We start from the raw sequence: 57,671 nt of genomic DNA on the forward strand, positions 1-57,671 counted from the left end.
AAAACGGGAGATGGGCGTATTACTGGAAGTGCTGCATCGCTCTTAGGGCTTGAAAAAGGGTTGGCCCAAAATGACCCGGAAATGATTGAAGGTTCCATTGCAAAAATCATCATGCTACATGGAATTACTTTTGCTTTTGGTGGAATTCCATTGATTTATGCTGGAGATGAGATTGGTACACTAAACGATTACTCCTATCTGAAGGACAAGTCCAAAAAGAATGACAGCAGATGGCTCAATCGACCTATGCAGGATTGGGATATGATTGCCAAATTGGATGACGAAAAACGGCCCCAGGCCAAAATATTTCATGCACTGCAAAAGTTGATTCGCATCAGAAAGGAAAACCCTGTTTTTGCCGATTGTAATGATGTGCAACTATATCACACAGGTAATGACCACATTCTAGTATTTGAGCGAAGCAATTCTAAAAAAGAAGGGCTGCTGGTCATTTGCAATTTTGACGAAAATCCGCAGGTCATTGAAACCAGTTGGGTCAAAAAGCTGGGGTATTTTGCCCAAGGTGACCCCAAAGATTTGGTTTCCAACAAAAAAATAGAGATAAACAGTGGCCTCTTGGAAGTCTTACCTTACCAAATGTTTTGGCTGCAAAGAGCCTAATTGTATCGAACTTTTCTAAGAATTCGTTGTGATTCCTTCAAGGATTGATACACATTGTCATTGTACACTTTAAGAAGGGGTCTGGAGCGGTCCATCTGTTCTTTAGCCTCTTCAAAACCATTCAGATAGCAGATAAGATACGTAGCTGGCAAATGGGTAAGGTCCGCTTGCTCAGCCGGAGTTAGGGTAATTTGCTTTTCAAGTTTTTGTAATAGAGCATTATTTGTATTGTACACATGGTGCAAGGTTTTTTTATCGTACTGGGGCGGCTCAAACACTAATTTGCTGTTTATGGTATACTTGCCATTTTCAGAAAATGTGATCATCAATTCCTCCAGAGGGTAATATTTCTGTTGTGAACCCAATCCCAATTGCACATATTCCAAGGTGCTGAAGGAGTCATCGTCGTAATCAATAGTGATTTCATCCAAAGCGGAGTAGAAAAGCTTTACCTGTTCATTAATGAGTTCAATATCCACCCTAGAATAATAGACCTTGTTCTTTACCTTTTTTTTGTTCCCGGCCCAACAGACCACAAACTGTTCCTTGAAAACTTTGTAATCACTGGTAAGATCAGGATGTCTTGTATTCATGAAGTTGATCACGGCATCCAGAGTAAGCTCAATATTGTTTCGAGCATGTTGCTCAATTGTGGCCACCACCTCAGAATTGATGTCCTTCAACTCAATATCAAAAGCCTTGGGAAGGCTTATGCTCCCTTCCCGAAAGAAAACGGCCCCTCCGTAATATTTCCAGATATTTTTTCGAAGGGCACAGACCTTTCCATTGGATCTAATGGTGACCAAGCCCACTACTTTCCCTTCGGGCAAATGGGGAAAAGGGATATTTTCATAGGAAATAATGGGCGGGTTATCCAGATAGGCATTTACCAAATTCTGAATCTTGCTATCATCAAAAAAGTCAACCCCAACAATCTCATTATCCGAATCTTCCACTCCAATTACAATAAAGCTGTTGTTCTTGGGATTGCTGTTGGCGAGAGCACAGACATGCTTTAAAAACTTGGCTTTCCCTTCCTTTTCACCTATGGAAATAAAGCGCTTTTTGTCGTAAAAGCTGTTCTCGTCGTTATGCGCTAGAAGATTTTTAACCAGTAGGCGTTTGTTGATCATATCATAAGTCCTTCTTCACAACAGTGCAGCTTGCTTGGGCCGTGGGCAAGATCATTAAATCGGCGATATTCACATGATACGGTCTGGTGACCACAAACAAAATAACATCTGCAATATCCGCTGCAACCAAAGGTTGCAATCCTTGATAAACCTTGTCAGCCCTATCCGTATCCCCTTTAAACCGCACATCACTGAACTCGGTTTCAACCATACCTGGATTAACGGCTCCCACTCTAATCCCGTGTGCATTTAAATCGATACGCATACCTTGATTCAAGGCATCCACGGCATATTTAGAGGCACAGTACACATTTCCATTGGGATAGACTTCCTTACCGGCGATGGAACCAACATTTATGATGTGCCCAGCCTTTCGCTCCACCATCTGGGGCAACACCGCTTTGGTCACGTACAGTAACCCCTTTACGTTAATGTCCATCATAGCATCCCAATCATCCAAACTTCCTTTGTCAATTGGGTGGAGGCCATGTGCATTTCCTGCATTGTTTATTAATATGTCAATGGATTTAAACTCCTTCGGGAGACTTTCTATCGATGCAAAAACAGCTTCCCTATCCCGAACATCAAAACTTAAGGTTTCAACTTTTATGGTTTTTCCCAAAGTTGCTTTCAATTCGTCCAACCGCTCTTTCCGGCGTCCGCAGAGTACCAGATTGATTCCTTGCTTTGCAAAAATTTCGGCAGTAGCCTTACCAATTCCGCTAGTAGCACCTGTAATCAGTGCAGTTTTCTCCTTCATACTATTCGTTTTTAAGGTACATCATGGCCTTGACTCGCCACAAGCAGGGCAAACCAATCTTGAAGTTCCAAATCCAAGCCCATGGCCTTGGCGGCCAAGATTATTCGCTCTTTATTTGTGGTTCCTATGACCGGAAATACCTTGGCCGGATGTTTCAATATCCACGCCAAGAGCAGCTGACTTTCATCAGCATCATATTTTTCCATCAAAGGTTTCATGGCTTTTCGTATTCTCTTTGTCTGTTCGGTGTTTTCCCGGAACAGGCATCCCAATGGACTCCATGCCATTGCCATTCGTTTGTTGGCAATACAGTCATCAAAAGTGCCATCATAGATGGGCTCGTCATGGGTCAGCGAAAATTCCACTTGATTTCCCAAAACGGGAATGGCTTTTTCCAACATGGCAATTTGGGATGGCGTAAAGTTGGACACTCCAAATGATTTGATTTTTCCGCTTTCCAACAATGCATTCACAGCTTCGGAAATTTCATATGGCTCCATCAATGGACTTGGCCTGTGTAAAAGCAATAGATCCAAATATTCCGTGTGCAACTTTTTTAAGGATTGTTCAGCCGACCAAATGATATAATCCTTGTCATATTGGTAATGGTTCAACTGATTGTCCCGCCCTCTGGTCATTTGGATTCCACATTTGGAAATCAGTTGAATAGCTGAACGCTTGATTCCACTTTCAGCAAAGGCATTTCCAAAATCCGCTTCGGTGGAATAACTGCCATAAATATCAGCATGATCAAAGGTGGTCAATCCGGCATCAATGCAGTGTTGCATTACATTGATCATTTCATTTTTGGAAAGTTTTTTGCCCCAACTTCCCCATGTCATTGCTCCAGATATAATTCTGGAATACGTATCTGTCTGTTGCATATAGGGTGAAAGTATAAAAATAAACCCTTAAATCCTTCATAAAACTAGGGCTTTACCAATTTTTTTAACCATTAATTAACAGGCGAATTTTAAATAAATTTTCATTTTGCACCCCTTAGCTAAAACGCCAACACAAACACCAAACAATAAAGCTTCATATGGAAGAAAACACTACTATTGATATTAGTGCTGTGAATGAGAAAATTGCCCAGGAAAGTGCTTTTATCGACCTGCTCAAGGTTGAGATGAACAAGGCCATTGTAGGGCAGACCCACATGGTTGAACGATTGCTCATAGGTCTTCTGGGCCAAGGCCACATTCTTTTGGAAGGTGTTCCCGGCCTTGCAAAGACGCTAGCAATCAATACGCTGGCGAAAGCAGTAAAGGGAAGTTTTAGCCGAATTCAGTTTACCCCCGATCTTTTACCTGCGGATGTTATTGGAACATTGATTTACAACATCAAGGAAAATGACTTTTCCATTAAAAAGGGACCCATTTTTGCCAATTTTGTTTTGGCGGATGAAATCAACAGAGCTCCCGCTAAAGTGCAGTCCGCGTTGCTGGAGGCCATGCAGGAAAAGCAGGTGACCATTGGGGACGAAACTTTTAAACTGGATGCCCCATTTTTGGTAATGGCCACACAAAACCCAGTGGAACAAGAAGGAACCTATCCACTTCCTGAAGCTCAGGTAGACCGTTTTATGCTAAAAACCGTTATTGACTATCCCAAGTTGAACGAGGAACAACTCATTATTCGACAAAATCTTAAAGGAGCCCACGAGCCGGTGAAGCCTGTGGTGACCTTAAAACAGATTTTGAGTGCTCAAGAGGCCGTTCGGGACGTCTACATGGATGAAAAAATTGAAAAATACATACTGGATTTGGTATTCGCCACCCGATATCCAGAAAAATACAATCTGGAAAACCTAAAACCCCTCATCAGTTTTGGTGCCTCCCCAAGGGGAAGTATCAATTTGGCCAATGCATCCAAATGCTACGCTTTCATTAAAAGAAGGGGATATGTTGTGCCCGAGGATGTTAGGGCCGTAGTCCACGATGTATTGCGTCACCGTATTGGAATAACCTATGAGGCTGAGGCGGAAAACATTACTTCAGAAGAAATCATAAACAAGATTGTAAACGAGGTAGAGGTACCGTAACGGTTCAATGTTTCTCGGTAAAGTAAAAACATACTTTAACCAACCAGAAAGCTTATTCCTTGAACCCAATGGATACAAAAGAACTACTTAAGAAGGTACGAAAAATCGAGATTAAGACCCGGCGTCTTTCCGACCACATTTTTGGTGGGGAGTACCACTCTACCTTTAAAGGGAGGGGTATGACCTTCAGTGAAGTGCGGCAATACCAATTTGGGGATGATGTTAGAGCCATTGATTGGAACGTAACCGCTCGGTACAACGAGCCTTTTGTAAAAGTTTTTGAGGAAGAGCGAGAACTCACCATGATGTTGATGGTGGATGTGAGTGGCTCGGAGCTCTTTGGAACTGCCAATCAGTTCAAGAAAGAAATCATTACGGAAATCTCTGCTACGCTGGCTTTCTCAGCCTTGCAAAACAATGATAAAGTAGGTGTGATACTGTTCTCTGATGAAGTAGAGCTTTTTATCCCACCGAAAAAAGGGAAAAGTCATGTCTTGCGAATCATTCGGGAACTTTTGGAATTCACCCCAAAAAGCAGTCGCACCAACATTGCCGAAGCTTTAAAGTTCCTCACCAATGTGATGAAGAAAAAGGCCATTGTTTTTGTGCTGTCCGATTTTATTGCGGATGAATACAACAACACGCTTCGCATTGTGGGCAATAAGCATGATGTTACCGGTATTAGAGTGTATGACGAGCGTGAAGAATCCATTCCAAATCTGGGCATGGTACAAATGCAAGATGCCGAAACGGGAGCGCTACAACTTGTGAACACGCAATCCAAAAAGGTCCGTAATGCCTATGGTGAATTCCATAAAGAGAAAGTGGATTATTTCATGGACTCCTTTACAAAAAGTGGTTGTGGTGTTATCAACTGTAGGGTGGATGAAAGTTATGTGCGCAAATTGCTGGGCTATTTTAAACGAAGAGGATAATGCAAATTGAAAATTCAAAATTGAAAATTCAAAATGTTCCAATACTATTTGTGTTGGGTACTCTGCTATGTCTTTTGTTATTTCCACTTTCCGGATTTTCACAAGATAGTCCCAAAGTTTCTGTGGAATTGGACACCCTTTCCATAAAAATCGGGGAGCAAATCCAATATAAAATCACCGTTGAGGCAGATTCCACCGATGTGGTCCATTTCCCGGAAGGACAGACTTTCTCTCCCCTAGAAACCGTAGAGGCCATCATCGGGGATACCCTAAAAAACAACAATAAAGTCACCCTTCAACGCATTTATGCCCTTACCCAATTTGATAGTGGCGCCTATACCATCCCCCCACAGCGGATCGCTATAAACGAGCAGCCCTTTTTCACGGATTCCTTCAACATAAAAGTGGCCGATGTTGTTGTGGACACCACCAAGCAAAAGATGTACGACATCAAACCCTTGATGCAAGTGGAAAAAAGTTATGCCAAACTTTGGAAAACATTACTTTGGGTGCTTTTGGGATTAATCATCGCTGGTGGACTGGTGTACTGGTTCTTCCTAAGAAAAAAACCGCTTACCGAAGAAGAAAAAGAAGCCCTCCTTCCACCCTATGATCGTGCATTATTAGAGCTTAAAAAGTTAGAAAACTCCAAATATCTGATTCAGGATGAGTACAAACGCTACTATTCTGAGCTAACAGATATCGTTCGAATGTATTTGGAAGATGAGGTTCACGTTTCTGCCATGGAAAGTACCACCGGTCAATTGATCGCCAAATTGGAAATGCTTCGGGATGCAGGGGAACTCAAAATTGATGATGATACTTTAGATCAGTTTAAAAAAATATTGGAAACTGCAGATTTGGTAAAATTTGCCAAATCGAAACCAGCGACTTCGGTTGCCGAACAGGATCGGAAATTGGTTGAGCAAATTGTGGTAAAAACCCATGAAGCGCTTCCTGAACCTACTGAAGAGGAGTTGCTGCTGAACGAGGAATACTTGGAAGAACTTGCCAAGAAAAAACAACGAAAACGTATCTATTGGGCGGCAGCCATTTTTGCTGGATTGGTAGTTTTAGGCGGAGGTATCTCCGTGGCCTATTTTGGTTTCAAGCAAGTGCGGGACACTGTTTTTGGCTATCCCACCAAAGAACTTTTAGAAGGTGAATGGGTATCCAGCTCCTACGGATTTCCTCCTGTGGAATTGGAAACACCTGATGTGCTTATTCGGCAAGAGGTAAAACTCCCTCCCGAAACCGAAGAGTTAATTCAAGAGCTCCAAAGCTTTTCCTACGGAAGTTATGTGGGCATCTTTTCGATATCCTCAAGTTCGGTGACCTATAAGGAGGAAACAGATCCAGATTTTAATGCGGCTGTTGGGTCCACTCTTTCCAATTTTGAAAAATTTGGACTTAAAAATATCATCACCAAACAAGAGGAATTTGTCACCCAATCCGGTGTAAAAGGATTAAAGACTTATGGTACGGGAACCTTAGATGCTGCGGGAAGTAGTGAATCCAAAAGGGCCAAGTACAATATCCTTTCATTTGGTGGAAAAGGGTTTATGCAACAGGTGGTCATCACTTGGGAAGATGGCGATGAATATGCCGAGCAGATCGTAGACCGAATATTGAACACTTTGGACGTAAAAACACAGGTATAAATGTTTGAGAATATAGAATTTGCAAATCCACAGTTTTTCTGGTTGCTCTTATTGCTTCCACTGGCTTTGCTATGGTATTTTTTCAAACGAAAGAATGAGATGGCCTCATTGCGGATTTCCAGTATCAAAGGTTTTTCAGTGAGTAATTGGGCTTCCCAGATTAAACCCGCCCTTTTTATACTTCGGTTGTTAGCGTTGGCGGCCATCATTACGGCTATGGCTCGTCCCCAGACCGAAGATATTTCAACACGTACCAAGACCACAAAAGGGATCGATATCGTCATGGCCATCGACGTATCCTCCAGTATGTTGGCTCGCGATTTAAAACCCAACAGGCTTTCAGCACTAAAGGAAGTCGCAGCTAATTTCATCAAAGAACGCCCCAATGATCGTATCGGGTTGGTGGCCTACGCAGCAGAAAGCTATACCAAAACCCCTATCACCAGTGATAAGGCCATTGTGCTCAGTGCTCTACAGCAAATCACCTACGGTGAACTGGAGGATGGAACGGCTATTGGCATGGGATTGGCCACTGCAGTAAACCGTTTGAAGGAAAGCAAGGCCGTTAGTAAAGTGATTATTCTGTTAACCGATGGTGTCAACAATTCAGGTTTTATTGAGCCAAAGACTGCTGCCGATCTAGCCGTGGAATTTGGAATAAAAACCTATACCATTGGGTTGGGAACTAACGGAAACGCCCTTTCGCCTGTGAGTTACAACAGGGATGGTTCGTACCGATACGGCATGCGCCAAGTGGAAATTGATGAAGACCTCCTCAAGGAAATCGCACAGGTGACCGATGGGAAATATTTTCGGGCTACGGACAACGAAAAATTGAAGGAGATCTATGAGGAAATCAACAGTTTGGAAAAAACAGAAATAGAAGAATTCAAATATTACAAATACGAAGAAAAGTTTAGACCACTCATTTTTTTGGCAGGGGTCTTGTTGTTATTGGAATGGGGATTGCGCAATTCCCTGTTCAAAAGTTTTATTTAGAAAATGATTCAGTTTGACGAAAAAATATATTTCTACCTCTTGGGCATTATTCCGGTAATGGTCTTGGCCTTCTTTTTTCTTCAACTCTGGAAAAAAAGGACCCAGCGCCAGTTTGCAGACAGCAATTTATTGAAACGATTGGCCCCAAATAAGTCGAGTTTTAAATCGGCCCTAAAGTTGATTTTCTTCTTGGCCGGACTATCCTTTCTTATTTTGGGATTGGTGAACCCAAAAATCGGAACAAAATTGGAAACCGTCAAACGCGAAGGAGTGGATATTGTTTTCGCCGTGGACGTTTCAAAAAGTATGCTGGCAGAAGATATTGCGCCCAACCGACTGGAAAAGGCCAAACGATTGGTTTCGCAAATCATCAACCAATTGGCCAGTGACAGAATAGGAATCATTGCCTACGCTGGACAGGCCTATCCTCAGTTGCCCATCACCACGGATTATGGTGCAGCCAAAATGTTCCTGCAGAGCATGAACACGGATATGTTGTCCTCCCAAGGTACCGCCATTGATGCCGCCATTGACCTGGCCAGCACCTATTATGACGATACCGAGCAGACCAACCGTGTTCTTTTTATTGTTTCGGATGGGGAAGACCATTCTGAGGACAATACCATCAGTGCGGTGGACAACGCCACCCAAAATGGCATCCGGGTCTTCACCATTGGGGTCGGAAAACCCAAAGGAGCTCCCATTCCTATCAAAAGAAATGGTATTGTGGAAAGTTTGAAGAAGGACAATCAAGGGGAAGTGGTCATTTCCAAATTGAATGAGGTCATTTTGTCCGAGGTTGCAGATCGGGGCAATGGCGAATATATTGATGGCACCAACACAGAGCAAGCTGTGGACCGCATCAAGGAATTGTTGAACCAAATGGACAAAACAGAATTTGAAGCCAAGCAATTTGCAGAATACAAGGACCAATTTCAATGGTTTCTCGCAGCAGGCTTTTTATTTCTATTTTTGGATATCTTCCTTTTGGACCGAAAAACACAATGGTTGAAAAAACTAAATCTTTTTAATGAGCATGATGATGAGTAAGATGAGATTGCTGTTCGGCCTAATCTGTTGTGTGGGAATTGCCCATGCACAGGATGAAATTGTGGACAAAGAGGCCGAAAAAGCACTTAGAACTTCCACAAACATTACCTACGAGGCCAATGAAGAACTTACCTCGAATGATTTTCCCATGGCCGAAGCCAATTACCGAAAAGCCATTTCCAAAAGTAAAAAGAATGTGGCAGCTCCCTTTAATCTAGGGAATGCCTACTATAATCGTGAAAGTTATGGTGAGGCTTTCGGGCGCTACAAAATGGCCAGTGAATCCACCGAGGAAAAACCTGCAAAACATAAGGCGTACCATAACATGGGGAACGTATATATGAAGCGTAAGGAATATCAACAAGCGGTGGAAGCCTACAAACAAGCGTTGCGCAGTAATCCCAATGATGATGAAACCCGATACAATCTAGCCTTGGCCAAAAAAATGCTGGAAAAGGAACAAAATGATCAACAGAACGATCAGAACCAGGATAATAAGGACAATCAAGATCAGCAAGACCAAGACAAGGATCAGAACCAAGACCAAAACAACGAAGGGGACAAAGACAAGCAGGACGAAGGAGAGCAGAATGAAGATGAGAACAAGGATAAGGGGGAAGAAGGCGAAAATGGAGAGGATAAGCCTGAGGAAAATCAAAAAGGTGATGGTGATGAGAAAAAAGAACAGGAAAAGAAACCCAATCAAGGGGACCAGCCTGATGAACAGGAACAAAAGCAGCAACCACGACCCAATCAGCTTTCCGAACAGCAGATTCAGAATTTGTTAGAGGCCATGCAAAACGAAGAGAAAAAGGTGCAGGAAAAAATGGAGGCCATGAAAGTGAAGGGTAAAAAAATAAGAAACGAAAAAGACTGGTAGTGTACAGGTTGAAGGGGAACATACTATGGCTGATAGCTGCATTATTTTTTGTGGCCCAACCTTCGCATGCCCAAGAGGATGAGGTTTCCTTTGAGATGAACCTCAGTAAGGAAAAACTGGGCATCAACGAACGGCTTCGGGTAGAGTTTACCATGAACAAAGACGGGGACAATTTCAGCCCGCCGCCCTTTGAAGGATTTAAGGTTGTCATGGGACCCTCGCAATCCATCAGTTCTTCTTGGGTGAATGGAAAGCGAAGCTTTTCAAAGACCTATTCCTACATTTTGGTTCCTACGGCCAGAGGGAATTTCACTATAAACCAGGCGACCATAGAAATTGATGGAAACACTTATAAAACGCTTCCAAAAACGGTGGAAGTCACCGCCGCAGTGGACAAGCCCAACGATCAAAAAACAGTAGACGATGTTGCTGATGAAAGCCTTCATTTGGTAGCCGAAGTTTCCAAAGGAAATCCTTACCTGAATGAAGCGGTCACCGTTATTTACAAGCTTTACGTGAGTCCCAACATCAGTGTCACCAACTATAGACCGTTGGACAACCCCAAGTACAACAATTTTTGGAGCCAAGAGATTCCTGTGACCAAACACACGGCCCAAAACGGCACGTATGAGGGTAAACCGTATCGTTATGTGGTGTTGAAGAGAGTGGTTCTCTATCCGCAGAAGGCTGGTCAATTGGAAATTGAACCCCTTTCCTTGGAAATTTTTGTTGATGTGCCCACCAATCGCCGCGACTTTTTTGGAGGTCGCATATACACGCAAACCAGTAAAACGGTTTCTGCGGGAAGAAGGACCATTAACGTAAAACAACTTCCTGAGAGTGGAAAACCAGCCAATTTTGGCGGTGCTGTGGGTGATTTTGAGTTCTCGGTCACGGCCAGCAAGACCCAATTGAATGCCTCGGAATCGCTTCAAGCTGTTGTGGAGGTTTCAGGAAAAGGGAATTTGAAGCTGTTTCAACTTCCTGAACCGGAACTACCCAGTTCCCTTGAAGTTTATGAACCGGAATACGAAGAAAACATCCAAACTTATACCTCGGGAATGGAAGGAAAAGTGAGCAACAACTACACGATTGTTCCTTCTTTTAGGGGAAAATATCCCATTCCAAGCATTTCCTTTAGTTATTTCAACCCAAATACGCAGAGGTATGTGACCCTTAATTCGAATGAAATCAATATTGAGGTTTTGGAAGGACCCATGAACACTTCCGCCGGCAATGCCGTTGGAACACTTTCAAATCAGAAGCTAGTTGTGCCTACAGGAAAACAGTTTCATTTTATCAAATTGAGTCCCAACCTCAGCCCCATTGGCGTGAACTACTTTTTTGGCTCTAACACTTTTTATTTGTTCATGTTTGTTCCGTTACTGCTGATTCCCATTGCCATTTTTTCATTCAAGAAAAGAGAGGCCATCGCACGTGATGTGGAAGGAAATAAAGTAAAACAGGCCAATAAACTGGCGAAAAAATACCTGTCCACCGCCAAAAAAGAATTGGGCAATAAGGAGGCATTTTATGTGGCATTGGAGAAAGGCCTTCACAATTACTTAAAGGCCAAATTGAAAATTGAAACCTCGGAATTCAGCAAGGAGAAAATCACCTCTGTCTTGCTCGATAAAAAAGTAGATGCCAATGATGTGGAAGGCTTTATAACCCTGCTTAAAAGTTGCGAAATGGCACGCTACAGTCCATTTTCTGATGTACAAATGCAAAAGGATTATGATACGGCGAGCGAGGTAATCTCTAATTTGGACAAGCAATTATGAATCTAACGAAGTTAATTGTTGCATTGGGTCTCTTTTCTTTTTCAATGGGTTTTTCCCAAAACAGCGATCTGTTTGACCAAGCCACGGAACTATACAACAAAGGTGAGTATTCCAAGGCCATTGAGAATTACAAGCAAATCTTGGAAAATGGGGAACACTCGGCACAGCTTTATTTTAATCTTGGAAATTGTTATTATAAACAAAACGCCATAGGTCCCAGCATCTATTATTATGAAAAAGCCTTGCTGTTAGATCCAACTGACAGTGAGATTATCAATAATTTAGGCTATGCCCAAAATATGCGCTTGGATGCCATTGAGGAGATGCCCAAAACAGAACTCTCCCAAATTTATACTACTGCCGTAAATCTTTTTTCATTTGACCAATGGGCGTACTTGGCCGTTTCACTCGTCTTTTTGTTCGTTTTGGCCTATTTGGCCTATTTCTTTCTCAGGTATGCCAATCAAAAGCGGTTTGCCTTTGTGACCAGTATTCTTTCTCTTGCCTTGGCTGTTGTTTGTGTTTTAATGGCCTACCTTCAATACCAAAGTTTCAAAAAAGATAATCCGGCCATAGTGTTCAGTAAGGAAGTTGGGGTGTCCTCGGAGCCCAACGACAATAGTGAAACTGCCTTCACCTTGCATGAAGGCACCAAAGTAAACGTTTTGGAACATCTGGACGACTGGAGTAAAATTAGGATTGCAGACGGCCAAACAGGCTGGTTATTGACCGATAATATTAAGTTGTTGAAGGACTTTTAAAAGTTATTTAACAATTTTTTGTGTGCCACGGCTTATTTTTGCTCAAAATGGCATTATGCTAAGGCTATTGGCTATTCCTTTTGTTTCAGTAATATTGGTCACAATTTTGATGGCCTCCCCTTTTGTGCCCTTATTGGGCAGGGAGTGCTGTACTGCAATGATTATAGGTTCTTCAGAGGAGGAAAACAATAACCACGAACCATCTACTGTCAATAATTTTGAAAGTAAGTACTTCTTGCTTCGAAACTTTTTTCCACTAAATTCATCACTTCAACAAAAAGAAAACCTTAATGCTTTAGGGTATATCTTCCCCATTTTGGAATTTACCGTTGAAATACTTGACCCTCCTCCCAAGAGACTAGCGTAACCTTAGCGCACATTCAAATCAATTTTCTAAATGTCTTCACATAATTTAAATGCTGAAGACCCAACTAATTTAACTTATTATTATGTTCAAGTATATCAAGAATGACTTGCCGGCCAGTATAGTGGTTTTTTTTGTGGCTCTTCCCCTATGTTTGGGAATTGCACTGGCCAGTGGTGCTCCTTTATTTTCTGGCCTTATCGCTGGAATTGTCGGCGGAATCATCGTGGGCTCACTCAGTGGCTCACAAATTGGGGTCAGCGGACCGGCGGCAGGACTTGCAGCCATTGTATTGACAGCCATAGGCACCTTGGGCGGCTATCAAAATTTCTTGGTGGCTGTGGTTTTGGGTGGAATCATCCAAATTGTATTTGGTTTACTCAAAGCTGGGGTAATTGCCTATTATTTCCCTTCATCTGTTATCAAGGGAATGCTAACGGGTATAGGAATCATCATCATCTTAAAACAGATTCCGCACTTTTTCGGGTATGATTCAGACCCAGAAGGCGATTTTGCCTTCTTCCAAGTAGATGGTGAAAATACCTTTTCTGAAATCATCAATTCCATCAATTATATTAGCCCTGGAGCCACAATTATTGCTATAGTTGCCTTGGCCATACTTATTTTATGGGATAGGGTACTGAGCAAGAAAGCCAAAATATTTCAACTCATTCAAGGTCCATTGGTAGCAGTAGTATTGGGTATCCTTTATTACGTGTTCACCAAGGGAAATTCCACTTGGGGTATCTCATCTGAGCATTTGGTGAGCGTACCTGTTCCGGATGGCTTAGATTCTTTTGGAACCCTATTGAGCTTCCCCAATTTCTCGGTAATAGGCAATCCTGACATTTGGATTACCGCATTTACCGTAGCACTGGTGGCCAGTTTAGAAACCTTATTATGTGTGGAAGCCACTGACAAATTAGACCCCCAAAAGCGCGTAACACCAACCAATAGGGAATTGTTGGCTCAAGGTGTGGGCAATACCGTATCTGGTATGATTGGTGGTCTGCCCGTTACGCAGGTTATTGTACGAAGTTCTGCCAATATACAATCTGGTGGTAGAACCAAGGCTTCCGCCATTATTCATGGTTTTTTCTTGTTGATTTCGGTTTTATTGATTCCAACCTTGCTCAACATGATTCCTCTCTCTGTATTGGCAGCCGTACTATTTATAGTAGGATATAAGTTGGCAAAACCCAGTCTGTTCAAGACTATGTATCAATTGGGGTGGAAGCAGTTTATCCCATTTGTAGTTACTGTAGTGGGCATTGTGTTTACCGATCTATTGATTGGTATTGGACTGGGCCTAGGTGTTGGTATTGTAGTTATCCTTATTAAAAGCTACCAGAACTCGCACTTTCTTCATATTGAGGAAAAGGGCAATGGTACAAACCGAATGAAGATGACCTTGGCCGAAGAAGTAACCTTCATCAATAAAGGAGCCATCCTAAAAGAGTTGGATCGTATTCCTGAAAATTCCTATCTTGAATTGGATGTTCGGAAAACCCGTTATTTGGATAATGATATCATCGAAATTCTAGAGGATTTTTCAAGCAAGGCCAAAAACAGAAACATCGATATAAAATTGATTTCTGAAAGAGGAGAAGTTGAAAACCCTCCCAGTTACATTGAATTTTTTAATCTAAGACCGAAAAAAACGGCATAAAATATTGATATGAAAGCACATACAAAAGAAACACAAGCCACAATGACGCCCAAAAAAGCCATACAGTTTTTAAAGGAGGGCAATGAGCGTTTCCAACAAAATTTAAAGGCTAACAGAAATCTTTTGGAACAAGTGAATGATACCAAGGATGGACAATTTCCATTTGCAACCATTCTGAGTTGTATAGACTCAAGGGTATCGGCTGAGCTTGTTTTTGACCAAGGATTGGGCGATATTTTTAGCGTCAGAATAGCCGGTAATTTTATCAATGAGGATATCTTGGGAAGCATGGAATTTGCCTGCAAACTGGCTGGAACCAAAGCACTTGTCGTTTTGGGACATACCAGTTGTGGGGCCGTAAAAGGCGCTTGTGATCATGCACGATTGGGCAACCTAACTGCCCTTATCAATAAGATTGAACCCGCGGTTGAAGCCGTAACAGAACCCCAAGATGAGAGTTTAAGAAACTCCAAAAACCTGGAATTTGTGGATGCTGTTGCCGTCAAAAATGTTGAAATGGCCATAGAGGACATCAGAAAGAAGAGTGAAGTGCTTAAAGAAATGGAAGATAATGGTGAAATTGCCATTGTTGGAGCCATGTACGACATCTCTGATGGTAAGGTAACATTTTTGTAATCCCCTTTTTACAATCTTTTGAAGAGGCCGATGATTTTAGTATCATCGGCCTTTTTGTATAGTAATATTAGTATCTTCAAACTAATCAATTGTAACCATACCAATGTTTAAACATTTAAAAGGAGATTTATTTGGGGGCATTACTGCAGGTATTGTGGCCTTACCACTGGCACTTGCTTTTGGGGTAAGCTCTGGGCTTGGGCCCAGTGCTGGATTGTATGGCGCCATTTTTATAAGCTTTTTTGCAGCCCTTTTTGGGGGAACCAACACCCAAATCTCTGGTCCCACTGCCCCCATGACAGCTGTGAGTATGGTGGTCATTGCTGGCATAGTGGCCATCAATGACGGAGATATGAATCAGGCATTACCTGCTATCCTAACCGTTTTTCTTTTAGCTGGATTTATGCAAATTGGCCTGGGGCTAATTGGTTTGGGCAAATACATCAAATACATTCCATATCCGGTGATATCTGGATTTATGACGGCCATTGGCATAATCATATTGGTCACACAGATACTGCCCGCCGTAGGATATTATCCGAAGGAAGATGGAGCGTATGTAAAGCAGTTTATACCCATGGCCGAAGAAAATATCTTGGAAAAAATCCTTCAAGAAGAGGCTGGTGAAGGTATTTTGGTGTTGGAAAATTTTGAAGAAACTATAAAAAGGGCAGAAGATATAACCCCGGAAGACATTCAAAAGGAAGCCAGTAGCTTAGCTGCAAAAGACGCTTCAGGGGTCATAGGAACTTTTAAGGTACTGCCTCAAGCTTTAAATAGCATCAATTGGTTGGAACTAGGGCTTGCATTGGCCACTATATTCATCATTTATGGCTTTAAGCGGATTACCACAAAGGTTCCCAGTACTTTAGTAGCGCTAGTTGTGGTTTCTGGATTGGCCTACGGCCTAGGTTTGGAATACAGGCCCATTGAGCAAATTCCAAGCGGATTGCCTATTCCCAATCTAGAAATATTTACGGCCTTTAAGCTTAGTTCCATAACGCCCTACATTTTTACGGCACTCACTCTGGCCCTTTTAGGTGCAATAGACTCCTTGCTTACCTCGGTAATAGCGGACAATATGACCCAGACCAAGCACAAGCCCAACAAAGAACTGGTGGGGCAGGGTATTGGCAATAGTATTGCAGCCATTTTTGGAGGTATTCCCGGGGCAGGTGCCACTATCAGAACGGTGGTCAACATAAACTCGGGTGGTAAAACCAAACTTTCCGGTATGATCGCGGGAGTTCTCCTTCTTATCATACTTTTGGCTCTTGGCCCCGTTGCCTCCCAAATCCCTGCTGCGGTATTGGCCGGAATATTGGTCACAGTAGGAATTGGGGTTATGGACTATAAAGGATTAAAAGCGATTCCCCATCTCCCAAAAGATGTTACGTTAGGCCCGCTGAAGTTTAGTTCAGAAGTTATCATAATGCTGGTTGTTATGGTACTTTCCTCTACTTGGAATCTTGTTTATGCCGTAGGCATAGGGTTGATTATTGCTTCATTGATGTTCATGAAAAAAATTGGGGATATCACCGCAAAAAGGTCAGATGTAAAACCCTTACGTGAAGAAGTATGGTCCGATGAAAAGGATCTTCCGCAAAAAATCAAGGAAGAAGTTTTTATTAAGCACATAAAGGGGCCTTTGTTTTTTGGGTCTACCAATGAGTTTCAGCAGTTGGCCGCACAAATACCAGATACCGCGTCCACTGTGGTTATCCGCATGGGAAAAATGCTGTACCTAGACCAATCTGGATTGTATGCCATGGAAGATGTATTGCAAGACCTAAAACAAAAGAACATTGATGTACTCTTGGTGAACATACTAGATCAACCCAAATTTATGATGGAACGCATCGGCATTATACCCGACCTTATTCCACCTGAAAATATTTTTGACTCCTTTAAATCTTGTATACATTGGATCGGGGATAATATCAATGCCCAACCCCAATAACCTTTTAAATGCTGATATTCAAGTTCCCTAATGATTCCGGTCCAGTTTATCTAGAAACTGTTTCAGGAAGGCTTCCCGTGGAACCCTTCAATACCTATAGTAACCTTGTTTTTTTGGCTTTGATAATCTATTGGGGGTGTAAAGTGTACAAAAATCCAAAAAGGCATCTTTTCTTGTCTTGGGTACTGCCCATCATTGGTATAAGTTATATTGGGGGTACAGTCTACCATGCTACCCGGAGCCATGAATTCTGGCTAAAGTTGGATTGGATGCCCATTATGCTACTATGTGCTGCGCTGGTTATCTATTTTATCTTCAAATTGGTTTGGCGGTGGTGGCAACGCGCACTTTTAGTTGTTTTGCTTTTGGGAATATCGTTCTTGCTTCGCATTTTACCCATTCCCGGTCCGTGGCGAATTACATTGGGTTATGTAATCACAGCGGCGACCATACTCTTCCCCTTGGTTTGGTATCTCATAAAAACCCAAGGGAGAAATATGGGTTTGGTGATTTTGGCTTTTGCTGTTTTTGGCATTGCCATTTTCTTTAGAAGCATTGATCTTATCCAGACCTATTTTCCCATGGGAACCCACTGGTTATGGCATTTTTTCGGCGGAGTGGCAGTACATTGCCTAATTGCCTACATATTCGAGGACAATTTGCTAAATTTGTCCGCCAATACAGCCATCAAACATGATTGAGACCATAAAGGAACATTTGGCTGAAGTGGAGAAATTCACCTCGACCTCTAAAGATGAAATTGAAGCTTTCCGAATTAAGTATTTGGGGAAAAAGGGGCTTTTGAACAGTTTTTTTGCTGAGTTCAAAAACGTGCCCAATGGTGAAAAAAAAGAGTTCGGACAGGTAATTAATCAACTGAAGAATGCCGCCACCGAAAAGGTAAACACGCTAAAAACCGAGCTTGAAAGCCAAGTGGAAACCAAAGGCAAATATGGGGACCTTACCCGTCCCGGTGAGCCCATTGCCTTAGGTGCCAGGCACCCCATTTCCATTGTTAAAAATCAAATCATCGATATTTTCTCAAGAATTGGTTTCAATGTTTCAGAAGGACCTGAAATTGAGGATGATTGGCACAATTTTACGGCACTCAACCTGCCAGAATACCATCCTGCCCGCGATATGCAGGACACCTTTTTCATTCAAACCGATCCAGATATCTTACTTCGAACGCATACCTCATCAGTGCAGGTACGTTATATGGAAAGTCATAAACCACCCATCCGTACCATTTCTCCCGGAAGAGTGTACAGAAATGAGGCCATTTCCGCCCGTTCCCATTGCTTTTTCCATCAAGTGGAGGGTCTTTATGTAGACAAAAATGTTTCCTTCGCCGATTTGAAACAAACCTTGCAATATTTCACTTCAGAGATGTTCGGGAAATCAAAAATCAGATTACGTCCATCTTACTTTCCGTTTACGGAACCTAGTGCCGAAGTTGATGTGTATTGGGGATTGGAAACGGAAACCGATTACCGAATGACCAAAGGAACCGGCTGGTTAGAGATAATGGGCTGCGGCATGGTTGACCCTAATGTGCTGAAAAACTGCGGAATCGACCCTGATGTCTACTCTGGTTTTGCCTTTGGCATGGGAATAGATCGTATTGCGCTGCTCTTACATCAGATTTCGGATATTCGCTTGTTGAGTGAAAATGATGTCCGCTTTTTGGAGCAGTTCAAAAATGCATTGTAATCTTTCATTTGATTTCTTAACCCAAAAAATCAAATCGTACCAGTGTTGCAACTCATTATAGTAACACCATTACCATATCTTCAAGCTTGCATGCAGAAAAGACAACTTTTTTAGATTGTTGTGCACCAAACGCTTTCAATTTCGAAAAATTACAGGTTCCATTTTTCAAAATATTGAATTTAATTGGCTGTTAAAATCAAAAGAAAACAGTTCTTTCAGATTTTTTCACTCCTATGTGCACGAGCAGGGCTGGTTTTGTTCGTTTCTGGTCTTTTTGTAATAATGGGTGATATTCAAGTCCAAAATGAAATCCTGTTAACAATGGCATTCGGGTTAAGCGCCTGTAGTTTTTGGCCTTACGCCCATATTGCCACAGTAGACGGTTTGGAATCGGAAAACAAGCCCAAGAAAAAAACCTTTAACAATGATTTCGGTATCGCCATTTTAGCCCTATCATTTCCGTTTTCCACCGTGCTGATTCTCGGAGTACTCAACAGCGGCACTTTTTTCTCTTCATCCTATACTATATTTCTGATTGCTGGGTTGTTCTTGGCAGTAGGGCTGCTACTTTCACTATTTAATGGATTGAGCGCCAAATGGGCTTACCTTAAATTTGTTGACCGAAAACTGGACCGACCTGCTACTGAGAATGTCTAGAATATAAGTGATTCTCAACTCAATTGTTTATCTTTCAAAAGGATACACTAAACCTAAAACTATGCTTAATCGACTCGTTACGTTGTTTGCGTTGTTGCTCGCAACTACCATAATCGCACAGAAAAAAGAAATCAAGGTAGACCAAGACCGTCTAGAAAAACGAATTTTTGATCTGGCAGAATTCGGAAAGCAGGAAAACGGAGAAACGGAGCGGGTGGCATTTAGCGATGCTGATATTGAAGCCCGGAATTGGGTGGTACAGACTATGAAAGATTTTGGAATGGAAGTCACCATTGATGTCGCCGGAAACATTATCGGAAAAAGAAAAGGAACCGATGCTTCCAAAAAACCTATCTCATTTGGCTCACACATTGACCGGGTTCCCAATGGCGGGAATTATGATGGTTGTGTAGGTTCCATGGCTGCTTTGGAAGTCATCGCAACCCTGAACGACCGTAAAATAAAAACCAAGCATCCGTTGGAGGTTATTATTTTTCCCAACGAAGAAGGAGGTGTAATGGGCAGTAGGGCTATGTCTGGTAATCTCACTAGAGCCGCTTTTGAAGTAGTTAACTCCACAGGGTATTCCATGGGTGAGGGTATTATGCGTTTGGGCGGGGATACTACCCGAATCACAAAAGCTATCCGAAAAAAAGGGGATATGGCGGCATTTGTGGAACTACATATTGAGCAAGGGGGCATATTGGAAAAAGAAAATCTCGATATAGGGGTTGTAGAGGGTATTGTGGGTTTAAAATGGTGGGATGTTACCTTTACCGGTTTTGCCAACCATGCGGGCACCACCCCAATGAATGCTCGGCAAGATGCCCTCTTGGCTGCAGCTAAATTTATTGTAGCTGTAAATGAAGTCACTAACAGTTTTGATGGTGCACAAGTGGGAACCGTAGGCCGAATTAAAGCTGAACCTGGAGCGCCTAATGTGATTCCGGGAAAGGTGGTGACCAGTTTGGAAATCCGTGATCTTTCCTCTGAAGTTATCGAAAAGGTTTTCCAAGCGATAAAGGCCAGAGCCCAAGAAATCGCTGAAGCTTCCAATGTTAGCATTGAGTTTCATCCATTGGACACGACAGCAGAACCTGCACTGACAGACCCTCTGGTTTACAAAGAGATTGAAAGTTCTGCAAAAGAGTTAGGACTAACCTATAAATATATGCCCAGTGGGGCGGGACACGATGCACAGGATATGGCTCGAATTGCCCCTACCGGAATGATTTTTGTTCCCAGTAAGGGCGGTATCAGCCATTCACCAAAAGAATTTACCTCTGCAGAAGATATGGCCAACGGTGCCAATGTGCTGTTGAACACTATTTTGGCTTTGGATAAGAAGTTGGATTAAGTTTACTGTCCCAAACAATTGTAAAAGTAGCGTTGACAAGTAGTCCTATACTCAACCAGTACGTCCCCAGAATCAGCACACTGGCATATGCGAAAGGCGCCTTAAACTTGTTGATGGCCAATAACGTATCAGAAAGCATGAACAGTATAACAGCCAACGCTATCCATACGTAGGCTTTTCCTTTATCTTTTAAATACATTCTTATACCCTGCCATGCCATGAAAGTTATCACCAGAACATAAACCAAAACCGGTATCATAAAATCTCCTAAATCGGGTTTCAACCAAAAGAAAATCGCTCCTCCAATCGCAAAGAGTAACATAAAAGATATCCCATGGAACTGAAAGCCTTTGTGTTGTATAAATGCCACAATGAACAGAATGTGTGCCAGTAAAAATGCGACCAATCCAAAAATAAAATAAGCTGGATTGAGCAAAAGGATGTCGCCCAAAAGACAAAAACCAAAGGCAATCATCATGGTCAACATAAATTTTGAATAGGCCTTTTTTGGGGTGAATAACAAAAGGGATACAATAAGAATGGTAGTCAAAGGTTTAAAAAGCAGGTAAAAATCATGTCCCATAAAATCCAAATAAATGGCAATACAGGCCGAAACCACGCTAAGCAAATTGATGCTCTTTTGCCATTTTTTAGGCTTTTCTACCATTGCGTAAACGGATTTTTACTGAGTTGCGAATTGTAATATTTTATCTGTCCCGTGACCTCTTCACCCAACCATTTTGGTCTTTCAAAAACCTCATCTTCATGGTTGAGCTCTACTTCGGCAACCACCAGACCTTTGTTTTCACCTAAAAATTCATCTACCTCAAATAATTTATTGCCTAAGGGAACCTCAAAACGTACTTTTTCCAAAATCACATCTTCGCACAGGTCTATCAAATTGGTGGCTTCCGTTACCGTGATTTCGGTTTCCCACTCAAACCGGGTGGTGCCCGTTGAGTTGCTGGGCCCTTTCACGGTTAAAAAGCCTTTATCTCCTTTAATTCGAACGCGAACGGTTCGCTCGGGGTCGGTGTTCAAAAAACCTTGTGCTATGCGTACTTGCGACGTGGCTTCCTGTTTGTAGGCATCGGACACGACTAAAAATTTTCGCTCTATTTCCAAGTGTTCCATCAAACTAAATATACCCTAAATTTGAGTATGGACTTGGATTTTCCCTTAAGAAAAATCATTCATGTGGACATGGATGCGTTTTACGCCTCTGTGGAACAGCACGACAACCCTGAGCTGAAGGGAAAACCCGTTGCCGTAGGTGGAGGCTCCAAGCGGGGTGTGGTATCGGCAGCCAGTTACGAAGCCCGTAAGTTTGGAGTGAAAAGTGCAATGTCTGGTTATTTAGCCCAACGAAATTGTCCGGATTTGATTTTTGTAAAACCTCGGTTTGATCGTTATAAGGAAGTCTCATCGCAAATACGCAGTATCTTTTTTGAGTATACCGATATGGTGGAACCGCTTTCCTTGGACGAAGCTTATTTGGATGTGACAGAGAACAAAAAAGGAAACCCTTCCGCCACTTTGATTGCCAAGGAAATCCGTCAAAAAATTTTGGACAAAACCGGGTTGACCGCTTCGGCGGGAATCTCCATCAATAAATTCATTGCCAAAGTGGCCAGTGATTACAACAAACCCAACGGTCAAAAAACGGTGAATCCAGAGGAAGTCATCCAGTTTTTGGAAGATTTGGATATTCGGAAATTCTATGGGGTGGGAAAAGTCACTGCTGAAAAGATGTACCGCTTGGGCATTTTTACAGGGAAAGACCTCAAAAAAAAGTCCATTGAGTTTTTGGATGAACACTTTGGTAAAAGTGGCAAATACTATTACTACGTGGTTCGAGGTGTTCACAACAGCGCGGTAAAGCCCCATCGCATCCCAAAATCCGTAGGGGCAGAACGAACCTTCTTTGAAAATTTGAGTAGTGAAATCTTCATGTTGGAAAAACTGGAGAACATTGCCAACGAATTGGAGCGAAGGCTTCAAAAATCTAAAATTGCCGGGAAAACCATCACCCTGAAAATTAAGTACAGTGACTTTACCCTGCAGACCCGAAGCAAAACACTTCCCTATTATATTGCCAACAAAGAACTTATTCTGGAAACGGCCAAGGAACTGCTGTACCAATCAGAATTACAAAATTCAGTGCGATTGTTGGGCATCTCTTTGGCCAACCTCAATACCGAAAAAAAGCAACAGGAACCCGAGAAAGAATTGGTGTCCGTTCAACTAAAATTTGATTTTTAAATACGCCTACATATCGGCTAGAAACAAAAAACCTCCCAAAGTGGGAGGTTCTCTTTTTAATTTTTCATGTCCGCCTCCTTGGTTTCCATCGCAGGCTTAATGGGATTTCCATCTGCATCGATCTCAATGATATTATCAAATCCAAGTTCATCCAGTTTTGTAATGATCTCAGCTCTATCACCCACCATAAACCAATTGACCTCCTCTGGTTTTACCACTTGGTTACTCACTGTTTTAATATCTTCCAGTGAAAGCCCTCGCACATTCTGATCATACTTTTGGTAGTAATCATCAGGCAAATCGTACCTGACCAAATTTCGAACAGAACTGTTGACAGAACTATTAGTCTCCCATTGACCCGGAAGCCTCAACACTTGATTGGTCTTCACTTTTTCAAGTTCCGCGGTGGTTGCAGGTCTGGTAGAGGTAAACTCCGATATTTCTTTTCGAATTTCAGTTACGGATTCAGCCGTTTTATCGGTTTGTACAGGAGCATAAACTATAAAAGGGCGTTCCTCTTTGGAGCCTAGCACAAAACCTCCTGCACCATAGGACCAGTGTTTATCTTCCCGCAGATTCATATTGATTCGCGATGTGAAATCACCCCCTAGAATACTCACCATTTGCTCCAACGCTATTTCGGAAACATCGCCATATTTTTCGGTCAAATGTCCTGCTAGGATTACAGATTGTTGGGATTCTGGTCTGTTCATCAAATAAAGCGTATTCTTGGTATTGGTGTTTGGCTTGTTGAAAGCAATTTTTGGCACATCGCCCCGCTTCCATTTGCCCAATGTCTTCTCCAATTTGGGTTTTAACTCGCTCATTTCAACATCCCCCGTAATAATTATGGTAGAATTGTTGGGCTTGAACCATGTGTCATAAAATTTCACCACATCATCCCTCGTCAATTTGGCAACCGCATCCTCATATCCCGTTCCAGTGTAGGGGCTGCTGTAGGGGTGGCCTTCTCCATAAAGGTATTTGTTCATGACCCTCAAAGCCATACTTACTGGTTGGGACTTTTCTTGTTTTATGTCGTTGATTTGCTCACTTTGCAAACGCTCAAACTCGTTTTGCGGAAACACGGGGTTCAGAACAACGTCCAAAAAGAGGTCCAAGCTTGCATCCAAGCTTTGTTTTAACGTAGACATTTGTACATTGGATTGATCTTGGTTTGAAAACGTGCTCAGTGATGCTCCCAATAACTGTAGTTGTTCGTTGATTTCCAATGAAGTTTTATCCTTAGTTCCTTCGTCCATAAGGTTCATGGCCAAACGAGCGGTTCCAGGACTGGATAAATAGTCAGTTTTGTAACCTGCATCCGCTACTAGGTTGATGACAATTGTGGGTACTCCTTTGCGTTGGGCCAAAACCACGTTAAGCCCATTGGATAGTTGAGTGCGCTGCAACTCTGGGAATTTGGAGCTCTTTTGAGGTCCCAGTTCAGGAAGCTTGCTCCTATCAACGGTTGATTCTTCAACACTATACTCCGGAAATGGTTTACACACCAAAACGTGTTTACCTTTTTTGAGCCATTTAGCGGCAGTTTTCCGTAAATCCTCCGTAGTGGCCTCTTCAACATATTTTAATCTTGTTTTGTAGTACGATGCGTCACCATGATAGGTTTGATTCGAAGCTAGGATATCTGAAACTCCCCCAAAACCGCCTATGCGTTCCAGACCCATTATAAAATTGGCAAAATAGCTTGCTTTTACCCTTTTGAGTTCCGCTTCGGTAGGGCCTTCCTTGATAAACTTATCAATTTCCGCCCAAAGTTCTTTTTCCAGTTTATCCGCATCATTTCCCGGCTTTACGTTTAACCATGTTATAAACCGACTTGCAATTTCACTGGTCGCCTGAAACGAAACAGCAGTGCTGGCCGACTGATCTTCATAAATGAATTTTTTATACAACCTTGAATTTTTTCCACTGCTCAGAATGGCAGAGATCAAATCAAAATGAAGGTCTTCCCGTGAGCCACCTTCTGGGGTGTTCCATGCAAAAAGGACTCTTGTTTCGGGCACACGATCCTCATAAACCTGATAAGAATCATACACTTTGTTGGGAATGTTCACTTCTTGTCGTTCCACGGTTGGACCTGACGGGATATCCCCAAAATATTTAATGACTTTTTGATGGACTTCATCCGCATTAATATCCCCAGCAATGGCAACCACCGCATTTGCCGCTCCGTAATAGGATTTAAACCACTCTTGAACATCTTCCAAGGAAGCTGCATTTAAATCTTCCATCTCCCCGATTACAGTCCAAGAATAAGGGTGCCCTTTTGGATACATGGCTTTGGTTAAATAATCCCATTGCATTCCATAAGGTTGATTTTCACCCTGTCTTTTTTCATTTTGAACAACCCCTCTTTGCTCATCAAGCTTTGCTTGATCAATGGCTCCCAAGAGATGTCCCATTCGGTCAGATTCCAAAAAAAGCACTTGGTCCATAGCCGAAACGGGAACATTCTGAAAGTAATTGGTTCTGTCTGTGTTTGTAGTTCCATTGAGGTCAGTTCCTCCAATGCTTTCCAAAGCTTGGAAATAATCCGTGTTATAGTTTTCACTACCATTGAACATTAAATGCTCAAAGAGGTGGGCAAATCCACTTTTGCCCGGCTTCTCATTTTTAGACCCCACATGGTACCACACATTGACAGCAACAATGGGTGCTTTGTGATCTTCATGAACCAAAAGGGTGAGTCCGTTCTTTAAAGTAAATTTTTTGTAAGGGATGTCAATATCATCCGCTTTAAACTGAAAATCCTGTCCGTAAATCACAGGTGTACATAAAAACCCTAGAACAAGGGCAAGAAGTAATTTTCTCATTTGATTGTATTTTTGATTGATAAAATTGAATTCCACAATATAGGAAATAGTTTACAATACTCGCTATTCTAATTAGTTAGAGCCCTGTACATATTGATAAATGGGTGTCCATTCAACTAAAACTTGACTTTTAAATTGCCATAAAATAATTTCTTGCTTACTTTGTGTGCGTAGCCCCTATCAATGTATCAGATATTTGTGCCATGCAACGTCCTGAATTGCATTTACATATCATTACCACTGCCGGCAATCTTTTCTATGTGAACGGTTACAATTCCACGGGAATTAATGAGATAATTGAAAAGTGCGGTATTGCCAAAGCCACGCTCTACAGTCATTTTAAGTCCAAGGAAGATATTTGTGTTGCCTATCTGGAAAATCGTCATGATACCTTTATGGACTCACTTAAAGGTTATGTTTCCAGAAGAAAAAGTGGTAAAAATCAACTGTTGGCCATATTTGACCTTCTGCAGGACATGTACCGTGAAGAAAACTTTCAAGGGTGCTGGGCGCAAAAAACCCTAGGTGAACTTTCCCCAAAGCAAAAAAAGATTCTAAGTGTCATTCAAAAACAGAAGAAAGACCTATTGTTGTACTTGGGTGAGGTTGTGGGGGAAAACATTCCCAAAATTTCCAAAGCAGAGATTGAAAAGATTTCAGGCGGGCTTTATTTACTGTTTGAAAGTGCCATAACAGAAAGTCACCTTTTTAAAAACGATTGGCCCATTTATATGGCCAAAAATATAGCCCCTGCACTTTTTACGGATGCCGAATAAGGGTAAATTGTTTTTAAACACCAAACATGCCAGTTCAAGCGGAGTCGAGAACGCCAAAAGCTACCCTTTGACAGAACATCTCGACTGCGCTCGATGTGACATATTGACCAAACCAGGTCCTATTTAGTTTTAAACTTCCACCGCTTCCAAGGGCTGTGCCACGGGAAAATCAATAGGAATCTCGGTAGTATTGTTGATATAATTTGAGATGGTTTTATCACCTACCAAAACAATGGTGTCAATTAAGTTTTCCTTGGTCCATCCAGCGGCAAAGAAATTGTTCAACACTTGGGCGTCTGTGGCACCTCTTTTCTCTGTAATGTTTTTGGCCAAACGTGCCAAAGCATCCAATTTTGCATCAAAAGAGGCCTTTCCTGCCCTTAGTTCCAAAATCTGCTCGTCGGTAAAACCGTTCATTTTTCCAATGGCCGTGTGCGCAGACAAACAATACAAACAGTTATTGGCTTGGCTCACCGCTAAGTTTACCACTTCCTTTTCTTTGGCCTTCAACGAGGTTTTGGCGTTGGCAAATGTTAGGTAGTTTCCTAACGCGTTTTCCGAGTGGGCGTAGGTGGCATAAAGGTTGGGAACAAAGCCTAAGGCTTTTTCCAGATTGTCAAAAATAGCCTGATTGGCCGGACTTACTTCTTCTCTTTTAAGTACGTTGATTGTGCTCATGATTTTAAATTTTTTAAATGAATTATTATATATGGATTAAAAAGTCTGTACAAAGGGTTTCTCGGCATCACAATAGAAATCATGATGATACTTTTGCTCACAATGCTCCGAGACCTTTATGGTTTGTGACTCGGTTCTTTGTGGCGTTCTAAAAATCTCAATGAGATTGAAAAGGGATTTTTCCGTGGGCTTCATCTTTTGTCTGTTTTAAATTACAGGGCAAAGATGCTGCGGAAAAGAAGGCAGGTGTTAGGAAGGATTTCCCGACGGCTTGATGAATTTTCCCCTAGGCTACTGTCAAAAGGTTCTCACGGTACTCGGATGGGGTCATTTGCGTCATTTTCTTGAAAAATCGGCTGAAATGTGCCGGGTCATTAAAACCCAGTTCATATGCTATTTCCTGATTTTGCTTGTCGGTGTAATTTATGAGTCGTTTTGCCTCCAAGGCTATGCGCTCCAAGATGATCTGCTGTGGTGATTTTTGGTTATAAATGGAAAAGAGATTGGAAAGTGTCTTGGGTGATTTGAACAACATTTCGGCATAATCGCTCACCTTTCGCTTGGTCTTATAATGAAGGTCTACCAAAAAATTGAATCGTCGGATGGTATCTATTTGGTCGTTACCCAGTGTTTTTACAATGAGTTGTTCCTTGGCCAAGCGTGTACTCATAATGATTAATCGTTTTAAGAGCATCTGTAGCATATCCCCTTGGATATTATCTGAGGTTGAAAATTCCTCTATGAACATATGGTGCAATAGATTGAACTTGTTCAGTTGGTCCTTTGGAATACTTATAATGGGAATGTCTTGGGTGCCAAAAAACAAAATACCGTTACAGGAGACCTCAGAATCATGATCAAAAACACAATAAAACTCTCTATTAAAAAGAATGGCGGAAAGGGGGAGTTGCGTTTGGGAATAGGAAACATGCTGCAAATAGGTAACGGTCACCATTTGATTGGAGGCCAACTCCAATTCCATCCCATCAATCCGAATCGTGAGGGGGCAATCATTTCGATTCCATAAAAATTTAATGGTCTTGGAAGTGATGGAAAATCGTTCCTCATCTTTTTTTATATCCTCGGTAAAGCCTAAAATGGCCCCTAATCTGGAATCTTTGTATTCGTATTTCATGGGTCGATTCTTCCGTTACACTACTTTTAGTCCTCCTTTTTTGTTCATACTTACAGATAGTAAACCACTCATTACCAGACAAAATATTAAACAAGACTGTTAATATATTGCGCACGTTTCCATGATTTTTTAGTATTGGGTATGAAAGCACGATTTTATGAAGAAGCCATTATACAGTTTTACGGCAATATGAAGTTGGGAAACTCCCCAATTTCTTCCATGGATTTTTATGCCTCCTTTTTTGACAGTATCTGCCGAAACCTGCAGGACGTAAAAAGTCTAAGTTCTCTTTCCGAGAAAGAAAAATGGAAAACTCTTTTTCCTTTTCGTCGCGAAATCTTGGATAAGAATCATACTGTGGTGGTAACCGATGCCAACGTAAACATTGTTTATGCCTCCCAGAACATGTATCTCATGAATGGTTATAGGCCCGAGGAGGTGGTAGGTAAAACACCCAAGATATTCCAAGGGAAGGATACCTGCCCAAAAACCACTCAGGTTATTTCAAGCGCCATTAAAAACAGAACCCCGTTCGAAGTTATGTTGGTGAACTATAAAAAAAATGGAGCCCCTTATCAATGTAAAATAAAAGGGGCCCCTATTTGGGATAAAGACGGAAAGTTGGTCAACTTTATCGCGTTTGAAAAAGAAGTTGCTTAATTCCTTTTCTTAAAAGTTACAGGATTCTATCTCGGTCACCCTTAGGGTGTTCACCATTCCTTTGTCTTTTATGGGCATGGCCGCAAGGCTGATAAGCATATCTCCGACCCCCAAAAATCCTTTTTTGCATGCAATTTGGTTCACATCTTCTATGGTCTGGTCAGTGGATACAAATTTATCGTAATAAAAGGCTTTTACGCCCCAAAGCAAGTTCAACTGGGTTAAGATCCTTTTGTTGGAAGTAAACACCAAAATGTGTGCACTGGGTCGCCAAGCCGAAATCTGAAACGCCGTATATCCACTGTTGGTCAATGTAGAAATGGCCTTTGCCTGTATCTCATTGGCCATTAACGCAGCATGGTAACAAACCGATTTGGTGATATATCTTTTGGTGCGTATGTGCGGCGGTGTTTGTGGAACCTTGATTAAGCTCGAACCTTCAACACTGGTTAAAATACTGGTCATTTTTTCAATAACCTGAACGGGATAGTTTCCAACAGAAGTTTCTCCCGAAAGCATCACGGCATCGGCTCCATCCATAACGGAGTTGGCCACGTCATTCACTTCAGCGCGGGTTGGCGTAAGGCTGGTAATCATTGTTTCCATCATCTGCGTGGCAATGATTACGGGAATCCTTGCTTTTTTGGCCCTCAATACCAATTTTTTCTGAATCAAAGGCACCTCATGTGCCGGAACTTCAACCCCTAAATCTCCACGGGCCACCATTAACCCATCGCAATAAGCCACAATCTTATCAATATTGTCAACTGCTTCTGGCTTTTCAATTTTGGCCACAATAGGAATCTTATGGTCAGTATGTTTCGCAATCAACTCCTGTAGGTCAATCAAATCTTGACTATGACGCACAAAAGAAAGTGCAATCCAATCAACTTCATGTTCAATGGCATATATGGCGTCTTTAATATCTTTTTTAGTAAGGGCTGGCAATGAAATTGCTGTGTTGGGTAAGTTTACTCCTTTTTTGGATTTAAGGGGGCCCCCTTGAATTACCGTCGCCGTTACCTCATCTTTTCCATTGGTGGATTTTACCTCAAAGATGAGTTTTCCATCATCCAACAAAATACGTTCACCAGGTTTAACATCAACAGGGAAACTTTTGTAGTTCATGTACACCCTTTGGGCCGTACCTTCAAAAGGCTCACCTGTAGCAAAGGTGATTTCATCTCCGGGGGACACAACAGCCTCGCCACCCATTACACCCACTCGTAATTTGGGTCCTTGCAAGTCTGCAAGTATTGATGTATTTACCTCCAATTCCTCATTTAACTCCCGTATCATTTTAATACGCTCTGTAACATCATCATAAGAGGCATGTGAAAAATTAATTCGAAAAACATCCACTCCTGCCTCGATCATTTCTTTGAGTACTTCTTTCTTACTGGTGGCAGGGCCCAACGTTGCTACAATTTTGGTCTTCTTTCTAGTTGGCATTTTTAAAAGATTAAATTTCTTTTTGATTTTAAGGTTTCTGTGTCAATGGGATATGCCGTTATGACCTTGGTTATTTTATTGATGGCTTTCACCTTTTGTGCGAATGCTGAATCTTCCGCTGCATCTACTTTTAAAAAATAGTCGACCTCTTTTCGCTCTTTGACCAAATGACTGGTTCGTACGGAAACATTGTTCTCAAACAATCCGCCCGAAGGTATAACTTCCTCTACAACGCACTTGTTAGAAATCAAAGTCCAGTAGATGTCGCTCATTTCATCGTCCCAATCAAACACAGAAAATGATAGATTTTCATCAAGGTGAAGGTCTTGCGCCATCCTCTTCAAATGCAATCCGCAGTTGGAATTTATGGCATAGGTCATGGCATAATCCTCCAAATCACTGTGTATGGCGATGAGCTTAAAGCTGTCATCATAAAAGTCTGCCGATATCTTATGCGTTGTCAACATGCCCTTAACACGAACTGTAAATATACTCTTAATCCTATTGACTGCCTAGTTGAAACAAGACAATACACTTATAAACACAACGAAAACGTTTGAGTTTACCTTTTTTTAAAGTTACTGATTTTCAATTTTGTTCTGAAGTGCAAAATAGGCCCTTTTTGATGCCTTTTCCTCTGCCTTTTTTTTAGAAGTGGCCCTAGCTTTTGCCATGATGCGATCACCTATGGTCAATTTTACGGCGAAGTGTTTTAGCTCATCGTTTCCTGTGTCTTCATAGACATGATAGTTGAACGATTTCTTCTGTTTTTGACACCATTCTATCACCAAACTCTTATAGCTGATGACCTTGCCCTCCAGCTGCTCAATGTCCACATAGGGTTCTATGACACGCTCATTGATAAACTTTTCACAATAGGTATATCCACGATCCAGATAAATGGCCCCGACCAAAGCCTCAAATACGTTTCCGTGTATGTTCTCCCCAAAGTGGGATTTGGGAATCCGGCTTTCCACAAAGCGCAAAAGGTTCAAGTCTTTGCCCAACTCGTTCAGGTGTTTTCTACTTACTACCTTGGAGCGCATTTTGGTAAGATAGCCTTCATCTCCTTCGGGGACTTCGTTGTATAAATGTTTGGAAATAATGGTCCCCAGCATGGAGTCGCCTAAAAATTCGAGGCGCTCATAGTTCATGGGGTTTCCTTCTGGGTCCTTTTTGTTTACGGAACGATGCAGAAAGGCCTTCTTGTAAATTTCAATGTCCTTTGGCTTGAATCCAAGGATATTTTTGATCCCCAAAAAAAAATCCCCATCCGTTTTCGGATGGGAATTGAATATTTTAGAGGTGAGCTTCATGTCTACAAAACTACTCTATTTTTTTGAACAAAATACAGGCATTATGACCACCAAATCCAAAGGTATTGCTCATAGCCACATTGACCTCTCTTTCCTGAGCCTTGTTTAAGGTCAAGTTGAGTGAGGGATCAATTTCCTCATCCACAACGCTATGGTTAATGGTTGGCGGCACCATATTATGTTCCATGGCCAATATGGAGGCAATGGCCTCTATGGCTCCTGCGGCTCCGAGCAAGTGCCCGGTCATGGACTTTGTGGAATTGATATTGATTTTGGGCGCATGGTCTCCAAATACTTTGGAAATGGCCTTTAATTCGGCCACATCTCCCAACGGAGTTGAAGTGCCGTGAGTGTTGATAGCATCCACATCCTCTGGTTTTAACCCAGCATTTTGCAAACAGTTTTCCATTACCTTGACCACACCAATACCTTCAGGATGTGGAGCGGTCATATGGTAGGCATCACTGGACAATCCGCCACCCAAAACCTCAGCATAGATTTTTGCACCTCTTGCCTTGGCATGCTCATATTCTTCCAAAATGAGTGCCCCACCACCTTCACCAAGCACAAAACCATCCCGGGTTGCATCAAATGGTCTTGATGCCGTTTCTGGACTATCGTTTCGTGTGGAAAGTGCGTGCATGGCGTTAAACCCACCCATACCTGCAATGGTTACTGCGGCCTCACTTCCTCCAGTGACAATTACATCACAATGGCCCAATCTGATATAATTGAGCGCATCGATAAGTGCGTTGGCCGAGGAGGCGCAAGCGGATACCGTGGTATAGTTGGGGCCCATAAATCCATGTTTGATAGAAATGTTCCCCGGAGCAATGTCCGCAATCATTTTTGGTATAAAGAAAGGATTGAAACGAGGTGTTCCATCCCCTTGGGCATACCCAATTACTTCATTCTGAAAAGTTTCCAGACCACCAATACCGGCACCCCATACAACACCTACCCGAAATTTGTCCACTACGTTCAGATCTATTCCTGAATCCGCAATGGCTTCATCCGAAGATACAAGTGCATACTGGGCAAACCTATCAAGCTTTCTGGCCTCTTTTCTGTCGAAGAAATCCTCCGGATTGTACCCTTTGAGTTCACAGGCAAATTTTGTCTTGAACTTCTCCGTATCAAAATATGTGATGGGCGCAGAACCGCTTTTTCCGGTCCGTAGTCCTTCCCAATAAGCTTCCAAATTGTTACCTATGGGAGTCAATGCTCCCAATCCAGTAACTACTACGCGCTTTAACTGCATTGAACTATTTTTTACCCTTTTGAACCTAAATTATAAAAAAAATTATCCATGTGCCGATCATCACATGGATAATTTATACTCTTTTAGTAATATATCATATAATTACTTCGCTTCTTCGATGTAGCTAATGGCCTGGCCAACAGTTGCAATGTTTTCTGCCTGATCATCAGGGATTTGGATGTCAAATTCTTTCTCAAACTCCATGATAAGCTCAACAGTGTCCAAGGAATCCGCCCCTAAGTCGTTGGTAAAGCTAGCTTCTGCTACAACTTCATTCTCATCTACACCTAGTTTATCAACGATGATAGCCTTTACTCTTGATGCAATGTCTGACATAATTATAGTGGTTTTAAAAATTTAATTGTTGGCAAAAATATAAAACTTTGGATTAAATACACTATTTGTCGATAAAATGTACCCCAAATTAAACATCTTAAAATTCAGTATCTTACTTTAGCTGCCTGAAGTTAGTCCAAAATCATATCAATTCCTAACAGATGAAACAAATTGTCATCTTGGCATCGGGAAGCGGGTCAAATGCCGAAAACATTATCACTTATTTTAAGGAAAACCCACAGGTAACGGTCTCTGCAGTGCTTACCAATAAGAAAACGGCAAAGGTTTTGGAACGGTGTGACCGGTTGGAAATCCCCTCGTTTTACTTTAGTAAAGTTGCTTTCATTAAATCTGATGCTGTTGTTGGGGTACTAAAAAGTCTTCAGCCCGATTTAATTGTACTGGCCGGTTTTCTTTGGAAAATCCCTTCCAATATTATTGAAGCATTCCCCAACAAAATCATAAACATTCACCCTGCCCTGCTTCCCAAATATGGAGGAAAGGGCATGTACGGGGCCAAAGTACATCAGGCTGTAAAGGAAAATGCAGAGAAAGAAACAGGTATCACTATACATTATGTGAATGAAAATTATGATGAAGGTGCCATCATTTTTCAAGCCAAAACCGCTGTTGAGCCCTCAGATGATGCCGACAAGATAGCAGATAAAGTGCACCAATTGGAATATGAGCATTTTCCGAAAGTGATAGAGAAACTCCTTGTATAATGGCGAAGAAAAAGAAGTTTTATGTGGTTTGGAAAGGCAAACACCCTGGTATTTTTGAGTCGTGGGATGACTGCAAAGCACAAATTGAAGGGTTTAAGGGTGCTCAATACAAGTCATTTGGCACTTTTGATGAGGCCAAAAAAGCCTTCAACAGCAACTATTTGGAGTACAAGGGCAAATCCAAAGGAAAATCGGAGCTGACCCAAGAAGAACTTTTAAAGATTGGCGACCCCAATTACAATTCCATTGCGGTGGACGCAGCTTCGAGTGGCAACCCTGGCAAAATGGAATATCGCGGCGTTGACACCAAGACCAAAAAAGTGCTGTTTCATCAAGGACCTTTTCAACAAGGCACCAGCAATGTGGGCGAATTTTTGGCTCTGGTACATGGTTTGGCTTTTCTGAAAAAACAGAAGAGTGACCGCATATTGTATTCGGACTCCCGGATTGCCATTGGATGGGTGCGTAAGGGAAAATGTGGCACTAAACTCCAAAAAGGCCTTAAAAATGCAGTGCTTTTTGAACTTATCGAGCGTGCAGAAGAGTGGCTGAAAAAAAATCGCTACACCACTCCTATTGTTAAATGGGAAACCAAAGCGTGGGGTGAAATCCCAGCGGATTTTGGAAGGAAATAGAATCTTGACAGATATGAGACCTGAGACGTTAGATATTAGATTTCATAACTCTCCCTTTTAAACCTGCACTTGAGTTTGCTCTTGAACTTGAGCTTGTATTCCCTTCTTTTTCTTAAATCCTTTCACAATGATTCCAATATGGAATATCAAAGCGTATATTTGCACCAAAATTCATTGAATGGGCAAATTGCTGATTGTTGGTAGCGTGGCTTTTGATGCCATTGAAACTCCGTTTGGCAAGACTGGTAAAATTTTGGGAGGTGCTGCACCTTTCATAGGATTGGCTGCTTCTCAGTTCAAGACAAAATCCGCCATAGTTTCTGTTGTTGGAGATGATTTTCCGCAAGCATATCTGGATTTGTTGACCGACCGAAATATCGATATCTCCGGCATTGAAGTGGTAAAAGGTGGTAAAACCTTCTTTTGGCAGGGTAAATATCACAATGATCTGAATTCTAGGGATACTTTGGTCACCGAACTTAACACCCTTGGAGATTTTACCCCCGTTGTCCCCTCTGATTTTAAAAATGCCGATGTGGTGATGTTGGGGAATCTGCATCCAAACACGCAGATGAGTGTAATTAATCAGATGGAGGAACGACCAAAGCTCATCATTTTGGACACCATGAATTTTTGGATGGACAATACCTGGGATGAATTGATGGAAGTCATCAAAAAAATAGATGTCATTACGATCAATGATGAAGAGGCCCGTCAAATGACCAAAGAATATTCGTTGGTAAAAGCTGCCGCTAAAATCCAGGAAATGGGACCTAAATATGTGGTCATCAAAAAAGGGGAGCACGGCGCTCTGTTGTTCCATAAAGAGAATATTTTCTTTGCCCCCGCCCTTCCGTTGGAAGAGGTTTTTGACCCTACAGGTGCAGGGGACACGTTCGCCGGAGGGTTTTCGGGCTATTTGGCGGAAACGGGAAATATTTCCTTTGAAAACATGAAAAATGCCATTATACATGGTTCCAATCTAGCTTCTTTCTGTGTGGAAAAATTTGGAACAGAACGAATGTTGGAATTACAAAAACACGAGGTAGAAGCCCGCCTGATGCAGTTTAGGGATTTGACCCAGTTTAATATTGAATTAACATAAATTTGTGCCCTGAAAATTTCAGGGCATTTTTAGTATTGGTTTGTTATGAGTGATGCGATTAAGCACGAATGCGGAATATCACTAATCCGTTTGCTTAAACCTCTGGAGTATTACAAAGAGAAGTACGGTACAGCCTTTTACGGCGTAAATAAAATGTACCTAATGATGGAGAAACAGCACAACCGCGGACAAGACGGGGCTGGTTTCGCCAGTATTAAACTGGATATGCAGCCTGGTGAGCGCTACATGAGCCGAGTACGGTCTGCACAACAACAGCCCATTCAGGATATTTTTGACCAAATCAATGCCCGAATCAATTCGGTAATGACCGAGCACCCCGAATATGAGGAAGATGTGGAGATGCAGAAACGCCATATTCCCTACATTGGGGAATTATTGATGGGACACGTTCGCTATGGAACGTTTGGTAAAAACAGCATTGAAAGTGTCCACCCATTTCTTAGACAAAACAACTGGATGCACCGTAACCTCATCGTTGCTGGAAACTTCAACATGACCAATGTGGATGAACTCTTTGGCAATTTGGTGGAATTGGGACAGCACCCCAAAGAATTGGCGGATACAGTGACCGTGATGGAAAAAATAGGTCACTTTTTGGATGATGCTGTAGCCAAACTCTACAAACAAATTAAGAAGGAAGGATATAATAAAAGAGCGGCCTCCCCTTTGATCGCCGAACGATTGAATGTGGCAAAAATCCTTAGAAAAGCTTCAAAAAACTGGGATGGTGGTTACACCATTGGCGGTCTGTTGGGTCACGGTGATGCCTTTGTCATCCGTGATCCTGCGGGAATACGGCCAGCATATTACTACCAAGATGATGAAATTGCCGTAGTCGCTTCAGAAAGGCCAGCCATCCAGACCGTGTTCAATGTAAAATATGACGATGTCAAGGAACTGGATCCTGGGCATGCGGTCATCATTAAAAAGGATGGAAACTTCGCTATTAAACAAATTCAGGAGCCCACCGAACGCAAGGCATGTTCTTTTGAGCGCATTTATTTTTCTCGCGGAAGCGATAAAGAAATCTATCAGGAGCGAAAAATGCTGGGCAAATTGGTATTCCCCGAAATCTTGAAGTCCATTGACGACGATTTGGAAAATACCGTCTTTTCCTATATTCCCAATACAGCTGAAACTTCTTTCTTTGGGATGGTAAAAGAGGCCCAGAATTACCTTAACAACAAAAAAGAAGAACAAATCATTGAGCTAGGGCCCAATATAACCCGGGAAGAACTGCACAAGATTTTGGATGTACGCCCTAGGATAGAAAAAGTGGCCATCAAGGATGCCAAACTGCGAACCTTCATTACACAAGATAGCAGTAGGGATGATTTGGTGACCCACGTTTATGACATCTCCTACGGTTCTGTGAAGCAAAATGATAATTTGGTCATTATAGATGATAGTATTGTGCGCGGTACAACGCTTAAACGAAGCATCCTTAAAATTTTGGACCGACTATCGCCAAAGAAGATCATTGTGGTTTCTTCGGCTCCACAAATCCGTTATCCGGATTGTTATGGAATTGATATGGCCAAGCTCGAAGATTTTGTGGCCTTTAAAGCTGCCAAGGCATTGCATGAAGATGCAGGCACTATCCATAAGATAAAAGAGATCTACGAAAAATGTCTTACCCAAACAAAAACTAAGGATAAGGATGTGGTAAACTACGTTAAGGAGTTTTATGCTCCTTTTACAGCACAGCAGATTTCCAAAAAAATAGCAGAAATTCTAAGCCCAGAAGGTATAAAGGCCGAAGTAGACATCATTTACCAAAGTATTGAGAGTTTACACGAAGCTTGCCCAAAAAACTTGGGGGATTGGTATTTCACGGGAAATTATCCAACGCCAGGAGGGAACCGGGTTGTTAACCGGGCATTCATTAACTTTTTTGAAGGCAAAAACGAACGCGCGTATTAAGGCTCTATTTTGCGTAAGCAGCAATGTGCGCATTTCGTCGATGAAACGAGTAGATTAACGGGTTTTTATACGATGGGCAACGAGCAAACCTACTTTAGTATTGCCATAGCATAAGTAGGTTAAGTTCATGGTAAGATTTGGGGCAAAAAAGGTGGAAGCTATTCCACCTTTTTTATTTTCTACTCTTCTCCCAAACCCAAAAAAAGTCCACCTTTCTTGACATTTATCAATTAACCATCCATTTTGTACACTTTAACCAAATAAAGGGGGTTTCATCTAAAAGCTTATTGCCCAAATGGCACCTTGCCTTACATTTGGAGAACCATAGCATAAGTAGGTTAAGTTCATGGTAAGATTTGGGGAAAGAAGGCGGAGAACACTCCGCCTTCTTTATATTTGACTACCAACGATTTATCCATTTTATCGATGAACTGCACGTTTTCTTTTTCATTGAAAATTCAAAAATTTATCTAAAACCCTTTGTTATTTCTCACAATACCAGTATTTTAGTCTCGCCATAGCATAAGTAGGTTAAGTTTATGGTAAGATTTGGGACGAAAAGGGCGGGGGCTTCCTCGCCCTTTTCTATTGTAAAAAATCAAATCCATAAAAAAAGCCGAACACTGCGTGTCCGGCCTTCATATCTTAAAAAAACAGTATTTACTTCCCTGCTTCGTAATTCTCGGCAACTTTTGCCCAGTTGATTACATTAAAGAACGCTGAGATATAATCTGGTCTCTTGTTTTGGTAGTTCAAATAGTAAGCATGTTCCCATACATCCAACCCTAAAATAGGTTGTCCCCCGCATTCAACACCCGGCATAATGGGATTATCCTGATTAGGTGTGGAGCAAATTTCCAATTTTCCACCTTTGTGGACGCACAACCAAGCCCAACCAGAACCAAATCTAGTTCCTGCCGCAGCAGTGAATTTTTCTTTAAATCCTTCAAAAGAACCGAAGGCAGAGTCAATGGCCGCAGCTAAAATACCAGTTGGAGCACCTCCTCCGTTAGGAGACATTACTTCCCAGAAAAGGGAGTGGTTGTAAAAACCGCCTCCATTGTTTCGCACAGCACCGTTGGACATGTCCAAATTAGAAAGAATATCCTCAATGTCCTTGCCTTCCAAATCGGTTCCGGCAATGGCATCGTTCAACTTAGTGGTATACCCATTGTGGTGCTTGGTATGGTGGATTTCCATGGTCCTAGCGTCTATATGTGGTTCCAAAGCATCGTATGCATACGGTAATTTTGGTAATTCAAAAGCCATAATATTGTGTTTTTATGTTATTACTTGATTCGTGTAAAAATAAGGGTTTTAACAAACAAATGCACCCAAAACCGTGTTAAGTTCAGATCGATAATTCTTATTTTGCAATAAAAGTTTTCTTGGGGAACTCCAGCTTTAAAATATACGGTGCATCTGCAGGTTCGGGCAAGACCTATGCCTTGGCCAAGGAATACCTAAAGTTATTGTTGTCCAATGATTCGCCAGTCTCATTCAGGCAAATTTTGGCCATTACGTTTACCAATAAGGCCGTGGATGAAATGAAGACCCGGATTCTGGACAACCTCTATGCCTTCGGAAAAAACCCCATCCCAAAAAAACAGGAAGCCTTGTTCCTAGAACTTTGTCAGGAGCTTTCATTGACTGAAGATCAATTACGGCAAAAATCTAAAATAGTGCTCAAGCGGATTTTGCACAATTACTCGTTTTTTGAGGTCTCCACCATTGACAAGTTCAACCATAAACTGATTAAGACTTTTGCTCGGGACCTCCAACTTTCGCAAAACTTTGAAGTGGAACTGGACACCGACTTGCTGTTGGAAGAGGCCGTGGGTCGACTCCTTGAACGAGCCGGAACAGATGATGAACTCACGAAAGTACTCATTGACTTCTCCTTGGAAAAAATTGATGATGACAAAAGCTGGAATATTGCCTACGATCTTTTGGACATTGGAAAGTTGCTATTTCAAGAAAACCATGCTGTTCATATTGATGTTCTTAGTTCCAAGTCCATCAACAATTTCAAAGAGATTCAAAGAAAGATTGTTTCCAAAATCACTGTTTTTGAGAAAAAAATAACGGAAATCGCAAAAGCTATGCTGGATGAAATTGCTCAGCAGGGTTTTGAGTTTTCAGATTTTCCCAGACAAACCCTGCCCAATCATTTTAAAAAAATAGCAGACGGCGAGTTCGACCCAAAAAAAATATATACGAGCAAAACGTTAGAGCCCAACTTAGTTGAGGGCAAACTTCTTAAAGCAAACGATAAAAGAGATGTTACCGAGTTGGCCATGACGCTTCTGAATGCGTTTTTATCCATCAAGAAATTAATATATGAGCGCGGCTACCTCCAGAACATCTATGGTAACATCGTCCCACTGACGGTGTTGAACGAAATTGCCAAGGAAATACGAAACATTGAGATGGAAAACGACATTGTTCCCATTTCAGCGTTAAACGCCATTTTGTCCAAGGAAATCAAAAACCAGCCTGTACCGTTTATATATGAGCGGATGGGTGAAAAATATCGCCATTATTTTATTGACGAGTTCCAGGATACCTCACAAATGCAATGGGAAAATCTGGTCCCCCTCATTGGCAATGCCCTCGAAAGTGAGGATGAACGCCATCAAAAAGGATCTCTCTTTTTGGTAGGCGATGTAAAACAGGCCATTTACCGTTGGAGAGGTGGCAGGGCCGAACAGTTTTTGGAGCTCATCAATGGGAAATCGCACCCTTTTGTGGTGGAACCTTCAGTACGCTCGCTAGACACCAACTGGAGGAGTTTTGATCAAATTGTGGCGTTCAACAATTCATTTTTTACGGCAGCGGCTCCCGTTCTTCAAAATGAAGGCTACCGGAACCTCTTTCTGCACGATTCGCACCAAAAAACCAACAACAAGCCCGGAGGGTACATCCAACTCTCCTTTTTGGATAGTAAAGTGGAAGATAAGAACGATGTCTATTGCCAAAAGGTTTTGGAAACCATCCATGAAATCACCTCGAACAAACACCCCTATTCAGATATTTGTATTCTGGTAAGGGATAATAATAAAGGTATGCTCTTGGCAGACTTTCTGGCTCAGCATTCTATTCCCATTATTTCTTCGGATGCGTTGCTGCTGGATAACAATGACAAAATCACATTCCTCATTGCCCTTTTAAGGCTATTCGAAAATGCCAATGATCGAGAAGCAGCCTATCACATTTTATTGTTTTTAGCCCGCAATGAAACAGATAAGCATAGTTTTATTTCAAATCACATAAATCAGTTGGAACCCTTTCTCACCAAACAACATGGGTTTCAAATGTCACTATTCAAGGGCCAATCGGTCTTCACTATTTTAGAAAATGCCATTGTGCAATTTGAGTTGGCCACAGACTCCACCGCATACCTTACCTTTTTAATGGACGAAGTGTTGCTGGTTGAAAAAAGACAGGGCCCTAGCGTGTTTTCCTTCTTAAAGTATTGGGAGCAGAAAAAATCGTCACTTTCCATTGCAGCACCCGATAATGTGAACGCCGTGCGCATTATGACCATTCACAAAGCAAAAGGATTAGAGTTTCCGTTTGTCATTTTTCCCTTTGCCAATGCTTTATTGGATGATAAACGAAAGAAAAAGAAATCATGGGTGCCTGCAACCGAAGCCGAAAAAGATTTGGGATTGGAAGAATTTCTCATCAACACCAACAAAGACATGTTGGAGTACAATGATAAAACGGCCCAAATCTATATGGATGAAGAACAAAAATCGGTCTTGGACGCCTTGAACGTGCTTTATGTAGCCTTGACCAGGCCCATTAAAGGGCTTTTTGTTATTACGGAAACCGGAAAAGAGGTAGCCTCCACGGAAAATGCCACTTCCTACTCGGATTTGTTTCAAGCCTATATCCAAGGCCACAACATTCCCAAAAATGAACAGGAGGTTTACACATTTGGCACTTTTCCCGAAGCTGAGGATGGCACTAAATCAACTGCTTCTTTGGACACCCATATTGATTATATAAGCCGACCGAAGGAAGATGCCCTATTTACCATCGCCACCACATCTGGCAGGTTATGGGATGAAGAGCGGAAAGAGGCAATTGAAATTGGAAATCTGATTCATTTTGCGCTCAGTAAAATCAATTATGCCGAAGAAGTTACGCAGGTGGTCAAAAACCTTCAATTGGCTGGGCTTTTTGAAAGGGATGCCTCGGAGGAAGTCAAACAAAAGTTGATGGATGTCGTGACTCATCCCGATTTAAATGCCTATTTTTCAAAAGATTATCAAATTCTCAATGAGAAAGAAATTCTAACAACGCACGGGGTTTCGCTTCGCCCAGACCGGATTGCCATCAAGGGTAATGAGGCCACCATCATTGACTACAAAACCGGAAAACCATCACCATCGCATAAGGAGCAAATTACGCTATATGCAGATGTGCTAAAAGAGATGGATTTTACCATTAAAAATGTCATTATTGTCTATATTGACCAAAAAATAAAACCCGTTTTCGTCTAAACAAAAAACTATGTACGGAAAAATCAAAGAACACTTGGCCCAAGAGCTGGAAGAGATTAAGGAAGCTGGCCTTTTTAAGAAAGAACGCATCATTACCTCATCGCAGGGCGCGGTCATTAAAATAGCAACAGGCGAAGAGGTCATTAACTTCTGTGCCAACAACTATTTGGGGCTTTCCTCCCACCCTGATGTGATCCAAGCCGCCAAGGATGTCATGGACACCCACGGCTTTGGAATGTCATCAGTACGGTTCATTTGTGGTACGCAAGACATCCACAAAGAATTGGAACAAAAAATCGCTCATTTTTATGGCACGGAGGACACCATATTATATGCTGCGGCCTTCGATGCAAATGGCGGGGTTTTTGAGCCTCTCTTAACCGCCGAAGATGCCATCATTTCAGATTCGCTCAACCACGCTTCCATTATTGATGGAGTCCGTCTCTGTAAAGCAAAGCGGTATCGCTATGAAAACAGCAATATGGCCGATTTGGAGGAACAGTTAAAACAGAGTGTAAAAGACGGTGCCCGATTTAAAATTATTGTGACCGACGGTGTCTTTTCCATGGATGGACTTTTAGCCCCATTGGACAAAATTTGTGATTTGGCTGATAAATACGATGCCATGGTCATGATAGATGAATGCCATGCCACTGGTTTTATTGGAGAAACAGGTCGGGGGACCTTGGAAGAAAAAGGGGTCATGGACCGCATCGATATCATCACCGGGACCTTGGGCAAGGCTTTGGGCGGTGCCATGGGCGGATATACAACTGGCAAAAAGGAAATCATTGAAATGTTGCGCCAACGATCACGGCCTTACTTGTTCTCTAACTCCTTGGCACCTGCCATTGTTGGGGCATCCATTAAGGTCTTTGAGATGTTGGATAAAGACACTTCTTTACGGGATAAACTCCAAAACAACACCGAATACTTTAAAAAAGGTATGAAGGAAGCAGGATTTGACATTATTGACGGAGATTCTGCCATTGTTCCCGTGATGCTATATGATGCAAAACTCTCACAAAAAATGGCCGATATGCTGCTGGACGAGGGAATTTACGTCATTGGATTCTTCTACCCTGTAGTGCCAAAGGGAAAGGCAAGGATTCGAGTTCAATTATCCGCAGCGCACGAAAAACAACACTTAGACCATGCAATAAATGCCTTTATCAAGGTAGGAAAGTCGTTGAAAATCGTCTAAAATCGTTGAAATGCACCAATTCTTAGGGCAAATGAGTTAAAAAAAAAGAATGTTTGATTTTGTTAATAAGTCTTAACAACTTACATTTGCTGCTGATAAACACTTAAACTTAAAATTTTGAGCATGAAACATCTTAGCAAATTATTGGTTGTTGCCCTTGTATTTGTAGGGATCAACAGCATACAAGCGCAAGACGAGAATAATCCATGGCAGATTAGTTTTGGGGTGAATGCAATTGATGCATATCCAACCAATGACGAGAATAATCCATTTTCAAGTACTACACTTTTCGATGAGTACTTCAATGTATCTGACCACTGGAATATTTTGCCTTCCGTTTCCTATGTAGGCGTTTCCAAGTACATTGGTGACGGATTCTCCATAGGTGCACGTGGTTCCTTGAACAGAATCGAGAAAATCGGTGACATGTCTGTAGAAGATCTTTCTCACTACGCTGTTGATGGTACCATTAAGTACAACTTCCTAAAGAACACAACAATCGACCCATTTGCTGAGATTGGTGGTGGTTATACTTGGGTTGATGAAATTGGAGCCGGTACAGTTAACGGAGGTGTTGGTGTCAACATCTGGTTCTCTGAAAACATCGGTCTTACTTTGCAAACCCAGTACAAGCATGCTTTCGAAGACTACCTAATCAAGCATTTCCAACACTTGGCAGGTCTTAGCATCAAATTTGGTGGTACTGACACTGACGGTGATGGTATCTATGACAAAGACGATGCTTGTCCAGAAGTTGCTGGTTTGGAAGCTTTCAACGGTTGTCCTGATTCTGACGGTGACGGTATCGAAGATTCTAAAGATGCTTGTCCTAACGAAGCTGGACCAAAAGAAATGAACGGATGTCCTGATTCTGATGGTGACGGTGTTGCTGATAAAGATGACGCTTGTCCTAGCACTCCTGGTCTTCCTGCCCTAGCTGGTTGTCCTGATGCCGACGGTGACGGTGTTGCTGATAAAGATGATGATTGTCCTAACGAAGCTGGTCCTTCTGAAAACAACGGATGCCCATGGCCTGATACTGACGGTGACGGTGTTCTTGACAAAGACGATCAGTGTCCAGATGTTGCCGGTACTGTTGCTAACAACGGTTGCCCTGAAGTAACTGAAGAAGTTCAAAAGCAATTGAACGACTACGCTAGAACTATCTTGTTCGATACTGGTAAATCTTCCATCAAAGCAGAATCTACTTCTGTAATGGTTGACATCATCCAAATCTTGAATGAGTATCCTAACGCTAAGTTTACTGTTGAAGGTCACACTGATAGCGTAGGTAGCGAGTCATTGAACCAAAAACTATCTGAAGAAAGAGCTAACTCTGTAAGAACCTTCTTGATTGACAAAGGTATCGCTGCTGATAGATTGACCGCTATTGGTTATGGTGAGGCTAAGCCAATCGCCACAAACAACACAAGAGCTGGTAGAGCACAAAACAGACGAGTTGAAATCAACTTGATCAAATAATAGAAAACTAAAGTTTTCCTTTAAAAAGGCTCCGCAAATGCGGGGCCTTTTTTATTTTAGTGCATGCATCACAGCTTTCTGGAATATGTATTGAACGACCTCCAAAGTAAGGCCACGGATTTCTCCGAATGTACCTTTATTCTTCCAAGCAAGCGTTCCGGCACTTTTTTAAAAAAACACCTAGCCGAGAAGCTGACCAAAAATATTTTTAGCCCCAAAGTCATTTCCATTCAAGATTTTATTGCAGAAATCTCAGGAATGGAACAAACCTCTAACCTTGATTTGTTATTGGTGTTGTATGAGGTCTACAAAACCATTCAGATTGACCATGCAGATGATTTTCCTTCTTTTTTGAAATGGGGGCAGACACTATTGCAGGACTTCAATGAAATGGACGGTTACCTTATTCCGGCCCATGACCTACTCAATTATCTTTCCGCGATCAAGGAAATTAATCACTGGTCTCTAAAAAAGGAGAGGACCGAATTGGTTGCGAACTATCTACAGCTTTGGAACAAATTAGAAGTCATTTACAATCGATTCAATGAAACCTTACTTCAACAAAAGAGAGGCTATCAAGGGTTGCTGTCAAAAGTTGCTGTTTCACGCTTGGAGGAATATTCAAAAAATCATAAAAACAGCCCCATCATCTTTGTAGGCTTCAACGCACTCACCGCAGCAGAATCAAAAATTGTACAACATTTTTTGGAAGAAGGTCATGGACAGGCTTATTGGGACATTGATTCCTATTTTTTGGATGACCCCATTCACGACGCCGGTCTTTTTATTAGAGAATACCAACGTAATTGGCCCTTCTACAAAAACAAAGGCTCAATAAAGTCGCAACACAATTTCCTGACAGAAAAGAATATATCCATTACTGGTGTTCCCAAAAGTGTATCACAGACCAAATATGTAGGGCAACTGTTGAATGATTTGAATTCCAAGGAATCTATTGACTTTTCAAAAACCGCCGTTGTACTTGCCGATGAATCATTGTTGACACCAATGCTGCAGGCTGTGCCTCCGTCTATACAGGCAGTTAACATCACCATGGGCCTTCCTTTAAACAAAACCGTTCTGTACTCCTTTTTTATGGCACTTTTGGAACTCAACGCCAATGCTTCAGAAAGGGGCTGGTTCTATAAATATGTTTTGGAATTAATCTCAAATCCGTATTGCGTAACAATTTCTGCCGCTAGTGAGGTTGATTTTGCCCAAGTTCTGGCCAAGGATATCAAGGAACAAAACTTGATATACCTCAGCAATCAGGCCTTAAACCACTATGCTAAAACCAATGCTATTTTAAAAATTATCTTTCCCAAACACCAAATTTCTGTGAACGATTGGATTGATAATTGTCTTGAGCTCATTAATAGGTTGAAGAACATCTTTCAAAATGAAAAAAATGCCATGGAACTGGAGCAGATATATCGTTTCTATACCCTGTTCAACCAATTGAAAGACTATTTGGCCAACGTGGATTTTATCAGCGAACTCAAATCCATCAAAAGTCTGTTCAAACAATTGGCTTCCATGGAAACTTTGGACTTTATTGGAGAACCCCTCTCCGGTCTTCAGATTATGGGGATGTTGGAAAGTAGAAACCTGGATTTTGAAACGGTTATTATCACTTCCGTTAACGAGGGTATCCTTCCTTCGGGAAAATTAAACAATTCCTTTATCCCTTTTGATGTAAAACGGGACTATGGCCTGCCCACTTATAAAGAGAAAGATGCCATTTACATTTATCATTTCTATAGGCTGATTCAACGTGCTAAAAATGTATACATCATCTATAATACAGAGCCCGATGTTCTCGAAGGCGGTGAAAAAAGCCGACTGATCTCGCAATTATTGACCGATGAAAACATAGCACCGTTCGTAAAACACACTATTGCAGCTCCGCAGACACACATTACTCCTTCTCAACCTTTGGAAATCAACAAGGACGAAAAACTCATTGCTGATATCATTGGCTTCGCCAATAGTGGTTTTTCGCCCACCTCACTCAGCAACTATGTAAGAAACCCCATTGACTTCTACACCAGAAACATCCTTAAAATCAACGATTTGGATGAAGTTGAGGAAACCATTGCAGCGAACACCTTTGGTACCATCGTACACGATAGTCTTGAGGAACTCTATACGCCTCTACTTGGAGCCACCTTGTCAAAAGAAAAGGTTGAATTACTAAAGCCTAAAATTCCCACTGTTGTAAAGGGCCATTTTCAAAAGAATCTGTCAGGAGTTGATATTTCCAAAGGAAAGTTTCTTCTGGTCTATAATGTCATTGTAAAATATTTGGAGAATTTTCTGGCCATTGAAATTGAACAACTCCAACGGCACACCATCAAATTAGTGGCTCTGGAGGAAAAATATGATATACCACTGGACATTCCCGAGTTGGACTTCCCCATAAAACTCAAAGGAACCCTAGATCGCGTGGATGAATTTGATGGTACCACAAGAATTATTGATTACAAAACAGGAAAGGTGGAACCAAAAAATGTAAAACTCACTGACTGGGAAGCACTTATTACCGATTACGATAAAAGCAAAGCGTTCCAGCTATTGTGTTACGCCTTGCTATATTCAAAAAAGCATGGTGCCCATTCTCTTTTGGCTGGGATCTATTCCTTTAAAAATTTGGGCCAAGGGTTGTTCCCCTTCTCACAGGACAAGAACAACACCCTTATTACCGCAGAAGTTATATCCACTTTTGAGGGCTCTTTAAAACAGCTCATCTTGGAAATCTGCAATCCCGCAGTGCCCCTTACTGAAAAAGCTGTCTGATTATTTTAAATCTGGACGCGTAGGTCGAACCTCTATTTTACTGGGCAAGGTTCTTGGGTGCATGGTCAACAAGTCGACCACCAACTTTCCAATATCTTCAGGTTGAATCTTCCACGCATCTTTTTCCGAGGGGTCATTGTCGTTGAAATGACTGGCAACAGAGCCCGGCATAATGGTTGTTACTTTAATGTTGTAGGGCCGTAAATCCAACATAGCTGCTTGTGTAAAACCAACGACCCCAAATTTAGTGGCGTTATATCCTGCTGCGGTCGGGAAAAAATTGGTCCCTGCCAAACTGGCCAAGGTCATATAATAACCTTCAGACTTCTTCAGGGCTTCCACAGCGGCTTTAAGAGTGTGGAAAACGCCATTCAAATTTGTGTTGATCATTTGGTGCCAATCCTCGTTCTTCATTTCGTCTATTGGTGCAAATATGCCCACTCCCGCATTGGCCATGACCATATCCAATTGACCCCAAGTGGCTAGAATCTTATCAACAGCATCTATTTCGTCCTTCTGTTTTGTAACGTCTGAAACTAATCCCAAAACATTATCATCGCTTCCCAAGCTTTTTACCGCCTTATCCACGCTGTTCTGGCTCCTTCCACTTATAGCAACCTTTATTCCCTGTTCCAGTAAACTTTCGGCAATGCCGTATCCAATACCTTTGGTTCCTCCTGTAATATATGCTACTTTTCCTTTTAGATTCATTGTTTTTTGTTTTATCCCCTAAAGTTCAAAAAGGAAACAGCCAAAAACAAAAAAACCATCCTAAAAGGATGGTAAAATTTAAGTTGGGGGCCATCGACACATTAAACAATCTTCTTGGAAAAAATGCTACATTTAAAAGTACTCGGGTTTGGGATAGATTTGCAACATCAAATAACCCATGTCTTATGGAAGCAAAACCATGGCTAATGAAAAAAACCAAAGAAAACAGTGAGCATTATAATTGGGGTGATAATTGTAGTGGATGGCATTTGGTTAAATCTGAAAGATTAAGTGTGATCGAGGAATTAATGCCTCCTAAAACCCAAGAACGAAAACATTACCACAACAATTCCCAACAATTTTTTAGAATTTTAAGCGGGATGGCTACGTTTGAAATTGAAAATGAGGTAGTTGAAATAGAAAGTGGCAGTGGAATCCATATCCCTCCCAAAGTAAAACACCGAATACGCAATGACCAATCCGAAAATTTAGAGTTTATAGTGATTTCGGAACCAACTACACGTGGAGACAGATATGAAGTCCCTAATCAATAAAAAAGCACCCTAGTGAGGTGCTTCATTTTTAGTGGAGAATACCGTCCCGATAATCATCGGGAGAACCGGTGGCCTTTCCGAAAGCCTTCGGAACGCTCTAGCCACCACTCTTTGCAATAAGAAATTCAATGTACTTCCGACTTTTCTTTCTTTTGATTTCCCTTTCCCTAGCCATAGCTTCAGACCTGGTTGAATAACACTCAGTGTGCTTTACCTCCCAATCCGTTGCCAATTTTGTGTATTTGGACCTACCAGCGTTGTGCCGGCTCATCCTATCTTCCAAATCTTGACAATGACCCAGATAATATCGGTCAGCGGATTTACTATATATGATGTAGACAAAATACTCCATAAAAAAAGCACCCTAGTGAGGTGCTTCATTTTTAGTGGAGAATACCGGATTCGAACCGGTGGCCTCTTGCATGCCATGCAAGCGCTCTAGCCAACTGAGCTAATCCCCCGTAAGAGAGCGCAAAGGAACTACTTTTTTCTGAAACTATCAAAAATTGCGCCCCTGCTTAATCTTTTTTAACGCTCAACACCAATACAGGAATGGGCACGAAGAATTCTGCCTTCGGTATGGTATTCTTCTCCCATAATTTCTTGAAGAACCCCCGCTTTCTTCTAAAAACACACAACAAATCCGGATGTTCTTTTTGGAAATATTCCATTACACCCAAATACGTAGTACCATTTTCTGTAATGGTCAATTGTTTGCTCAAGTCCATAAGTGCCGTATTCACTCTCAAATCATCCTCCGAATATCCAGGCCTTTTCACCAAAAGCAAACTTACTTCTGCCCTAAATTTATTTTTAATCCCTATCAATGGATTTAGAATGCTGCTTCGTTTTAAAATTCCAGAGCCAAATGCAGTCAATATCTTTTTTATGGGCTTAAATTTTGTGTCTTTTGGAACAATCAAGGTGGGGATATTGGTCTGTTTAATGATGCGGCCCGAGGTGTTCCCCAAGTAAAGCTCTTCTTGAATATCGTTACTTCTTGGAGCTATAATAATCAAATCTATACCCAGTTCTTTGTTGATGTCTTTGAGGCCGTCAACGATATCACCATTGTAGGTGGCCATTTTAATTTCAACTCCTTTGGTCTCAACTAGGTCAATCACCTCCTTCAAGTGCTCTTTACTACTTTTAGCCACTTTCTTCTCCACATTGGCCAAGCTTCCCACGGCGGTGGTAACGGAGAACACATCCATCACATAAACCTTAGCGCCAAAGTTTGATGCAAAGTCGATAGCGTATTGCAATGTGCTTGAAGAGTTTGACGAAGTTCCAATAGGTACGAGAATATTGTTCATTATTTGGTGATTGAGATTAAATCCTAAATTTACAATTTAATTGAAATGAATCCATGATCCGGCACGCAAAGATATCTGAAATAACGGATATCCTGAATATCACCAAGGCCTGCGCCACAAAAATGCAGGAAAACGGTATTTTTCAGTGGAATGAACACTACCCCTCCCAAGCCGCCTTTGTTCGCGATGTAGAACGAAACGAACTCTACGTGATTGAAGAAAACAGGACTATTTTGGGCACTGTTGTCATTTCAACCTATATGGATGAGGAGTATATTCCTATCGAGTGGTTGACCCCTAACGGCAATAGTACCTACATTCATCGCCTTTCCGTTCATCCTGACCAACAGGGCAAAGGTTTGGCCCAGCAACTCATGGATTTTGCTGAAAATTACTCCAAAGAACAGGGGTTTGTGTCGGTACGCTTGGACACCTTCTCCCAAAATCACAGAAACCAACGTTTTTATGAGCAACGGGGCTACCAAAAACTGGGCGACATCTTCTTTCCCAAACAAAGCGAGCATCCTTTTCATTGTTATGAATTAGTGCTGTAACTTGCTGCCGATTTGAGCACACAGGTAAATTTTAAAAGTATAAATAAGCTTGCCATTCCCGCCACCATTTCGGGAATAGCAGAACCCCTCCTCTCCATTACGGACACGGCCATTGTGGGCAATATTCCAGTAGATGGATTGGAGTCTTTGGCGGCCGCCGGCATTGTAGGATCTTTTCTTTCCATGCTCATTTGGGTGTTGGGCCAGACCCGAAGCGCCATTTCGGCCATTATCTCTCAATATTTAGGAGCCGGAAAACTGGATGAAGTAAAAAACCTGCCTGCCCAGGCCATTTTTTTCAATATTATTTTGAGTGTCGTCATATTGGTGTCCACTATTTTTGTTGTTGAGGACATCTTTACCCTTTTTGAAGCCTCCGGAAAAATATTGGAGTATTGCATTTCCTATTATTCCATTCGGGTTTGGGGCTTTCCATTAACGCTGTTCACTTTTGCTATTTTTGGAATTTTTAGGGGTTTGCAGAATACCTTTTATCCCATGTTGATTGCCATGTTGGGTGCAGGGTTGAACATTCTGCTCGATTTTATCTTGGTATACGGAGTAGATGGGTACATCCCTGCCATGTATTTGGATGGTGCCGCCTGGGCCAGTTTGATTGCACAGGGCATTATGGCCGTTTTAGCCTTGATATTGTTGCTTAAAAAGACTGAAATCAGTATGAAACTGACATTTCCACTCAACAAAGAAATCAAGAGATTGGTGTTTATGAGTCTTAATCTATTTGTGCGCACCGCTGCCCTAAATGCCGCCTTAATGCTTGCCGTTCGGGAAGCGACCCTGTTGGGAGACCGGTTTATTGGTGCCCATACGATTGCTGTAAACTTATGGCTCTTCGCTGCCTTTTTTATTGATGGTTATGCCGCGGCAGGGAACAGTATGGGTGGTAAACTTTTGGGCGCTTCGGAATACAATGGGCTTTGGAAATTGGCCAAGACCATTTTCAAGTATGGTATGGTGGTAAGTCTCATGCTAATGCTCTTTGGATTTATGTTCTATAGGCCCATTGGACAAATTTTTTCCAACGAGAAAATTGTGCTCCAAACCTTTTATGGCATTTTTTATATTGTGATTCTAGGACTTCCCATGAATACCATTGCCTTTATTTTCGATGGACTTTTTAAAGGCTTGGGAGAAATGAAATATTTACGGAATGTGCTACTTTCTGCTACATTTTTAGGGTTTATTCCAACCTTATATCTTGGAAAATTTCTGGGTTGGGGCTTTTATGCCATCTGGATTGCCTTTGTGGTCTGGATGATGATTCGTGGCTTTGCCCTCGTTTGGAAATTTAGGCAAAAGTTCAGGCCCTTGGTACAAAACACGTAATTTAGTATCGTCAGATATTTGATATCAGAAGTCAGACATCTGAAAAATTGTAAATTGATCATTGAGAATGTCTACAGATAGAGTAAACGGAAGTCTATATACCAAAATCGATAACGGAGTTGCCACGGTAGAGTTTGGTCATCCAGCCAGCAACTCTTTTGTTTCTGAACTTTTGGAGCGATTGGCCAACGAATTTGACAAGCTTTCCAATAATGATTCTGTTTCAGTGATTTTGTTGAAATCCGAAGGCGACCGCGCTTTTTGTGCCGGGGCTTCTTTTGATGAGCTTGTGGCCATTTCAAATTTGGAGGAGGGCAAGGCCTTTTTCAGTGGATTCGCCAATGTTATCAATGCCATGCGCAAATGTATCAAACCGATTATTGGACGCGTTCAAGGTAAAACCGTTGGTGGAGGTGTTGGTTTGGCCGCTGCATGCGACTACGTGTATGCTACTGTGGATGCTGCCATCAAATTATCAGAAATTTCAATCGGTATTGGTCCCTTTGTAATTGCACCAGCAGTGGAACGAAAAATGGGAAAAGTGGCTTTGGCAGAACTCGCTTTATCTCCAACCGAATGGAAAAATGCCTATTGGGCCCAAGAAAACGGATTGTTTGCCAAAGTGTACGATTCCATATCAGAAATGGACAAGGAATTGGAGTTCCATATACAACGTTTGGCTTCTTATAATCCCAATGCCCTAGCTAAAATGAAAGAGGTGCTTTGGGAAGGTACAGAACATTGGGACGAATTGTTGGCCGAACGCGCAGAAGCTTCGGGCAAATTAGCCCTTTCCCCAGAAACAAAAGCCGCTTTGGAAAAGTTTAAAAAATAGTTGAATGCGTTTAAACATGAGGATAAACGTCACCCTGAACTCGTTTCAAGGTCACATTAAAAATGATTTGGATATGAGATGCTGAATCAAGTTCAGCATGACGAATTTGATCTTTATATAAAATGAATATTTAAGATTTATACAATGACTGATTTAGTATTTCCCATATTGGCCCTTTTCGTAATCGTGGTATATGTGGTCAACAGAATACGTAGCAACCGACGTTATAAAAAATAAATGAAGAATATTGCCCTGCCAAAAGGCAAAAAAGTTTATTTCGCCAGCGATAACCACTTAGGGGCTCCCACCCGAAGGGATAGTCTGCCTCGGGAAAAGAAATTTGTGGCTTGGCTGGACAGCATCAAACACGATGCTCATGCTATTTTTTTAATGGGTGACCTTTTCGATTTTTGGTTCGAATATAAGACTGTGGTCCCCAAAGGCTTTACCCGAACGCTGGGCAAATTGGCCGAGCTTTCAGACATGGGCATCCAAATTACTTATTTTGTGGGCAACCACGACCTTTGGATGAACGGGTATTTTGAGGAAGAACTCAATATCCCCGTGCACCATAAACCTCAGCAATTTTTGATCAACGACACCTCTTTTTTTATTGGTCATGGTGATGGATTGGGTCCTCACGACAAGGGATTTAAGCGTATGAAAAAGGTCTTTACCAACCCTGTGGCCAAATGGTTTTTTAAATGGCTACATCCAGATTGGGGGGTGCGCTTGGCACAACACCTTTCCGTGAACAATCGGATTATTTCAGGGGAGGCTGATGCTACTTTCTTGGGGGAGGACAAGGAATGGCTCATTCTCTACGCAAAACGAAAATTGGAACAGCAACATTACGACCATTTCATTTTCGGCCACCGACACCTTCCCATGAAAATCAAACTGAATGAAAAATCAACCTACACCAATCTAGGGGATTGGATCAGTTATTTTACCTACGCCGTTTTTGATGGTGAAAAATTAAGCCTGAAAAAGTTGGAAGGTTAGTCCTTCTCGTGTTCTTCGATGTCTTTTTGAAGGTCTAATTTTCTAAAGGTTGGTGATGTAATGGCTGTTGCACCTACGGTGAGCAAGGTCATACATCCACCGAAGACCACTGCGGTCACCGTTCCCATAAGTTTTGCCGTTACTCCGCTCTCAAAGGCACCCAACTCATTGGATGAACCCACAAACATAGAGTTTACCGAAGCTACCCGACCCCTCATATTGTCTGGGGTTTTTAATTGCAGAATGGTCTGCCGAATAATCATTGAGACACCGTCAACCGCACCGCTCATGAACAAAGCAATCACGGACAACCAGAAAAGTTCCGAAAGTCCAAACACGATGATGCATACTCCGAAGGCAAACACCGCCATCAACAGTTTTTTACCTGCATTTTTATGCAATGGGAATCGCGTAGACCCCAACATGGTGATGGATGCGCCTACTGCCGGAGCGGCTCGTAAAATTCCAAAGCCTTCTGCCCCTACATGCAAAATGTCTTGGGCATAAACAGGTAACAGAGCCACAGCTCCACCAAAAAGAACCGCAACCATATCCAAGGTCAGAGCACCAAAAATGGCCTTGTTGTTAAAGACAAAACGTAAACCGTCCTTTAAACTCTGCATCACCGGTTCGCCAATTTTGGGATTCATGATGGGTTTTTTGGGTATCTGCAATAGAAACAGCAGCGCCATCAAAGAGAAGCCAAAAATGACACACATGGACCAATGTACTCCTATCCAACTAATGGAAAATCCGGCCAAAGCCGGACCCAAAACGGAGGCCAATTGCCATGTGGAGCTACTCCATGTGGCCGCATTGGGATATATTTTTTTGGGAACGATCAAGGCTATCAATGAAAAAATGGTTGGGCCCAAAAAGGAGCGCACAATTCCTCCCAAGAAAACCAGGGCATAAATGGAATACAGTATGGTTCTTGATTCCCAAGTTTCTTCTAGACCTGGCCAACTCAAAAGAAAAAGACCCAAACTGATTACAGAAAATCCAGCAATGCAGATGACCAAAAGGTTTCTTTTTTCTTTTTGGTCCACAATATGTCCGGCAAACAACGCCATCCCCACGGCAGGAATGACTTCCATCAACCCAATAATTCCTAATGACAAAGGATCCTTGGTCAAGGAATATACCTGCCATTCAATCACAATGAACTGCATGGACCATGCAAACACCATGGCAAAGCGTACCAGCAAAAAAATGTTGAACTCCCTATAGCGGAGTGCAGCGTATGGGTCCATAAATGTCTAGCGAATGTCTCTTAATTTCAGTTGAAGGCTCACCGTTCCGTTCCATTCATTTTCATCAAGCGAAAATACGGCATCAAACGGTTTTTTGTCCTTCAGTAGATCTAATTTATTTCCCAAATTAAATCCGATGGCCCCAATAGGTGTGGAGCCTTTTTGTGATAGAGATGCTTTCAGATGTTTTTCATCTTCACCAACACCTCTTGCATACCCTGTGTCCCGCAATCCTTCAGCCATAAAAACAGGGGTCATATTACCGGGGCCAAAAGGCGCAAATTGCTTCAGGATTCGCATCAATTTTGGGGTGATTTGATGGAGTTCCAATTGGGCATCAATGGAAATTTCAGGTTGCAACAAATTGGGGTCGATAGTTTCCGAAACCACTTTTTCAAATTGCTGTTTGAAGGTTTCAAATTGTTCTTCCAAAAGGGTAAGCCCTGCCGCGTACATGTGTCCGCCAAACTGCTCAATACAATCCGAACAACCTTCCAAGGCATTATAAATATCAAATCCTTTTACCGATCGCGCCGAAGCCGATAATTTATCCCCACTTTTGGTAAAGACCAAGGTAGGCCGGTAATACGTTTCGGTAAGACGTGAGGCCACAATCCCAATAACCCCTTTGTGCCAATTTTCATTATAAACCACAGAGGTAAACCGGTTTTCCTCTGCATTTTCTTGAATTTGTAACAAGGCAGCTTCTGTAGTTTCCTGATCCAAACTTCTACGCTCTGCATTAAAAGATTCTATCTCTTGGGCGTACTGCTGCGCTATATTGAAATCAGTCTCTGTCAACAAGGCCACGGCGTGCTGCCCATGTTTCATTCGCCCTGCGGCATTAATACGGGGAGCAATGATAAAAACCACATCAGTGATGGTGAGCGTTCTTTTTTTGACCTGATCAATCAACGCTTGAATCCCAATTCTGGGGCTAGCATTGATGACCTGCAATCCAAAATGGGCCAGCACCCGATTTTCCCCTGTGATGGGTACAATGTCCGCCGCAATGGCCGTTGCAACCAAATCCAAATACAGAATAAGGTCTTCCGCAGTTTTTCCTTGTCGGGAAGCCAAGGCTTGAATCAATTTGAACCCTACCCCACAACCACAGAGTTCTTTGTAGGGATACGGACAATCTTCTTGTTTTGGGTCGAGAATGGCCACCGCTTCTGGAAGTATCTCCCCTGGTCTGTGGTGGTCACAAATGATGAAATCAATGCCCTTTTCTTTGGCGTATTTTACTTTATCAATGGCCTTAATTCCGCAGTCCAAAGCAATAATCAGAGAGATCTCGTTATCCTCAGCAAAATCTATCCCTTGAAAAGAAACGCCGTACCCTTCTTCATACCTGTCTGGAATATAGGTGGCCACATTGGGATAGTTTTCCAACAAGAATGAAGCCATCAGCGCCACGGAGGTGGTGCCATCCACATCATAATCACCATACACCAAAATGTTTTCTTGGCTTTCAATGGCTCGTTCAATCCGTTCCACCGCTTTTTGCATATCCTTTAGTAAAAAAGGGTCGTGCAGATGGTCCAATTCGGGACGGAAAAAGTGTTTGGCCTCGTCATAATTGGTAATGCCGCGTTGTAATAGCAAGTGCGCTACCAAATCATCAACATTCAATTCGTTTGAAAGTTTGGAAATAGCTTCTTGTGTAGGTTTGGGTTTTAGGGTCCAACGCATAATTTGTAAAGTTCAAGTACAAGATTCAAGCTCAAGATAAAATTTTGATTTACTTCTTGTTTTTGATTATTGTAGCAGTGATTTTAATCAATTGTTCAACTTCATCAAGTAAACCTATGCGCTTTTCTTTATTGCCATAGTTTATTCTATTCAAAATCTTGAGGTTTACTCTTGATTCTTTGAGTTCCCTTAACGATATGGTAGCTCTATGCACATAATCTTTATCTGTATTTGTTCCTTGGGCCTCACCAAAATTCAAAGCGGCTCCACCTGCAGAGCGAAGCAATTGATTTCCATAATAT

The 57,671-nt window shown here is 41.9% G+C and carries 54 protein-coding genes and 1 tRNA gene (2 of these 55 running past the window's edge); 33 read left to right on the plus strand and 22 right to left on the minus strand.

Annotation, left to right across the window (positions count from 1 at the left end; all coding sequences use genetic code 11):
- Positions 1-621, plus strand: the 3' end of a protein-coding gene (locus AB1A65_RS03370) for an alpha-amylase family protein (RefSeq protein ID WP_366585638.1). It extends 1,356 nt beyond the left edge of the window; only the last 621 of its 1,977 coding nucleotides appear in the window; its start codon lies off the left edge, out of view; the stop codon is at positions 619-621.
- Here AB1A65_RS03370 and AB1A65_RS03375 read toward each other — a convergent pair.
- The 3 genes from AB1A65_RS03375 to AB1A65_RS03385 are packed head-to-tail and all read right to left on the minus strand — an operon-like array spanning position 618 to position 3,398.
- The gene (locus AB1A65_RS03375; RefSeq protein WP_366585640.1) at positions 618-1,754 is read right to left on the minus strand and encodes an ATP-binding protein; all 1,137 of its coding nucleotides are present in this window, start codon (positions 1,752-1,754) and stop codon (positions 618-620) included. The two genes, AB1A65_RS03370 and AB1A65_RS03375, sit on opposite strands and share 4 nt — an antisense overlap.
- 1 nt (position 1,755) lies before the next feature.
- Positions 1,756-2,514, minus strand: coding sequence for an SDR family NAD(P)-dependent oxidoreductase (locus tag AB1A65_RS03380; RefSeq protein ID WP_366585642.1), 759 nt, complete (start codon positions 2,512-2,514; stop codon positions 1,756-1,758).
- A gap of 11 nt (positions 2,515-2,525) precedes the next feature.
- Positions 2,526-3,398 carry an aldo/keto reductase gene (locus tag AB1A65_RS03385; protein ID WP_366585644.1) on the minus strand — a complete coding sequence of 291 codons (873 nt, stop codon included), beginning with the start codon at positions 3,396-3,398 and terminating at the stop codon, positions 2,526-2,528.
- Between the two features lie 158 nt (positions 3,399-3,556).
- Between AB1A65_RS03385 and AB1A65_RS03390 the strand changes: the two genes are divergently transcribed.
- The 16 genes from AB1A65_RS03390 (at position 3,557) to AB1A65_RS03465 (ending at position 20,984) form a co-directional block, all read left to right on the plus strand.
- Positions 3,557-4,558 (plus strand): MoxR family ATPase, encoded by a 1,002-nt coding sequence (locus tag AB1A65_RS03390; RefSeq protein WP_207096174.1) that lies wholly within the window; start codon positions 3,557-3,559, stop codon positions 4,556-4,558.
- Between the two features lie 68 nt (positions 4,559-4,626).
- Positions 4,627-5,493: a DUF58 domain-containing protein gene (locus AB1A65_RS03395; protein WP_366585646.1), complete on the plus strand. Its 867-nt coding sequence runs from the start codon at positions 4,627-4,629 to the stop codon at positions 5,491-5,493.
- Positions 5,493-7,154 carry a BatD family protein gene (locus AB1A65_RS03400; RefSeq protein ID WP_366585648.1) on the plus strand — a complete coding sequence of 554 codons (1,662 nt, stop codon included), beginning with the start codon at positions 5,493-5,495 and terminating at the stop codon, positions 7,152-7,154. The genes AB1A65_RS03395 and AB1A65_RS03400 overlap by 1 nt, the downstream gene beginning before the upstream one ends.
- Entirely contained in the window at positions 7,155-8,153 is a 999-nt protein-coding gene (locus AB1A65_RS03405) for a VWA domain-containing protein (protein WP_366585650.1), read from the plus strand.
- A 3-nt stretch (positions 8,154-8,156) separates the two neighbouring features.
- Positions 8,157-9,203 (plus strand): VWA domain-containing protein, encoded by a 1,047-nt coding sequence (locus tag AB1A65_RS03410; protein WP_366585652.1) that lies wholly within the window; start codon positions 8,157-8,159, stop codon positions 9,201-9,203.
- On the plus strand, positions 9,190-10,083 hold the full coding sequence (locus tag AB1A65_RS03415) for a tetratricopeptide repeat protein (RefSeq protein ID WP_366585654.1): 894 nt from the start codon (positions 9,190-9,192) through the stop codon (positions 10,081-10,083). Before AB1A65_RS03410 ends, AB1A65_RS03415 begins: the two co-directional genes overlap by 14 nt.
- Positions 10,084-10,091: 8 nt before the next feature.
- Positions 10,092-11,867 (plus strand): BatD family protein, encoded by a 1,776-nt coding sequence (locus AB1A65_RS03420; RefSeq protein ID WP_366587049.1) that lies wholly within the window; start codon positions 10,092-10,094, stop codon positions 11,865-11,867.
- The gene (locus tag AB1A65_RS03425; RefSeq protein WP_366585656.1) at positions 11,864-12,628 is read left to right on the plus strand and encodes a tetratricopeptide repeat protein; all 765 of its coding nucleotides are present in this window, start codon (positions 11,864-11,866) and stop codon (positions 12,626-12,628) included. The genes AB1A65_RS03420 and AB1A65_RS03425 overlap by 4 nt, the downstream gene beginning before the upstream one ends.
- Positions 12,629-12,683: 55 nt before the next feature.
- Positions 12,684-12,995, plus strand: a complete 312-nt coding sequence (locus AB1A65_RS03430; RefSeq protein WP_366585658.1) for a hypothetical protein — start codon at positions 12,684-12,686, stop codon at positions 12,993-12,995.
- Positions 12,996-13,077: 82 nt separating this feature from the next.
- On the plus strand, positions 13,078-14,661 hold the full coding sequence (locus AB1A65_RS03435) for a SulP family inorganic anion transporter (protein ID WP_366585660.1): 1,584 nt from the start codon (positions 13,078-13,080) through the stop codon (positions 14,659-14,661).
- A 9-nt stretch (positions 14,662-14,670) separates the two neighbouring features.
- The gene (locus tag AB1A65_RS03440; RefSeq protein WP_366585662.1) at positions 14,671-15,297 is read left to right on the plus strand and encodes a carbonic anhydrase family protein; all 627 of its coding nucleotides are present in this window, start codon (positions 14,671-14,673) and stop codon (positions 15,295-15,297) included.
- 103 nt (positions 15,298-15,400) lie between these two features.
- On the plus strand, positions 15,401-17,257 hold the full coding sequence (locus AB1A65_RS03445; RefSeq protein WP_366585664.1) for a SulP family inorganic anion transporter: 1,857 nt from the start codon (positions 15,401-15,403) through the stop codon (positions 17,255-17,257).
- An 8-nt stretch (positions 17,258-17,265) separates the two neighbouring features.
- Positions 17,266-17,958, plus strand: coding sequence for a hypothetical protein (locus AB1A65_RS03450; protein ID WP_366585666.1), 693 nt, complete (start codon positions 17,266-17,268; stop codon positions 17,956-17,958).
- Positions 17,951-18,970 carry a phenylalanine--tRNA ligase subunit alpha gene (gene pheS / locus AB1A65_RS03455; protein WP_366585668.1) on the plus strand — a complete coding sequence of 340 codons (1,020 nt, stop codon included), beginning with the start codon at positions 17,951-17,953 and terminating at the stop codon, positions 18,968-18,970. Before AB1A65_RS03450 ends, pheS begins: the two co-directional genes overlap by 8 nt.
- Positions 18,971-19,291: 321 nt before the next feature.
- Positions 19,292-19,627: a hypothetical protein gene (locus tag AB1A65_RS03460; RefSeq protein ID WP_366585670.1), complete on the plus strand. Its 336-nt coding sequence runs from the start codon at positions 19,292-19,294 to the stop codon at positions 19,625-19,627.
- Positions 19,628-19,688: 61 nt separating this feature from the next.
- A complete protein-coding gene (locus AB1A65_RS03465) occupies positions 19,689-20,984 on the plus strand; it encodes a Zn-dependent hydrolase (RefSeq protein ID WP_366585672.1) in 1,296 nt (431 codons plus the stop codon).
- Here the strand turns inward: AB1A65_RS03465 and AB1A65_RS03470 are convergent.
- Positions 20,953-21,651 (minus strand): lysoplasmalogenase, encoded by a 699-nt coding sequence (locus AB1A65_RS03470; protein WP_366585674.1) that lies wholly within the window; start codon positions 21,649-21,651, stop codon positions 20,953-20,955. The two genes, AB1A65_RS03465 and AB1A65_RS03470, sit on opposite strands and share 32 nt — an antisense overlap.
- Complete coding sequence (locus AB1A65_RS03475) at positions 21,645-22,118, minus strand: CYTH domain-containing protein (RefSeq protein ID WP_366585676.1); 474 nt, start codon at positions 22,116-22,118, stop codon at positions 21,645-21,647. The genes AB1A65_RS03470 and AB1A65_RS03475 overlap by 7 nt, the downstream gene beginning before the upstream one ends.
- A gap of 27 nt (positions 22,119-22,145) precedes the next feature.
- Here AB1A65_RS03475 and dinB point away from each other — a divergent pair, with 27 nt between their 5' ends.
- Positions 22,146-23,246: a DNA polymerase IV gene (gene dinB / locus AB1A65_RS03480; protein WP_366585678.1), complete on the plus strand. Its 1,101-nt coding sequence runs from the start codon at positions 22,146-22,148 to the stop codon at positions 23,244-23,246.
- Positions 23,247-23,302: 56 nt separating this feature from the next.
- On the opposite strand, the gene AB1A65_RS03485 is transcribed toward dinB, so the two are convergent.
- Entirely contained in the window at positions 23,303-26,083 is a 2,781-nt protein-coding gene (locus AB1A65_RS03485) for a pitrilysin family protein (RefSeq protein WP_366585680.1), read from the minus strand.
- Positions 26,084-26,286: 203 nt separating this feature from the next.
- Here AB1A65_RS03485 and AB1A65_RS03490 point away from each other — a divergent pair, with 203 nt between their 5' ends.
- On the plus strand, positions 26,287-26,859 hold the full coding sequence (locus tag AB1A65_RS03490; protein ID WP_366585682.1) for a TetR/AcrR family transcriptional regulator: 573 nt from the start codon (positions 26,287-26,289) through the stop codon (positions 26,857-26,859).
- Between the two features lie 129 nt (positions 26,860-26,988).
- Here the strand turns inward: AB1A65_RS03490 and AB1A65_RS03495 are convergent, their stop codons facing one another.
- The 3 genes from AB1A65_RS03495 to AB1A65_RS03505 form a co-directional block, all read right to left on the minus strand.
- Positions 26,989-27,537 carry a carboxymuconolactone decarboxylase family protein gene (locus AB1A65_RS03495; RefSeq protein ID WP_366585684.1) on the minus strand — a complete coding sequence of 183 codons (549 nt, stop codon included), beginning with the start codon at positions 27,535-27,537 and terminating at the stop codon, positions 26,989-26,991.
- Between the two features lie 36 nt (positions 27,538-27,573).
- Positions 27,574-27,732: a hypothetical protein gene (locus AB1A65_RS03500; protein WP_366585686.1), complete on the minus strand. Its 159-nt coding sequence runs from the start codon at positions 27,730-27,732 to the stop codon at positions 27,574-27,576.
- Positions 27,733-27,823: 91 nt separating this feature from the next.
- Positions 27,824-28,672, minus strand: coding sequence for a helix-turn-helix domain-containing protein (locus tag AB1A65_RS03505; RefSeq protein ID WP_366585688.1), 849 nt, complete (start codon positions 28,670-28,672; stop codon positions 27,824-27,826).
- 141 nt (positions 28,673-28,813) lie between these two features.
- Between AB1A65_RS03505 and AB1A65_RS03510 the strand changes: the two genes are divergently transcribed.
- A complete protein-coding gene (locus AB1A65_RS03510) occupies positions 28,814-29,332 on the plus strand; it encodes a PAS domain-containing protein (RefSeq protein WP_366585690.1) in 519 nt (172 codons plus the stop codon).
- 9 nt (positions 29,333-29,341) lie between these two features.
- Here the strand turns inward: AB1A65_RS03510 and pyk are convergent, their stop codons facing one another.
- The 5 genes from pyk to AB1A65_RS03535 all read right to left on the minus strand — a co-directional run bounded on the left by pyk (position 29,342) and on the right by AB1A65_RS03535 (position 33,697).
- Positions 29,342-30,784 carry a pyruvate kinase gene (gene pyk / locus AB1A65_RS03515; protein WP_366585692.1) on the minus strand — a complete coding sequence of 481 codons (1,443 nt, stop codon included), beginning with the start codon at positions 30,782-30,784 and terminating at the stop codon, positions 29,342-29,344.
- Between the two features lie 2 nt (positions 30,785-30,786).
- A complete protein-coding gene (locus AB1A65_RS03520) occupies positions 30,787-31,251 on the minus strand; it encodes an IPExxxVDY family protein (RefSeq protein WP_366585694.1) in 465 nt (154 codons plus the stop codon).
- 111 nt (positions 31,252-31,362) lie between these two features.
- Positions 31,363-32,100, minus strand: coding sequence for a ribonuclease III (rnc, locus tag AB1A65_RS03525; RefSeq protein WP_366585696.1), 738 nt, complete (start codon positions 32,098-32,100; stop codon positions 31,363-31,365).
- Positions 32,101-32,110: 10 nt separating this feature from the next.
- A complete protein-coding gene (gene fabF, locus AB1A65_RS03530; protein ID WP_366585698.1) occupies positions 32,111-33,361 on the minus strand; it encodes a beta-ketoacyl-ACP synthase II in 1,251 nt (416 codons plus the stop codon).
- A gap of 102 nt (positions 33,362-33,463) precedes the next feature.
- The gene (locus tag AB1A65_RS03535) at positions 33,464-33,697 is read right to left on the minus strand and encodes an acyl carrier protein (protein WP_009778413.1); all 234 of its coding nucleotides are present in this window, start codon (positions 33,695-33,697) and stop codon (positions 33,464-33,466) included.
- A gap of 161 nt (positions 33,698-33,858) precedes the next feature.
- On the opposite strand from AB1A65_RS03535, the gene purN reads away from it, so the two are divergent.
- The 4 genes from purN (at position 33,859) to AB1A65_RS03555 (ending at position 38,106) form a co-directional block, all read left to right on the plus strand.
- Positions 33,859-34,422, plus strand: coding sequence for a phosphoribosylglycinamide formyltransferase (gene purN, locus AB1A65_RS03540; protein WP_366585700.1), 564 nt, complete (start codon positions 33,859-33,861; stop codon positions 34,420-34,422).
- Positions 34,422-35,057 (plus strand): ribonuclease H family protein, encoded by a 636-nt coding sequence (locus AB1A65_RS03545; protein WP_366585702.1) that lies wholly within the window; start codon positions 34,422-34,424, stop codon positions 35,055-35,057. Before purN ends, AB1A65_RS03545 begins: the two co-directional genes overlap by 1 nt.
- Positions 35,058-35,235: 178 nt before the next feature.
- On the plus strand, positions 35,236-36,162 hold the full coding sequence (locus AB1A65_RS03550) for a PfkB family carbohydrate kinase (protein WP_366585704.1): 927 nt from the start codon (positions 35,236-35,238) through the stop codon (positions 36,160-36,162).
- 45 nt (positions 36,163-36,207) lie between these two features.
- Positions 36,208-38,106, plus strand: a complete 1,899-nt coding sequence (locus AB1A65_RS03555; RefSeq protein ID WP_366585706.1) for an amidophosphoribosyltransferase — start codon at positions 36,208-36,210, stop codon at positions 38,104-38,106.
- Between the two features lie 660 nt (positions 38,107-38,766).
- Here AB1A65_RS03555 and AB1A65_RS03560 read toward each other — a convergent pair.
- Positions 38,767-39,375 carry a superoxide dismutase gene (locus AB1A65_RS03560; protein ID WP_366585708.1) on the minus strand — a complete coding sequence of 203 codons (609 nt, stop codon included), beginning with the start codon at positions 39,373-39,375 and terminating at the stop codon, positions 38,767-38,769.
- A 119-nt stretch (positions 39,376-39,494) separates the two neighbouring features.
- On the opposite strand from AB1A65_RS03560, the gene AB1A65_RS03565 reads away from it, so the two are divergent.
- From AB1A65_RS03565 to AB1A65_RS03580, 4 genes are all read left to right on the plus strand, one after another.
- Positions 39,495-42,617 (plus strand): UvrD-helicase domain-containing protein, encoded by a 3,123-nt coding sequence (locus AB1A65_RS03565; protein ID WP_366585710.1) that lies wholly within the window; start codon positions 39,495-39,497, stop codon positions 42,615-42,617.
- A gap of 10 nt (positions 42,618-42,627) precedes the next feature.
- A complete protein-coding gene (kbl, locus tag AB1A65_RS03570) occupies positions 42,628-43,821 on the plus strand; it encodes a glycine C-acetyltransferase (protein ID WP_366585712.1) in 1,194 nt (397 codons plus the stop codon).
- A 123-nt stretch (positions 43,822-43,944) separates the two neighbouring features.
- The gene (locus tag AB1A65_RS03575) at positions 43,945-45,303 is read left to right on the plus strand and encodes an OmpA family protein (RefSeq protein WP_366585714.1); all 1,359 of its coding nucleotides are present in this window, start codon (positions 43,945-43,947) and stop codon (positions 45,301-45,303) included.
- A gap of 63 nt (positions 45,304-45,366) precedes the next feature.
- Complete coding sequence (locus AB1A65_RS03580) at positions 45,367-48,099, plus strand: PD-(D/E)XK nuclease family protein (RefSeq protein WP_366585716.1); 2,733 nt, start codon at positions 45,367-45,369, stop codon at positions 48,097-48,099.
- On the opposite strand, the gene AB1A65_RS03585 is transcribed toward AB1A65_RS03580, so the two are convergent.
- Positions 48,100-48,810 carry an SDR family oxidoreductase gene (locus tag AB1A65_RS03585; protein WP_366585718.1) on the minus strand — a complete coding sequence of 237 codons (711 nt, stop codon included), beginning with the start codon at positions 48,808-48,810 and terminating at the stop codon, positions 48,100-48,102.
- A 206-nt stretch (positions 48,811-49,016) separates the two neighbouring features.
- Here AB1A65_RS03585 and AB1A65_RS03590 point away from each other — a divergent pair, with 206 nt between their 5' ends.
- Positions 49,017-49,364: a cupin domain-containing protein gene (locus AB1A65_RS03590; RefSeq protein WP_366585720.1), complete on the plus strand. Its 348-nt coding sequence runs from the start codon at positions 49,017-49,019 to the stop codon at positions 49,362-49,364.
- A 97-nt stretch (positions 49,365-49,461) separates the two neighbouring features.
- Here the strand turns inward: AB1A65_RS03590 and AB1A65_RS03595 are convergent, their stop codons facing one another.
- The 3 genes from AB1A65_RS03595 to AB1A65_RS03605 form a co-directional block, all read right to left on the minus strand.
- Positions 49,462-49,716 carry a GIY-YIG nuclease family protein gene (locus tag AB1A65_RS03595; protein ID WP_366585722.1) on the minus strand — a complete coding sequence of 85 codons (255 nt, stop codon included), beginning with the start codon at positions 49,714-49,716 and terminating at the stop codon, positions 49,462-49,464.
- A 35-nt stretch (positions 49,717-49,751) separates the two neighbouring features.
- Positions 49,752-49,825, minus strand: a tRNA-Ala gene (locus tag AB1A65_RS03600).
- A gap of 57 nt (positions 49,826-49,882) precedes the next feature.
- A complete protein-coding gene (locus AB1A65_RS03605) occupies positions 49,883-50,680 on the minus strand; it encodes a universal stress protein (protein WP_366585724.1) in 798 nt (265 codons plus the stop codon).
- Positions 50,681-50,733: 53 nt separating this feature from the next.
- Between AB1A65_RS03605 and AB1A65_RS03610 the strand changes: the two genes are divergently transcribed.
- The 4 genes from AB1A65_RS03610 (at position 50,734) to AB1A65_RS03625 (ending at position 54,421) form a co-directional block, all read left to right on the plus strand.
- Positions 50,734-51,234, plus strand: a complete 501-nt coding sequence (locus tag AB1A65_RS03610) for a GNAT family N-acetyltransferase (protein WP_366585726.1) — start codon at positions 50,734-50,736, stop codon at positions 51,232-51,234.
- 12 nt (positions 51,235-51,246) lie between these two features.
- On the plus strand, positions 51,247-52,581 hold the full coding sequence (locus AB1A65_RS03615; protein WP_366585728.1) for an MATE family efflux transporter: 1,335 nt from the start codon (positions 51,247-51,249) through the stop codon (positions 52,579-52,581).
- Positions 52,582-52,648: 67 nt separating this feature from the next.
- Positions 52,649-53,416, plus strand: a complete 768-nt coding sequence (locus AB1A65_RS03620) for an enoyl-CoA hydratase/isomerase family protein (protein WP_366585730.1) — start codon at positions 52,649-52,651, stop codon at positions 53,414-53,416.
- A 237-nt stretch (positions 53,417-53,653) separates the two neighbouring features.
- Positions 53,654-54,421 carry a UDP-2,3-diacylglucosamine diphosphatase gene (locus AB1A65_RS03625; RefSeq protein ID WP_366585732.1) on the plus strand — a complete coding sequence of 256 codons (768 nt, stop codon included), beginning with the start codon at positions 53,654-53,656 and terminating at the stop codon, positions 54,419-54,421.
- Here AB1A65_RS03625 and AB1A65_RS03630 read toward each other — a convergent pair.
- The 3 genes in view from AB1A65_RS03630 to AB1A65_RS03640 are tightly spaced (at most 49 nt apart) and all read right to left on the minus strand, a layout consistent with a single transcriptional unit that may run on beyond the window.
- The gene (locus AB1A65_RS03630) at positions 54,418-55,674 is read right to left on the minus strand and encodes an MFS transporter (RefSeq protein WP_366585734.1); all 1,257 of its coding nucleotides are present in this window, start codon (positions 55,672-55,674) and stop codon (positions 54,418-54,420) included. The genes AB1A65_RS03625 and AB1A65_RS03630 overlap by 4 nt on opposite strands.
- Before the next feature lie 6 nt (positions 55,675-55,680).
- The gene (recJ, locus tag AB1A65_RS03635) at positions 55,681-57,369 is read right to left on the minus strand and encodes a single-stranded-DNA-specific exonuclease RecJ (RefSeq protein WP_366585736.1); all 1,689 of its coding nucleotides are present in this window, start codon (positions 57,367-57,369) and stop codon (positions 55,681-55,683) included.
- A gap of 49 nt (positions 57,370-57,418) precedes the next feature.
- Positions 57,419-57,671: the 3' portion of a four helix bundle protein gene (locus AB1A65_RS03640; RefSeq protein ID WP_366585738.1), read on the minus strand. Its footprint extends 98 nt past the window's final position; only the last 253 of its 351 coding nucleotides appear in the window; the start codon falls outside the window, past its right edge; it ends in the stop codon at positions 57,419-57,421.

The organism is Allomuricauda sp. ANG21 (assembly GCF_040705235.1).
GTDB classification, from domain to species: domain Bacteria; phylum Bacteroidota; class Bacteroidia; order Flavobacteriales; family Flavobacteriaceae; genus Flagellimonas; species Flagellimonas marina.

Excerpts from the sequence above, each read along its gene's own strand:
- AB1A65_RS03375 (WP_366585640.1), bottom strand. The coding sequence starts at position 1,754 with ATGATCAACAAACGCCTACTGGTTAAAAATCTTCTAGCGCATAACGAC.
- AB1A65_RS03385 (WP_366585644.1), bottom strand. The coding sequence starts at position 3,398 with ATGCAACAGACAGATACGTATTCCAGAATTATATCTGGAGCAATGACA.
- AB1A65_RS03460 (WP_366585670.1), top strand. The coding sequence starts at position 19,292 with ATGGCATTCGGGTTAAGCGCCTGTAGTTTTTGGCCTTACGCCCATATT.
- AB1A65_RS03415 (WP_366585654.1), top strand. The coding sequence starts at position 9,190 with ATGATGATGAGTAAGATGAGATTGCTGTTCGGCCTAATCTGTTGTGTG.
- AB1A65_RS03445 (WP_366585664.1), top strand. The coding sequence starts at position 15,401 with ATGTTTAAACATTTAAAAGGAGATTTATTTGGGGGCATTACTGCAGGT.
- AB1A65_RS03520 (WP_366585694.1), bottom strand. The coding sequence starts at position 31,251 with ATGTTGACAACGCATAAGATATCGGCAGACTTTTATGATGACAGCTTT.
- recJ (WP_366585736.1), bottom strand. The coding sequence starts at position 57,369 with ATGCGTTGGACCCTAAAACCCAAACCTACACAAGAAGCTATTTCCAAA.
- AB1A65_RS03470 (WP_366585674.1), bottom strand. The coding sequence starts at position 21,651 with ATGGTAGAAAAGCCTAAAAAATGGCAAAAGAGCATCAATTTGCTTAGC.
- AB1A65_RS03380 (WP_366585642.1), bottom strand. The coding sequence starts at position 2,514 with ATGAAGGAGAAAACTGCACTGATTACAGGTGCTACTAGCGGAATTGGT.
- fabF (WP_366585698.1), bottom strand. The coding sequence starts at position 33,361 with ATGCAGTTAAAGCGCGTAGTAGTTACTGGATTGGGAGCATTGACTCCC.
- AB1A65_RS03390 (WP_207096174.1), top strand. The coding sequence starts at position 3,557 with ATGGAAGAAAACACTACTATTGATATTAGTGCTGTGAATGAGAAAATT.
- AB1A65_RS03580 (WP_366585716.1), top strand. The coding sequence starts at position 45,367 with ATGCATCACAGCTTTCTGGAATATGTATTGAACGACCTCCAAAGTAAG.
- AB1A65_RS03555 (WP_366585706.1), top strand. The coding sequence starts at position 36,208 with ATGAGTGATGCGATTAAGCACGAATGCGGAATATCACTAATCCGTTTG.
- kbl (WP_366585712.1), top strand. The coding sequence starts at position 42,628 with ATGTACGGAAAAATCAAAGAACACTTGGCCCAAGAGCTGGAAGAGATT.
- AB1A65_RS03505 (WP_366585688.1), bottom strand. The coding sequence starts at position 28,672 with ATGAAATACGAATACAAAGATTCCAGATTAGGGGCCATTTTAGGCTTT.
- AB1A65_RS03595 (WP_366585722.1), bottom strand. The coding sequence starts at position 49,716 with ATGGAGTATTTTGTCTACATCATATATAGTAAATCCGCTGACCGATAT.
- AB1A65_RS03410 (WP_366585652.1), top strand. The coding sequence starts at position 8,157 with ATGATTCAGTTTGACGAAAAAATATATTTCTACCTCTTGGGCATTATT.
- AB1A65_RS03630 (WP_366585734.1), bottom strand. The coding sequence starts at position 55,674 with ATGGACCCATACGCTGCACTCCGCTATAGGGAGTTCAACATTTTTTTG.
- AB1A65_RS03465 (WP_366585672.1), top strand. The coding sequence starts at position 19,689 with ATGCTTAATCGACTCGTTACGTTGTTTGCGTTGTTGCTCGCAACTACC.
- AB1A65_RS03450 (WP_366585666.1), top strand. The coding sequence starts at position 17,266 with ATGCTGATATTCAAGTTCCCTAATGATTCCGGTCCAGTTTATCTAGAA.
- AB1A65_RS03495 (WP_366585684.1), bottom strand. The coding sequence starts at position 27,537 with ATGAGCACAATCAACGTACTTAAAAGAGAAGAAGTAAGTCCGGCCAAT.
- AB1A65_RS03590 (WP_366585720.1), top strand. The coding sequence starts at position 49,017 with ATGAAAAAAACCAAAGAAAACAGTGAGCATTATAATTGGGGTGATAAT.
- AB1A65_RS03545 (WP_366585702.1), top strand. The coding sequence starts at position 34,422 with ATGGCGAAGAAAAAGAAGTTTTATGTGGTTTGGAAAGGCAAACACCCT.
- AB1A65_RS03425 (WP_366585656.1), top strand. The coding sequence starts at position 11,864 with ATGAATCTAACGAAGTTAATTGTTGCATTGGGTCTCTTTTCTTTTTCA.
- dinB (WP_366585678.1), top strand. The coding sequence starts at position 22,146 with ATGGACTTGGATTTTCCCTTAAGAAAAATCATTCATGTGGACATGGAT.
- AB1A65_RS03500 (WP_366585686.1), bottom strand. The coding sequence starts at position 27,732 with ATGAAGCCCACGGAAAAATCCCTTTTCAATCTCATTGAGATTTTTAGA.
- pheS (WP_366585668.1), top strand. The coding sequence starts at position 17,951 with ATGATTGAGACCATAAAGGAACATTTGGCTGAAGTGGAGAAATTCACC.
- AB1A65_RS03395 (WP_366585646.1), top strand. The coding sequence starts at position 4,627 with ATGGATACAAAAGAACTACTTAAGAAGGTACGAAAAATCGAGATTAAG.
- AB1A65_RS03440 (WP_366585662.1), top strand. The coding sequence starts at position 14,671 with ATGAAAGCACATACAAAAGAAACACAAGCCACAATGACGCCCAAAAAA.
- AB1A65_RS03610 (WP_366585726.1), top strand. The coding sequence starts at position 50,734 with ATGATCCGGCACGCAAAGATATCTGAAATAACGGATATCCTGAATATC.
- AB1A65_RS03605 (WP_366585724.1), bottom strand. The coding sequence starts at position 50,680 with ATGAACAATATTCTCGTACCTATTGGAACTTCGTCAAACTCTTCAAGC.
- AB1A65_RS03490 (WP_366585682.1), top strand. The coding sequence starts at position 26,287 with ATGCAACGTCCTGAATTGCATTTACATATCATTACCACTGCCGGCAAT.
- purN (WP_366585700.1), top strand. The coding sequence starts at position 33,859 with ATGAAACAAATTGTCATCTTGGCATCGGGAAGCGGGTCAAATGCCGAA.
- AB1A65_RS03575 (WP_366585714.1), top strand. The coding sequence starts at position 43,945 with ATGAAACATCTTAGCAAATTATTGGTTGTTGCCCTTGTATTTGTAGGG.
- AB1A65_RS03535 (WP_009778413.1), bottom strand. The coding sequence starts at position 33,697 with ATGTCAGACATTGCATCAAGAGTAAAGGCTATCATCGTTGATAAACTA.
- AB1A65_RS03405 (WP_366585650.1), top strand. The coding sequence starts at position 7,155 with ATGTTTGAGAATATAGAATTTGCAAATCCACAGTTTTTCTGGTTGCTC.
- AB1A65_RS03430 (WP_366585658.1), top strand. The coding sequence starts at position 12,684 with ATGCTAAGGCTATTGGCTATTCCTTTTGTTTCAGTAATATTGGTCACA.
- AB1A65_RS03585 (WP_366585718.1), bottom strand. The coding sequence starts at position 48,810 with ATGAATCTAAAAGGAAAAGTAGCATATATTACAGGAGGAACCAAAGGT.
- AB1A65_RS03435 (WP_366585660.1), top strand. The coding sequence starts at position 13,078 with ATGTTCAAGTATATCAAGAATGACTTGCCGGCCAGTATAGTGGTTTTT.
- AB1A65_RS03620 (WP_366585730.1), top strand. The coding sequence starts at position 52,649 with ATGTCTACAGATAGAGTAAACGGAAGTCTATATACCAAAATCGATAAC.
- pyk (WP_366585692.1), bottom strand. The coding sequence starts at position 30,784 with ATGCCAACTAGAAAGAAGACCAAAATTGTAGCAACGTTGGGCCCTGCC.
- AB1A65_RS03485 (WP_366585680.1), bottom strand. The coding sequence starts at position 26,083 with ATGAGAAAATTACTTCTTGCCCTTGTTCTAGGGTTTTTATGTACACCT.
- AB1A65_RS03550 (WP_366585704.1), top strand. The coding sequence starts at position 35,236 with ATGGGCAAATTGCTGATTGTTGGTAGCGTGGCTTTTGATGCCATTGAA.
- rnc (WP_366585696.1), bottom strand. The coding sequence starts at position 32,100 with ATGAAGCTCACCTCTAAAATATTCAATTCCCATCCGAAAACGGATGGG.
- AB1A65_RS03560 (WP_366585708.1), bottom strand. The coding sequence starts at position 39,375 with ATGGCTTTTGAATTACCAAAATTACCGTATGCATACGATGCTTTGGAA.
- AB1A65_RS03625 (WP_366585732.1), top strand. The coding sequence starts at position 53,654 with ATGAAGAATATTGCCCTGCCAAAAGGCAAAAAAGTTTATTTCGCCAGC.
- AB1A65_RS03475 (WP_366585676.1), bottom strand. The coding sequence starts at position 22,118 with ATGGAACACTTGGAAATAGAGCGAAAATTTTTAGTCGTGTCCGATGCC.
- AB1A65_RS03510 (WP_366585690.1), top strand. The coding sequence starts at position 28,814 with ATGAAAGCACGATTTTATGAAGAAGCCATTATACAGTTTTACGGCAAT.
- AB1A65_RS03400 (WP_366585648.1), top strand. The coding sequence starts at position 5,493 with ATGCAAATTGAAAATTCAAAATTGAAAATTCAAAATGTTCCAATACTA.